Source organism: Pseudomonas sp. NFACC41-3, from assembly GCF_900109505.1.
Lineage (GTDB): Bacteria > Pseudomonadota > Gammaproteobacteria > Pseudomonadales > Pseudomonadaceae > Aquipseudomonas > Aquipseudomonas chlororaphis.
The window spans coordinates 1-56,131 of the sequence record NZ_FOAE01000007.1 but is presented as its reverse complement, the minus strand read 5'-3'; the positions used below and the strand labels follow the sequence as shown (position 1 = coordinate 56,131).

At 62.1% G+C, this 56,131-nt stretch carries 52 protein-coding genes (1 of these 52 cut by a window edge); 20 read left to right on the top strand and 32 right to left on the bottom strand.

What is annotated here, in order from left to right:
* The 6 genes in view from BMY68_RS28005 to BMY68_RS27980 are tightly spaced (at most 59 nt apart) and all read right to left on the bottom strand, a layout consistent with a single transcriptional unit that may run on beyond the window.
* A protein-coding gene (locus BMY68_RS28005) for a glycosyltransferase (RefSeq protein WP_062824564.1) crosses the window boundary here: on the bottom strand, positions 1-854 show its 5' portion. 328 nt of this gene lie to the left of the window's left edge; the window shows 854 of its 1,182 coding nt (coding positions 1-854); its start codon is at positions 852-854; its stop codon lies off the left edge, out of view.
* On the bottom strand, positions 854-2,836 hold the full coding sequence (locus tag BMY68_RS28000; protein WP_085534662.1) for a GumC family protein: 1,983 nt from the start codon (positions 2,834-2,836) through the stop codon (positions 854-856). Before BMY68_RS28000 ends, BMY68_RS28005 begins: the two co-directional genes overlap by 1 nt.
* Before the next feature lie 59 nt (positions 2,837-2,895).
* Positions 2,896-3,729: a polysaccharide biosynthesis/export family protein gene (locus tag BMY68_RS27995; RefSeq protein ID WP_009045677.1), complete on the bottom strand. Its 834-nt coding sequence runs from the start codon at positions 3,727-3,729 to the stop codon at positions 2,896-2,898.
* 6 nt (positions 3,730-3,735) lie between these two features.
* Entirely contained in the window at positions 3,736-4,647 is a 912-nt protein-coding gene (locus tag BMY68_RS27990) for a glycosyltransferase family 2 protein (protein ID WP_085534664.1), read from the bottom strand.
* On the bottom strand, positions 4,647-6,107 hold the full coding sequence (locus BMY68_RS27985; RefSeq protein ID WP_085534666.1) for a mannose-1-phosphate guanylyltransferase/mannose-6-phosphate isomerase: 1,461 nt from the start codon (positions 6,105-6,107) through the stop codon (positions 4,647-4,649). The genes BMY68_RS27990 and BMY68_RS27985 overlap by 1 nt, the downstream gene beginning before the upstream one ends.
* Positions 6,107-7,543, bottom strand: a complete 1,437-nt coding sequence (locus BMY68_RS27980) for an undecaprenyl-phosphate glucose phosphotransferase (protein WP_085534668.1) — start codon at positions 7,541-7,543, stop codon at positions 6,107-6,109. Before BMY68_RS27980 ends, BMY68_RS27985 begins: the two co-directional genes overlap by 1 nt.
* Before the next feature lie 454 nt (positions 7,544-7,997).
* Here BMY68_RS27980 and BMY68_RS27975 point away from each other — a divergent pair, with 454 nt between their 5' ends.
* The 3 genes from BMY68_RS27975 (at position 7,998) to BMY68_RS27965 (ending at position 9,432) form a co-directional block, all read left to right on the top strand.
* The gene (locus BMY68_RS27975; protein ID WP_085534670.1) at positions 7,998-8,465 is read left to right on the top strand and encodes an FAD/FMN-containing dehydrogenase; all 468 of its coding nucleotides are present in this window, start codon (positions 7,998-8,000) and stop codon (positions 8,463-8,465) included.
* Positions 8,462-9,151, top strand: a complete 690-nt coding sequence (locus tag BMY68_RS27970) for an energy-coupling factor ABC transporter permease (protein ID WP_085534672.1) — start codon at positions 8,462-8,464, stop codon at positions 9,149-9,151. Before BMY68_RS27975 ends, BMY68_RS27970 begins: the two co-directional genes overlap by 4 nt.
* A 65-nt stretch (positions 9,152-9,216) precedes the next feature.
* Positions 9,217-9,432, top strand: a complete 216-nt coding sequence (locus BMY68_RS27965; protein WP_009045671.1) for a hypothetical protein — start codon at positions 9,217-9,219, stop codon at positions 9,430-9,432.
* A gap of 5 nt (positions 9,433-9,437) precedes the next feature.
* On the opposite strand, the gene yacG is transcribed toward BMY68_RS27965, so the two are convergent.
* From yacG to BMY68_RS27945, 4 genes are read right to left on the bottom strand one after another with little or no spacing between them, the layout of a single operon-like run.
* Entirely contained in the window at positions 9,438-9,641 is a 204-nt protein-coding gene (yacG, locus tag BMY68_RS27960) for a DNA gyrase inhibitor YacG (RefSeq protein ID WP_009045670.1), read from the bottom strand.
* Complete coding sequence (coaE, locus tag BMY68_RS27955) at positions 9,638-10,261, bottom strand: dephospho-CoA kinase (RefSeq protein ID WP_009045669.1); 624 nt, start codon at positions 10,259-10,261, stop codon at positions 9,638-9,640. The genes yacG and coaE overlap by 4 nt, the downstream gene beginning before the upstream one ends.
* Positions 10,258-11,130 carry a prepilin peptidase gene (locus tag BMY68_RS27950; RefSeq protein WP_085534674.1) on the bottom strand — a complete coding sequence of 291 codons (873 nt, stop codon included), beginning with the start codon at positions 11,128-11,130 and terminating at the stop codon, positions 10,258-10,260. The genes coaE and BMY68_RS27950 overlap by 4 nt, the downstream gene beginning before the upstream one ends.
* 2 nt (positions 11,131-11,132) lie before the next feature.
* Entirely contained in the window at positions 11,133-12,350 is a 1,218-nt protein-coding gene (locus BMY68_RS27945; protein ID WP_085534676.1) for a type II secretion system F family protein, read from the bottom strand.
* 363 nt (positions 12,351-12,713) lie between these two features.
* On the opposite strand from BMY68_RS27945, the gene BMY68_RS27940 reads away from it, so the two are divergent.
* Both BMY68_RS27940 and BMY68_RS27935 read left to right on the top strand, forming a co-directional pair.
* A complete protein-coding gene (locus BMY68_RS27940; RefSeq protein WP_007924673.1) occupies positions 12,714-13,130 on the top strand; it encodes a pilin in 417 nt (138 codons plus the stop codon).
* Between the two features lie 285 nt (positions 13,131-13,415).
* On the top strand, positions 13,416-13,772 hold the full coding sequence (locus BMY68_RS27935; RefSeq protein WP_009045666.1) for a BON domain-containing protein: 357 nt from the start codon (positions 13,416-13,418) through the stop codon (positions 13,770-13,772).
* 202 nt (positions 13,773-13,974) lie between these two features.
* Here BMY68_RS27935 and BMY68_RS27930 read toward each other — a convergent pair whose 3' ends face one another.
* From BMY68_RS27930 to dksA, 16 genes are all read right to left on the bottom strand, one after another.
* Positions 13,975-16,905 carry a DUF748 domain-containing protein gene (locus tag BMY68_RS27930; protein ID WP_085534678.1) on the bottom strand — a complete coding sequence of 977 codons (2,931 nt, stop codon included), beginning with the start codon at positions 16,903-16,905 and terminating at the stop codon, positions 13,975-13,977.
* A 101-nt stretch (positions 16,906-17,006) separates the two neighbouring features.
* Positions 17,007-18,023: a class I SAM-dependent rRNA methyltransferase gene (locus BMY68_RS27925; RefSeq protein WP_007924670.1), complete on the bottom strand. Its 1,017-nt coding sequence runs from the start codon at positions 18,021-18,023 to the stop codon at positions 17,007-17,009.
* 183 nt (positions 18,024-18,206) lie between these two features.
* On the bottom strand, positions 18,207-19,385 hold the full coding sequence (locus BMY68_RS27920) for an acetyl-CoA C-acetyltransferase (protein ID WP_092160582.1): 1,179 nt from the start codon (positions 19,383-19,385) through the stop codon (positions 18,207-18,209).
* Positions 19,386-19,535: 150 nt separating this feature from the next.
* Complete coding sequence (locus tag BMY68_RS27915; RefSeq protein ID WP_085534680.1) at positions 19,536-20,402, bottom strand: oxygenase MpaB family protein; 867 nt, start codon at positions 20,400-20,402, stop codon at positions 19,536-19,538.
* A gap of 38 nt (positions 20,403-20,440) precedes the next feature.
* The gene (gene acs, locus BMY68_RS27910) at positions 20,441-22,378 is read right to left on the bottom strand and encodes an acetate--CoA ligase (RefSeq protein WP_085534681.1); all 1,938 of its coding nucleotides are present in this window, start codon (positions 22,376-22,378) and stop codon (positions 20,441-20,443) included.
* Positions 22,379-22,552: 174 nt separating this feature from the next.
* A complete protein-coding gene (gene pgi / locus BMY68_RS27905; protein WP_007924664.1) occupies positions 22,553-24,217 on the bottom strand; it encodes a glucose-6-phosphate isomerase in 1,665 nt (554 codons plus the stop codon).
* A 239-nt stretch (positions 24,218-24,456) separates the two neighbouring features.
* Complete coding sequence (panD, locus tag BMY68_RS27900) at positions 24,457-24,837, bottom strand: aspartate 1-decarboxylase (RefSeq protein ID WP_007924662.1); 381 nt, start codon at positions 24,835-24,837, stop codon at positions 24,457-24,459.
* 109 nt (positions 24,838-24,946) lie between these two features.
* Positions 24,947-25,801 carry a pantoate--beta-alanine ligase gene (panC, locus tag BMY68_RS27895; protein WP_085534682.1) on the bottom strand — a complete coding sequence of 285 codons (855 nt, stop codon included), beginning with the start codon at positions 25,799-25,801 and terminating at the stop codon, positions 24,947-24,949.
* Positions 25,798-26,598, bottom strand: coding sequence for a 3-methyl-2-oxobutanoate hydroxymethyltransferase (gene panB / locus BMY68_RS27890; protein WP_007924658.1), 801 nt, complete (start codon positions 26,596-26,598; stop codon positions 25,798-25,800). Before panB ends, panC begins: the two co-directional genes overlap by 4 nt.
* Before the next feature lie 237 nt (positions 26,599-26,835).
* Positions 26,836-27,315 carry a 2-amino-4-hydroxy-6-hydroxymethyldihydropteridine diphosphokinase gene (gene folK, locus BMY68_RS27885; protein WP_009045658.1) on the bottom strand — a complete coding sequence of 160 codons (480 nt, stop codon included), beginning with the start codon at positions 27,313-27,315 and terminating at the stop codon, positions 26,836-26,838.
* Positions 27,316-27,319: 4 nt separating this feature from the next.
* On the bottom strand, positions 27,320-28,723 hold the full coding sequence (locus BMY68_RS27880; protein ID WP_009045657.1) for a polynucleotide adenylyltransferase PcnB: 1,404 nt from the start codon (positions 28,721-28,723) through the stop codon (positions 27,320-27,322).
* 734 nt (positions 28,724-29,457) lie between these two features.
* Positions 29,458-30,894: a sigma-54-dependent transcriptional regulator gene (locus tag BMY68_RS27870; protein WP_085534684.1), complete on the bottom strand. Its 1,437-nt coding sequence runs from the start codon at positions 30,892-30,894 to the stop codon at positions 29,458-29,460.
* Between the two features lie 22 nt (positions 30,895-30,916).
* Positions 30,917-33,871 (bottom strand): sensor histidine kinase, encoded by a 2,955-nt coding sequence (locus BMY68_RS27865; RefSeq protein WP_009045655.1) that lies wholly within the window; start codon positions 33,869-33,871, stop codon positions 30,917-30,919.
* Entirely contained in the window at positions 33,855-34,031 is a 177-nt protein-coding gene (locus tag BMY68_RS27860; protein WP_003176118.1) for a hypothetical protein, read from the bottom strand. The genes BMY68_RS27865 and BMY68_RS27860 overlap by 17 nt, the downstream gene beginning before the upstream one ends.
* Before the next feature lie 77 nt (positions 34,032-34,108).
* Positions 34,109-35,005: a tRNA glutamyl-Q(34) synthetase GluQRS gene (gene gluQRS / locus BMY68_RS27855; RefSeq protein WP_009045654.1), complete on the bottom strand. Its 897-nt coding sequence runs from the start codon at positions 35,003-35,005 to the stop codon at positions 34,109-34,111.
* Positions 35,006-35,149: 144 nt separating this feature from the next.
* A complete protein-coding gene (gene dksA / locus BMY68_RS27850) occupies positions 35,150-35,590 on the bottom strand; it encodes an RNA polymerase-binding protein DksA (RefSeq protein WP_007924645.1) in 441 nt (146 codons plus the stop codon).
* 337 nt (positions 35,591-35,927) lie between these two features.
* Between dksA and BMY68_RS27845 the strand changes: the two genes are divergently transcribed.
* Complete coding sequence (locus BMY68_RS27845) at positions 35,928-37,100, top strand: pyridoxal phosphate-dependent aminotransferase (RefSeq protein WP_085534685.1); 1,173 nt, start codon at positions 35,928-35,930, stop codon at positions 37,098-37,100.
* Complete coding sequence (sfsA, locus tag BMY68_RS27840) at positions 37,100-37,813, top strand: DNA/RNA nuclease SfsA (protein WP_062824580.1); 714 nt, start codon at positions 37,100-37,102, stop codon at positions 37,811-37,813. Before BMY68_RS27845 ends, sfsA begins: the two co-directional genes overlap by 1 nt.
* Here the strand turns inward: sfsA and BMY68_RS27835 are convergent.
* Positions 37,810-38,127: a Rieske (2Fe-2S) protein gene (locus BMY68_RS27835; protein WP_085534686.1), complete on the bottom strand. Its 318-nt coding sequence runs from the start codon at positions 38,125-38,127 to the stop codon at positions 37,810-37,812. The genes sfsA and BMY68_RS27835 overlap by 4 nt on opposite strands.
* Positions 38,128-38,341: 214 nt before the next feature.
* On the opposite strand from BMY68_RS27835, the gene BMY68_RS27830 reads away from it, so the two are divergent.
* From BMY68_RS27830 to BMY68_RS27815, 4 genes are read left to right on the top strand one after another with little or no spacing between them, the layout of a single operon-like run.
* On the top strand, positions 38,342-39,229 hold the full coding sequence (locus BMY68_RS27830; protein WP_085534687.1) for a heme/hemin ABC transporter substrate-binding protein: 888 nt from the start codon (positions 38,342-38,344) through the stop codon (positions 39,227-39,229).
* 50 nt (positions 39,230-39,279) lie between these two features.
* Positions 39,280-40,263, top strand: coding sequence for a FecCD family ABC transporter permease (locus tag BMY68_RS27825; protein WP_175510724.1), 984 nt, complete (start codon positions 39,280-39,282; stop codon positions 40,261-40,263).
* Positions 40,263-41,030 carry a heme ABC transporter ATP-binding protein gene (locus BMY68_RS27820; protein ID WP_085534689.1) on the top strand — a complete coding sequence of 256 codons (768 nt, stop codon included), beginning with the start codon at positions 40,263-40,265 and terminating at the stop codon, positions 41,028-41,030. Before BMY68_RS27825 ends, BMY68_RS27820 begins: the two co-directional genes overlap by 1 nt.
* 21 nt (positions 41,031-41,051) lie before the next feature.
* A complete protein-coding gene (locus BMY68_RS27815; protein ID WP_085534690.1) occupies positions 41,052-41,915 on the top strand; it encodes a ChaN family lipoprotein in 864 nt (287 codons plus the stop codon).
* A 234-nt stretch (positions 41,916-42,149) separates the two neighbouring features.
* Here BMY68_RS27815 and BMY68_RS27810 read toward each other — a convergent pair whose 3' ends face one another.
* The 4 genes from BMY68_RS27810 to BMY68_RS27795 form a co-directional block, all read right to left on the bottom strand.
* Positions 42,150-42,950, bottom strand: coding sequence for a Crp/Fnr family transcriptional regulator (locus tag BMY68_RS27810; RefSeq protein ID WP_085534691.1), 801 nt, complete (start codon positions 42,948-42,950; stop codon positions 42,150-42,152).
* A gap of 15 nt (positions 42,951-42,965) precedes the next feature.
* The gene (locus BMY68_RS27805) at positions 42,966-43,238 is read right to left on the bottom strand and encodes a TfoX/Sxy family protein (protein ID WP_007924634.1); all 273 of its coding nucleotides are present in this window, start codon (positions 43,236-43,238) and stop codon (positions 42,966-42,968) included.
* 212 nt (positions 43,239-43,450) lie between these two features.
* Positions 43,451-43,795 carry a pentapeptide repeat-containing protein gene (locus tag BMY68_RS27800; RefSeq protein WP_007924632.1) on the bottom strand — a complete coding sequence of 115 codons (345 nt, stop codon included), beginning with the start codon at positions 43,793-43,795 and terminating at the stop codon, positions 43,451-43,453.
* A 90-nt stretch (positions 43,796-43,885) separates the two neighbouring features.
* Positions 43,886-45,442 carry a bifunctional aminoglycoside phosphotransferase/ATP-binding protein gene (locus BMY68_RS27795; RefSeq protein ID WP_085534692.1) on the bottom strand — a complete coding sequence of 519 codons (1,557 nt, stop codon included), beginning with the start codon at positions 45,440-45,442 and terminating at the stop codon, positions 43,886-43,888.
* 117 nt (positions 45,443-45,559) lie between these two features.
* Here BMY68_RS27795 and mrcB point away from each other — a divergent pair, with 117 nt between their 5' ends.
* Genes mrcB through BMY68_RS27780 form a run of 3 tightly spaced genes read left to right on the top strand, consistent with a single transcriptional unit; the run spans position 45,560 to position 48,967 of the window.
* Complete coding sequence (mrcB, locus tag BMY68_RS27790) at positions 45,560-47,884, top strand: penicillin-binding protein 1B (RefSeq protein WP_085534693.1); 2,325 nt, start codon at positions 45,560-45,562, stop codon at positions 47,882-47,884.
* 16 nt (positions 47,885-47,900) lie between these two features.
* Positions 47,901-48,632 carry a tetratricopeptide repeat protein gene (locus BMY68_RS27785; RefSeq protein ID WP_007924627.1) on the top strand — a complete coding sequence of 244 codons (732 nt, stop codon included), beginning with the start codon at positions 47,901-47,903 and terminating at the stop codon, positions 48,630-48,632.
* Positions 48,632-48,967 carry a YqcC family protein gene (locus BMY68_RS27780; RefSeq protein WP_009045645.1) on the top strand — a complete coding sequence of 112 codons (336 nt, stop codon included), beginning with the start codon at positions 48,632-48,634 and terminating at the stop codon, positions 48,965-48,967. Before BMY68_RS27785 ends, BMY68_RS27780 begins: the two co-directional genes overlap by 1 nt.
* A gap of 18 nt (positions 48,968-48,985) precedes the next feature.
* Here the strand turns inward: BMY68_RS27780 and BMY68_RS27775 are convergent, their stop codons facing one another.
* Positions 48,986-49,408: a DUF4124 domain-containing protein gene (locus tag BMY68_RS27775; protein ID WP_085534694.1), complete on the bottom strand. Its 423-nt coding sequence runs from the start codon at positions 49,406-49,408 to the stop codon at positions 48,986-48,988.
* A 403-nt stretch (positions 49,409-49,811) separates the two neighbouring features.
* Between BMY68_RS27775 and BMY68_RS27770 the strand changes: the two genes are divergently transcribed.
* The 6 genes from BMY68_RS27770 (at position 49,812) to msrQ (ending at position 55,796) form a co-directional block, all read left to right on the top strand.
* A complete protein-coding gene (locus BMY68_RS27770; protein ID WP_007924621.1) occupies positions 49,812-51,536 on the top strand; it encodes an acetolactate synthase 3 large subunit in 1,725 nt (574 codons plus the stop codon).
* 2 nt (positions 51,537-51,538) lie between these two features.
* Positions 51,539-52,030, top strand: coding sequence for an acetolactate synthase small subunit (ilvN, locus tag BMY68_RS27765; RefSeq protein WP_007924620.1), 492 nt, complete (start codon positions 51,539-51,541; stop codon positions 52,028-52,030).
* Positions 52,031-52,075: 45 nt separating this feature from the next.
* Complete coding sequence (gene ilvC, locus BMY68_RS27760) at positions 52,076-53,092, top strand: ketol-acid reductoisomerase (RefSeq protein ID WP_007924618.1); 1,017 nt, start codon at positions 52,076-52,078, stop codon at positions 53,090-53,092.
* A 146-nt stretch (positions 53,093-53,238) separates the two neighbouring features.
* The gene (gene pssA / locus BMY68_RS27755) at positions 53,239-54,096 is read left to right on the top strand and encodes a CDP-diacylglycerol--serine O-phosphatidyltransferase (protein ID WP_009045643.1); all 858 of its coding nucleotides are present in this window, start codon (positions 53,239-53,241) and stop codon (positions 54,094-54,096) included.
* A 63-nt stretch (positions 54,097-54,159) separates the two neighbouring features.
* The gene (gene msrP / locus BMY68_RS27750; protein ID WP_085534695.1) at positions 54,160-55,173 is read left to right on the top strand and encodes a protein-methionine-sulfoxide reductase catalytic subunit MsrP; all 1,014 of its coding nucleotides are present in this window, start codon (positions 54,160-54,162) and stop codon (positions 55,171-55,173) included.
* Complete coding sequence (gene msrQ / locus BMY68_RS27745) at positions 55,173-55,796, top strand: protein-methionine-sulfoxide reductase heme-binding subunit MsrQ (RefSeq protein WP_085534696.1); 624 nt, start codon at positions 55,173-55,175, stop codon at positions 55,794-55,796. Before msrP ends, msrQ begins: the two co-directional genes overlap by 1 nt.
* Positions 55,797-56,131 lie beyond the last annotated feature (335 nt).

Here is a 56,131-nt window from a genome sequence, read left to right as displayed (position 1 = left end):
GGCAGCACCATCACATGGTGGGCCTGGATGGTGCGGGCGATCTCGGCGGACGGCAGGTCCAGTTGCCAGTCCACCACATCGTCCAGCTGCAATTCGCGAATGCGCTGGCGCAGGCCGTCGAGGTAGTTGCCGGCCGGGTCGAAGGTCATTTCCGGGGCGGTGCCGCCGGCCAGGGTCAGGCGGACCTGGCCACGGCACTGCGGGTTGGCCGCCAGGGTGCGGGCCAGGGCCTCGATCAGGTCCTCGATGCCCTTGCCGCGGTAGATGAAGCCGAAGTACAGCAGGCGCAACGGCACCAGCGGCGGCAGTTCGGCCGCGGGGATCGGCAGGTTGCCGTGGGCGATCACCGCCACCTGTTGCGGTCGCAGGCCCATGCGCTGGCGCAGGCAGTCGCCGCCCAGCCGGGTCAGGGTAATCAGCCGGCGCATGCCGCGGGCCAGGCGCCGTTCTTCGCGCAGGGTCAGCGGGTCGGCGAGCAGCGCCGCCGCTTGCGGCAGTGGGTGCGGCAGGCGTTCGAGCAGGGTCAGTGGCCAGAACAGCCGGGCGCGCCGCCAGATCAGGCGTTCCGGGTCATGCACGGTGGCCGTGCGGGGGATCCGTGGTTGTTCGCTGCTCAGGTAGTCGAGCGCCTGGAACTCGCCGAAGCGGCCACCGCCGAGTTCGGCGTGCACCAGGTCGACGCCCGTCCAATCGAAGGCGCGCAGGCGCGTCAGCTGTTCGGCGGGATCGTGACAGCCGGCCAGCGGCGTCAGCACTTCGATGCCAAGGCCGCGCAGCGCATTGCTGAAATGCGCGGCGTAGTCGGCGATACCGGTCTGTTCCGGCGGCAGCGGGGCCAGCAAGGCGATACGCATCAGGCCGCACCGCGCCAGCTGTTGATCCGCTCCAGCACCCTGGACGGTACTTCGAAGCGGCGACGGTTGAGGATCAGCCCGTCGACCTTGCCGAAGGCGGTAGTCAGCAACGACAGCGCATTCTCGATCATCGGCACGGTGCTGGTCCGAGCCTCGATCACCAGGGCGATCAGGTCGGCGCGGCGCAGGATCAGGAAGGCCTCCTGGTTCGACAGCAGGGCCGAGGCATCCAGCAGCAGGACTTCACCGGGCTGGGCCGGCGCGCTGTCGTTGACCCGCACGCGCTGGCCGCGCTCCTCCAGCAGGCGGCGCAGGCGTTCGAGGATGAAACTCACGCCTTCGCCATGGCGCGCTGAGGTCAGGCCCAGGGTCAGGCCCTGGCTCTCGATGCGGTCCATGGGCAACAGACTGTAGAGCCGGTAGATGCTCGCGGTCATGGCGGCGGGTGTGGCGTCCTCGAGGTCCGGCACGCTGCCCCACAGCGGCACCTGGAACAGCTCCGGCAGGCGCGAGCCGTCGTGGATGCGCTGGTCCAGCAGGTAGCAGACATAGATGGTCAGCAGACCCACGGCGATGCCCGCGGGAATGGCGAACAGCAGGATCAGCAGGCTCTTGGGGAAGACTCGCGCCGGGTTGAAGGTGGCGTGCTCGATGATCGCGATGTTGCTGATCTGGCTGCTGTCGAGCTCGTGGTCGATACGCGCCTGTTCCAGGTTTTCCGAGTACAGCGCGTAGCTCTTTTCCGCGGTGCGCAACTGCTGGGTCAGGCGGTTGAGTTCGGGCTCGTCGGTCAGTACCCGGTCGCGCTCGGTACGCAGGGCAGCCAGGGTCTTGTCGTAGTTCTCGATCTGCCCGGTCAGCCGGCGCTGTTGCAGCTGGGCATCGATGACCTGCTGCTTGACGTTGGTCACCAGGCTATTGGGCGCGATGTTCTTCGAGCGTTCCAGGCGGCTCTCTTCCTGCTCGCTGAGGGCCTGCAGGTCGTGGATGTTCTGTTCGATCTGCTTGACCGCTGGCGCCTCGGGCAAATAAGTGCGCAGCAAGCGCGCGCGTTCCACCTGCAGGGTGTTGAGCTGGCGCTTGAGGTCGAGCTGGGTCGGGTTGAGGCTGGTCTCGCGACTGGTCACCACTTCGACAGGCTGATCCTGGATCTGCTGGCGGGCGTTGATCAGGAAGCTGCTGATCCCCGACAGCTGGTTCTGCGCATTGACCCGGGCGTCGGTCAGGCGGTCGATCTGGCTGGTGAGGTTTTCCAGGCGGGCATCGACGCTGATCGAATCGATCTGCTTCAGGCGGCCCTGTAATTGCTCCTTGAGGCTGAGGATCTGCGCGGCCACCTTGTTGCCTTCGCCTTCATAGAAGGCATAGAGGCTCTTGCGACCGAGCACCCGGGCGCGCTCCTCGAGGAAGGTGTCGACCCAGATCTTCACCACCTGCTGCGCGACTTCCGGGTCGTCCCAGGTAAAGCTGATGTCGATCACCGACGAACCCGCTTCGTGGCTGGCCTGGAAGTTCTTTTCCAGGCGGGTCGCCAGGCGGTCCAGCGGGCTCTGCGGCTCCGACAGGCCGACCAGTTGCAGCAGACTGCGCAGCGCATCGATGGCGGTGCCCATGGCCTTCTTGGCGTAGAACTTGAGGGTCTTCCAGAAACCCTGGGGTTCGGCGGCCGCGCTCAGTTCCAGGTAGCGCTGGGCGACGATGTGCACGATGGGCCGGCCGGTGAGCATCTTCTCCTCATCGACGATCGGGTCGTGCTGGGTGCTGGGCGAGATCAGCGTCTGGCGATTGCCGGCTTCGATCGGCACCGTGGTGCTGTCGCGCCCGGGCTTGACCAGCAGGCGCGCGTCCGACTCGTAGCGCGTCGGCAGCAGGAAGGCGCCCAGCACCGCGACCACGATGGTGGTGATGACCGCCAGCTTGAACTCGCGGCGGAAGATGAAGAACAGACGCAACAGGTCGCGTAGAGAGCGTATTTCGATCACGGGATCACTCCGTTGAAAGTACTTGTAGCAGTGGCTGATGGAGGCCGATCAAACGCTGTTTACTGCCCCGTCCCGGTACCGGTGGAACTGCTGGTGAAGTTGTTGATCGTGTTGCCGCTGTTCTTCACTTCCTGATCATTCAGGTCGTAGTTGAAGCCCAGGCCGATCCCCTTGTTGATCGGGAACAGCTTGGTGAAGTACATGTCCACCGCTTCCACCGTGCTGCCGATGGTCGATTGCGGCACGTAGATCAGGTCGCCGCGCTGCAGGGCTACCAGCGGATGGTTGGGGTTGCTGAGCATGTTGCTGAGGTCGACGAAGTACATCTTGTACTTGCCGTCGGGACCGGTCCTGAGCAGGGCGATGTTGGAGCTGTCGGCCGACGGCAGCACGCCGCCGGAGCTGAGCAGGGCCTGTTCCACCGACACGGTGCCGGCGAGGTTGAAGAACGATGGATTGGCCACCGCGCCGCCAATGAACACCCGGTTGCTCGGGGCAATGGCGATGTTCACGGTCACTTCGGGCTCGCGGTAGACACGGGTGTAGCGTTTGGTGATTTCCTTGCCCAGGTCTTCAGGGGTCAGCAGCGCGGCCTTGATCCGGCCGATGTTGGGCATCGAGATGAAACCGTCCGGTCGCACCACGAACATCGTCATGTCGTCGGAGCTGGCCGGCTCCTGGGCATCGCGCACGATGCGCAGGGTGTCGCCGCTCTGGATCAGCACCTGGGCGGGCGGCAGGTCGGCCAGGGTCAGTGCCGCCGCGTGGCGAGCCTTGAGGGTGTCGCTGTCAGGGAGCGCGACATGGGCGGGGGTCGAGCAGCCGCCCAGCCACAGGGTGGCGGTCAGGATGCTCAACAGACAAAGCCGGGAAGGTCGGTTAATAGTCATCATGACAGCTCAGGTCCAGTAGTTTGAGAACATGCTCAAGCGACGCTTGAGCGGTGTCGGCAGATGCTGTTCGGCGTGGCCGAGGCGATAGCCCAACAGTTTCAGCGCGCTGCGCAGCAGCACTTCGGGTACACGTTGCAACTGGCCGGCGTCACGCAAGGCGCGCAACTCGGCCTGGACGTAACGCTTGCCTTCTCCACCCGCGCTGCCAAAGGCTTCGCGGATCCAGGGCTCGCGGCCATAAAACACGCCGATATCGAAATAACGGCGGAACTCCTGCATCAGACTGTAGCTGTGCGAATGCTGTACGCACGCACTGGCGGCGTAGCGCACCAGATAACCGTTGAGCAGCATGCGCGCCGCGACGTGGGCGTCCTCGCTGCCGATGACGTCCTCGGGAAAGCCGCCCACCGCTTGCAGGGCGCTGCGCCGGTAGACGGAAAACGAGTCCGAACTGAAGCAGGTCTTGATCCCTAGCTCCCCGGCGTCGGCCAGGCTTTTGCTGCGGCTCTGGGGGCTGTAGTTGAAGTGGCGCGACTGCGCCTCGAGAATCCCGGCGCCGGGATGCGGTAGTTGACGACCATAGGCGAGGCCGATCCGTGGGTCTTCTTCCAGCTCCTGGATCAGGTTGGCGAAGGTCTGGGGCGTGGCCGGAATCGCATCCTGGGTCAGCAGGATCAGCGCGTCGGCATCCACCTGCTCGCTCGCCCAGCGGCGGGTGCCGCCATGGTTGAACTGCTGGGCGGCGATGACCTCCACCCGGGCGCCGAACTGCCGGAAGCGGCTGACGGTGTCGTCCGTCGAGCTACTGTCGACCACCAGCACCGTGTCCGGTTGCAGCGTCTGCGCGGCCAGCGCCGGGAGCAACCGATCGAGGTGCGGTGCGGCGTTGCGGGCGGGAATGATCAGCGCCACTTTCATCATGGTTTTACCTGCGCCGGGGCACGGCCGTAGACGTCTTCGAAACGCACGATGTCGTCTTCGCCCAGGTACTCGCCGCTTTGCACTTCGATCATCACCAGGTCGATGATCCCAGGGTTGCTCAGGCGGTGTTTATGGCCGGCGGGGATATAGGTGGATTCGTTGCTGTTGAGCAGGACCTCCAGGTCGCCGTTGGTGATCAGGGCCGCGCCGCTGACCACTATCCAGTGCTCGCTGCGGTGATGATGCATCTGCAACGACAGCGATTCCTTGGGCTTGACCATGATGCGCTTGATCTTGAAGCGGCTGCTTTCCTCCAGCACGGTGTAGGTCCCCCAAGGGCGGGTGACCGTGCGGTGCAGGCTGTAGGCACTGTGGCCCAGGCGCTTGAGTTCGGTGACGATATGGCGCACGTCCTGGGTCCGCGAGGCATCGGCCACCAGCAGCGCGTCGGGGGTGTCGACGATGATCAGGTCGCTGACGCCGACGGCCCCCAGAACCCGCTTGGGCGAATCGATATAGCAATTGCGCACGTCATGCAGGATGGCTTCGCCGTTGACCTGGTTGCCGGCGGCGTCGCTCGGGGTCAGCTGGCGCAGCGCATCCCAGGAGCCGATGTCGCTCCAGCCGAGGTCGCAGGGCACCACGGCGACCCGCTCGGAGCGCTCCATCAGGGCCACGTCGATCGAAACGTCCGGGGCGAGGGCCAGGCTGTCGGCGTCGAGTTCACGCTGGCGGCAGTGCTTGTTGTCCAGGGTCATGCCTTGTTCCAGGCAGGCCTGGGCGGCGCTCAGCACCTCGGGAGCATGCAGGGTCAGCTCTTGCAGCAGGGTATCGGCGCGGAAGCAGAACATACCGGCGTTCCACAAGTAGTTGCCGCTGTCGACGTAGGCCTGGGCAGTGGCCAGGTTGGGTTTCTCGACGAAGCGCGCGACCTGGAAACCTTCCTTCAGCGCCGGGCCCTGTTCGATGTAGCCAAAACCGGTCTCGGGTTTGTCGGGCTGAATGCCGAAGGTCGCCAGATAACCTGCTTCGGCAAGGCTGCGCGCCTTGCCCACGGCTGCGGCGAAGGCCTCCTGGTCGAGGATCAGGTGGTCGGCCGGAAGGATCAGCAACTGCGCCTCGTCGCCCCAGTACTCGCGCACATGCAGGGCCGCCACGGCGATGGCCACGGCGGTGTTGCGCCCGAACGGCTCGAGCAGCAGGTCGAGGCCCAGCTTGCCCTGATTGACATTGCGGTACTCGTCCAGCGAGCGGAACAGCAGCTCGCGGTTGGTCACCGTGACCACGCAGCTGACGTCCGCCAGGCTGCTGGCGCGAACGAAGGTCTTTTGCAGCAGGCTCTGCCCATCGCGCATGCGGATGAATGGCTTGGGCATGTTCTGCCGAGAGACTGGCCACAGGCGCGAGCCGGAGCCGCCGGAAATAATGCAGGGGATCAATCCAGTGAATGCGCTCATCAGTAGACTTCCTTCGTCGAGAGGACGGCCGGAACCGTCATGAAAACGATGTACAGATCCAGCCAGACCGACCACTTGGAGATGTAATCGAGGTCGTACTCCACTCGTTTCTGGATTTTCTGCAGGGTGTCGGTTTCTCCCCGGTAGCCATTGATCTGCGCCCAGCCGGTGATCCCGGGCTTGACCCGATGGCGCGAGCTGTATTCGCGCACCGCCTGTTCGAACGGCACTCCCGCCGCCTTGGTGGCGGTGGCGTGTGGGCGAGGCCCGACAATCGACATGTTGCCCATCAGCACGTTGAACAGCTGGGGCAGCTCATCGATGCTGGTCTTGCGAATGAAGCGTCCGACCCGGGTGATCCGCGGATCTTCCCGGGTGGTCTGCCGTTCGGCGTTGAGGTCCGCCTGCTCGACATACATCGAGCGGAACTTGAACACGCGGATCAGCCGATCGTTGTAGCCGTAGCGCTTTTGCCGGAACAGCACGGGGCCCTTGGAATCGAGTTTCACCGCCACGGCAGTGACCAGCAGCACAGGGGACAACAGGACCAGGCCCAGCAGGGCGAGCACGATGTCCTCGCAACGCTTGATCAGCGGCGCCCAGCCGCGCAATGGCAGCTCGGACGTGTTGAACATCAGGATGCCGCCGACATCGGTCATGCGGTTGTGGCCAAAGCGCAGGGTGGTGATGTCGGGCACCAGGGCGACATTCACCGACAACTGCCGCAGCCGTTGCACCAGCTCGCCGATGCGTGCGTGCGCGGCCCAGGGCAGGGCGATCAGGACCTGATTGACCTGCTCGGAACGGATCAACTCTTCCAGGTTCTGGGTGTTGCCCAGAAAGGGCAGGTCGCAGAAGGCCTTGGGCACGCGGTCGCTGCGATCGTCGATGAAACCGATCAGGCCGGAGCGGATATCGCCGTGGCGCTGCATGTGTTCGGCAAGGAACAGCGCGCTCTCGCTGAAGCCGAGGATCACCGTGCGTTGCAGGTATTTGCCCCTGGCCATCCACGAATGGAACAGGCGCAGCAGAACCAGACGCTCGATGCCAAACAGCACGAGGCTGGCGATGAACCAGACCGCCAGGTCCCGCAGGCTGAAGACCGGCAGCAGGTGCAGCCCCAGGTACATGACCAGCAGGATGCAGAAGGCGGAGGTCCAGGCCACCAGCATCGTGCGCAGACGCAGGCGATTGCTGAAGAACTCTTCGGAGTAGACCCCCTGGGCCTGGAACAGGATGACGGTGATGACGGCAAAGAACAGCAGCAGGCCAAGTACGGTTGGCCAGATATCCGCACTGGCGGATTCAAGACTCAGGAGCAGCAGGATTCCAGGCAGGGCGGCGGACAGGGCGTGCGTCAGTTTTACCCCCGAAATGAAGAGTTCCATGAATCCGGTTCGGGTCAGGAACCTGCTATCAATCGATTTCGTAAGCATCGAATCCCGTCGTTGCCAGGTAAAGACCCAGCTCTGTTAAGGGTAAAGCCACTACAGAGGCAGGCTGAAAAACTAAGGCTTACTGCAAAAAAGTCTGTTTTTTGGCGGCCTGTGATGGCCAAACAATACTATTCTTCTGCTTTGATGGTCAACTAATTGACTAATTCTGTCAGGTTAACCTTTTTTTTGCATTATGCATCGGTTTTTTGACGGTTTGGCGCATCCAGGACGAACGGAAGCCTGGGCGTGTGTCACGAAGTTGGCTCATTCGTGAGCGGGGGCGTGACGGATAAATGGAGTGTTGTTCAGGGGTCGACTCTTGTCCAACCGGTGGCGATTTATTCCCTTTCGCCCGTGATTGCGGGGTTCTTGATGGCTGGCGCGGCCCTCGGGCGAGGCGCTCTGGCGGTGTAGACTGGACGCTGCGAACTTACCGAAGGAAGGGGAAGAAGCTGTGAAGTATTGGTCATTGCTGTTGCTGGGTTGCGTGCCATTGCTGGCGCACGCGGTGGAGGTTGGCGAGCGTCTGGCGCCCTGGACCTTGCTCGATCAATTCGATCAGGCCTATAGCCTCGACGGGCAGGCACGGACGCTGCTGGTGGCGCGCAGCATGGACGGCGCCAAGCTGGTCAACACCGCCTTGCAGGATCGTCCTGCGGGGTATCTGGAAGCGCGACACACGGTATTTGTCGCGGACATCCAGCGCATGCCGGCGGTGATCGCCAGGATGTTCGCGGTGCCGGCGATGCGTGATTATGGCTACCGGGTCATGCTCGACCGTGATGGGCGGGTGGCGCCACGCTACGCCGGGGCTGTGGATAAAGTCCTGTGGCTGCAGCTCGACGATGGCCGGTTGGTGGCTCAACGGGAGTACGGCACGGCTGCCGAACTGCGCGCAGCGCTGGAGCAGGCGCAACCATGATCAGTGCCGCGCTGCTGTCGCCGCTCACTCTCGGCGTCGGCTGGCTGATCTATGTGCCAGTGCTGGTCTGGGCCGCCTGGCGCGCGCCCTGGGTCGAGCTGTTCAGCGACAGCCGGCGTCAGCATCTGCTGTTCGGTACGGTGTTCGCGTTGTTCATGTTGTGGCTGGTGCGCCGGGATTTCGATACCGGGGTGTCCTATCACTTCATCGGCATGACGGCAGTGACCCTGTTGCTGGACTGGCCGCTGGCGATCATCGGCGGCCTGATTGCCCAGGTAGGGCTGGTCGCGCTGGGCCGCCAGGACCTGGCGGCGGTCGGCATCAACGGCGCCTTGCTGATCCTGCTGCCGGTGCTGGTCACCGAATGCTGCGCAATCCTGGTGGAGCGCGCGCAGCCGCGTAATCCCTTTGTGTATATCTTCTGTTCCGGTTTTTTTGCTGCCGCCCTGTCGGCCTTGTTGTGCCTGCTGGTGGGCCTGGGGCTGCTGTGGTTCGACGGGCGTTTTGCCATGCCGGAATGGCTGGAGGACTTCATCGGCTACCTGTGGCTGATCATCTTCCCCGAGGCCTTCATCAACGGCATGGTGGTCAGCGCCCTGGTGGTGTTCTGCCCCGAATGGCTGGAAACCTTCAACCGCACCCGTTATCTGTCGGCGCCGTGGAAGGATGACGATCCGCGTTCTTGATCCATATCAAACACGTTCGGCAGGCACGGTCCCATGCTCGGCAAAAACCGTTCGGGAGCAGGGTCATGAGTGTGTATGAATGGGCGCGGCAGGAAGTACGCAAGAGTCTGGATACTGCGCAGCAAGAGGGTTTCGAACCGGGCTTGAGCCTGCGCGCCCTGCTCAGCGCGGTGGTGCAGGAGAGTCGGCGGGTACGCAGCGGCGAGGATCTGGCCGACGAGTTGCAGTTTCTCGCGGAGAACCTCGACGATACGCAGGACTACGGTTTCATGCGGCCTTGAGGCTATTAGTGGGCGCGCGGCGGCAGATCGTCGGAAAACAGATCGTCCTCGGCATCCGGGCTGACCGGAATCTTGTGTTCTTCGGCAGCCCAGGCGCCGAGGTCGATCAGTTTGCAGCGGTCCGAGCAGAACGGACGGTTGACGTTGCTCGCGGTCCATTCCACGGGCGCACCGCAGGTTGGACATTCCACGGTCAGGGGTTGGCTCATGACTGGCCTCCACGCAAGGTAAGGTAAAAGTGATGCAGGCGTTCGACCTCGCTGTGCAGCCAGGCGAGATCGCGGTCGTTGACCAGCACATCGTCGGCATGGCTCAGGCGATCTTCGCGGGTCGCCTGAGCCTTGAGAATCGCCTGGATCTGCTGTTCGCTGATCCGGTCGCGTTGCAGGGTCCGCTCGATCTGCAGTTGCTGCGGCACATCGATCACCAGGATCCGCTGGGTCATCGCGTATTGCCCGGATTCGATCAACAGCGGTGACACCAGAATCGCGTAGGGCGACTCGGCGCGGGCCAGGTGGGCGGCGATTTCATCGGCAATCAACGGATGCAGCAAGGCTTCCAGCCAGAGGCGTTGTTGCGGCACCTCGAAGATCAGCTTGCGCAGCGCGGCGCGGTCCAGTTGGCCATCGGCCTGCAGCACGCTGTCGCCGAAATGTTCGGCAATGCGGGCCAGGGCCGGGCGGCCGGGTTCCACCACCCAGCGGGCGGCGTGATCGGCATCCACCACATGAATGCCCAGGTCGATGAAGTGCTGGGCCGCGGCACTTTTGCCACTGCCGATACCGCCGGTAAGGCCGAGGATCCAGGGTTTGAAAACAGGCTTGGTCATCTGAAACCGACAAACTGCAAATAGGAGTCGGTTATTTGACCACCCCAGAGCAAGGCAATCCAGCCGGCAATGGCCAGAAAGGGACCGAAAGGGATAGGCGTGGACATTTGCGCGCGGTTGCGGCGCAGCATCGCGATCCCGGCCAGGGCGCCCGTCAGTGAGGCCAGCAGCAGGGTCATCGGCAGAATCTGCCAGCCGCCCCAGGCGCCGAACATGGCCAATAGCTTGAAATCGCCGTGCCCCATGCCTTCCTTGCCGGTCAGCAGCTTGAACAACCAGTACACCGACCACAGGCACAGGTAGCCGGCCACGGCGCCCCACAGCGCATCGTGGAGGCTGACGAACAGCTCGAAGCCATTGACGATCAGGCCCAGCCACAACAGGGGCAGCACCAGCACGTCGGGCAATAGTTGATGATCGGCATCGATCAGGCTCATCGCCAACAGGCCCCAGCTCAGGAACAGCATCAAGCCGGCCTGCCAGCCGAAGCCGAAATGCCAGGCCACGAATGCCGAGGCCAGGCCGCAGGTCAGCTCCACCAGCGGGTAGCGCCGGCCGATCGGGGCCTGGCACGCGGAGCAGCGTCCGCGCAGCAGCAGGTAGCTCAACAGCGGGATGTTTTCCCAGGGGCGGATCGGGTGCGCACAGTGCGGGCACTGGGAGTGTGGGAGCAACAGGTTATAGGTCGGCCCGACAGGCTCGTCGGGCAGCCCGAGGATATCGCGGGCCTGGGCGTGCCAGTCGCGCTCGAGCATCTTTGGCAGCCGCCAGATCAGCACATTGAGAAAGCTGCCGACAATCAGGCCCAGGACCAGCACCGATGCTACGAAGACCAGCGGGTAGCTGGCCAGGACCTCAGTCAATGACATGTTCAGATCGCTGTGCCGAGTTGGAAGATGGGTAAGTACATGGCGACCACCAGGCCGCCGACGAGGGTGCCCAAAACTACCATGATCACGGGTTCCATGAGACTGCTCAGGGTGTCGACCAGGGTATCGACCTCTTCCTCATAATGGATCGCGACCTTTTCCAGCATGCCGTCCAGGGCCCCGGACTCTTCGCCGATGGCGGTCATCTGGATGGCCATGCCGGGAAAGATGCCGGACGCGCGCATGGAAAAATGCAACTGCATGCCGGTCGCCACGTCCTGCCTGATGCGATTCACCGCTTGCTTGAACACCTGGTTGCCGGTGGCCCCGGCAACCGAGCCCAGCGCCTCCACCAGCGGCACTCCGGCGGCGAAGGTGGTGGACAAGGTGCGGGCGTAGCGGGCCACCGCGGACTTGTACATCAGTGGCGCTACCAACGGCAGTTTCAGCAGGCCCACGTCCAGCCAGTGGCGAAAGCGCGGTGAGCGCCGGCGGGCATGGCGCAGGCCAAACATACTGAGCAACAGCGCGCCTGCCAGCAGCCACCACCAGTGCTGCACGAATTCCGAGAGGGCGATGACCAGTTGCGTGAACATGGGCAATTGCGCGCCGAAGCCCTGGAACATCGACTGGAACTGCGGCACCACCTTGACCAGCAGGATCCCCGTCACCACCAGCGCCACGCAGATCACCGCCAGGGGATAGGTCATGGCCTTGCGGATCCGCGTCTTGAGGTTTTCGCTTTTTTCCTTGTAAGTCGCCACCCGCTCCAGCAGGGTTTCCAGGGCCCCGGCCTGTTCCCCGGCATCCACCAGGCTGCAGTACAGCTCGTCGAAGTACCGCGGCCTCTTGCGCAGCGCGCTGGTGAAGCTGCTGCCGGCGGCGATGTCCTGTTTCAGCTCGCCCATCAGTTTGCGCATGTTCGGGTTGTCGAAGCCCTCGGCAATGATGTCGAACGATTGCAGCAGCGGCACGCCGGCCTTGATCAAGGTCGCCAGTTGCCGGGTGAACAGGCTGATGTCGCGGGCCTTGATCGGGGGCGTGCGCTGCAACAGCGAGCTGGGTTTCTTCCTGACCCTGGCCGGGTTGATGCCTTGCTTGCGCAACTGGGCCCTGATCAGCGAGGGGGTATGGCCGCTCAATTCGCCACGCAGTTTGCTGCCTTGCCTGTCGGTGCCTTCCCACAGGTAAACACTGACTTTTGCTGCTTTGACCGCCATGGTGTCGAGTCCCGGGTTGTGATGGATGTCCTCAGGGCCGGCAATGCCCTGTGGGTTAGCGAGTGGACCGCTGCGCGGGGCGCGGCGTCCGGCTCATAGAGTTTGAATGGCCCGATACGTTCCTTGGATGGGGCGGGCAGTGAATGCAATCGATGATCGAATGACAGCGTAGCCCGTCACGACGACCGGCCCAGGGCACTTGGCTGACAAAAAGTGTCAGATAGTGCGACTTCTGGCGCTCACTGCCGCAGCTTTGCGCCGCTAAAGCCCCGTTCGGCTGGGGCGCAGACGCTGGCACAGGCTGTGCTATGGCTGTGTGGTGAGTACCCAGACCCCTGGATATCCCCTGCTTGGAGCAGATAGATGAAGTATCAGAAAGGTTTTACCTTGATCGAGCTGTTGGTCGTCGTGGCGATCATCGGCATCCTGGCCACCTTTGCCATGCCGCTGTATTCCAAATACCAGGCGCGGGCCAAGGTCACCGCGGCGTTGGCCGAAGCCTCGGCGCTGAAGGTCAATTTCGAGGACGTGTTGAACCAGGGCAGCGATCCGACCCTGGAGCTGGTGGGGGGCAAGGCGGCGACGTCGAACTGCACCATGACCGCCGCGGGTTCCGCCTCGACCGGAGCGGGAACAATCGGCTGCACCATCCTCAATGCACCGGCGCCGGTGCTGAACAAGACCGTCACCCTGACCCGCACCACGGCCGATGGCTGGGTCTGCACCACCACTGTCCCCGCGGACTACTCCCCTAAAGGCTGCACCGCCAGCGGCAGCTGAGTCCGGTTCTCGCTTGCCTGGCGCGTGAAACGCCACGCGCCAGCGTGCCTTTGGGGAAAATATCGAGAATTCAGGAAGTTAGCTCGCCGGGAAGTGCAACTTGCATGCAGGTTATTCGCCGGTCATGCATTTTGCATGACCGCGAGTGTTTGGATTGTTTTGTAACTAATTGATATTTAAGGGTTTTATTGTTTTTCTGAACTTGGCATAACGCCTGCAATCTACTTAAGTAACCCTGCTGCCAGGACTTGGAGCAGGTTTTCCAGAAGAACAGGAGTTACTCGTATGAAGAAGTTCGCTATCGCTGCTGCAACTGCTACCGCTCTGACCCTGACCATGGCTAACGTCGCATTTGCCCAGACCACTCAAGCTACTCAGGCGCCAATGGTGCTCGCGGCGGGTGAAGTGACCAAGGCCAAGGAAGCCACTTCCGACACCTGGATCACCACCAAAGTCAAAGCGGATCTCGTAACTGAAAAAGGCATTCCTGGTACCGACATCAAGGTCGAAACCAACAAGGGTGTGGTTTCCCTGTCCTCCACTACTGCTCTGACCGCGGCGCAGAAAGAAACCGCAGTCAACATCGCCAAAAACATCAAAGGCGTGAAGGCAGTATCGGCTGACGGTTTGAAAACCGACTAAGCCTCAAGCTTCTTTCCTGGACAGGGAGAAGATGCGGTAGAGGATTCATCTACCGCTTCCTTGAAGGTTCATGCGAATGGCCACAGGGAAGTGGCTCCTTTTGTAAACAGAACAGGCCCCGGCACAGTGTGTCGGGGCCTGTTCTGTTCATGGCGGGGAAAACCGCCGGGCCGATCCGTTTCCGGGGCGGCGGGGAGGGGAGTTATTCGGCGTCCAGGTGCATGGGGGTAATGACCCGACCATCGCTTTCGGCCTGGCCAAGGTTGGCATCGATGAAGTAGACCCGATCGTCCGTCAGTTGGCCCTTGTCCACCAGGAAGTCCTTGATGCTGCTGGCCCGTTCCTGGCCCAACTGGCGCAACAGCACATCGCTGCCACTCCAGAACTTGATCACGCCTTCACGCATTTTCGCGGTGCGCTCTTCCTTGCCCAGGTCCTTCCATTCGGCCGGTGGCTGGGTCTTGAGGCGTGTGCGATAGATGCCCTCCAGCAGCGGGGCTTTCTCTTTCTCCGGTACTTCCAGCAGCGACGCCTGGGCCGGCACCTTGTCGCCGCGACGCTGGAGCATCTTGTAGTAGTTGTACTGGTATTCCCGCTCCAGGCGTTGCTCGGCGATCAGCGGGCCATCGCTGCTCTGCGCGGCGGTGCCTTCGATCTCCAGGCGCAGGGCCGGACGCTCCTTGAGTGCATTGGACAGCTTGACCAGTGCCGCTTCCGATTCCGGGCTCAAGTCACTCGAGCCCGGGGCGAACGAGACACTGCCCAAGTCCTCCGAACCACCACCCGCGACCAGCCCGCCAATCAGTTTGAACGGTGCCGCGGCAGCCTTGACGATCAGGTTGCGCAGGGTCTGCCAGACAATCGGCATGACGCTGAACTGTGGGTTGTTCAGATCGCCGGTCACCGGCAGTTCGATGGAGATTTTGCCGTCGACATCCTTGAGCAAGGCGACCGCCAGTTTCAGTGGCAGGCTCACGGCATCCGGGCTGTCAACTTTTTCCCCCAGTTCCAGTTGTTCGACCACCACTTTGTTTTCGGCCTTGAGCTGGCCGTTGGTGATGACGTAGTGCAGGTCGAGGTTGAGCCGGCCCTTGCGGATGCGGTAGCCGGCGAACTTGCCGGAGTAGGGGGTCAGGTTGGTCAGTTCGACGCGTTTGAAGCTGGTGGCGATGTCCAGTGCGGCCATCGGATCGAAGGGGTTCACGCTGCCCTTGATGGTGACCGGCGCATAACGATCGACCTTGCCCTTGATATCGACGTTGGCCGGTTTTGCCTGGCGGCTGTCGATGGTGCCGATCTGGCCATTGAGTTGCTGGACGGCCGTGGCGAAGTTGGGGGTCAGGCTGAAGTCGGCGAAGTTGGCCGAACCGTCGTTGATGGCGATCTGGCCGATATGGATGCCCAGGGGCTTTTCCTTGGCGGCCGGCTTGGCTGCGCCTTTCGGCGCGCTGTCGGCCGGTTGCGGGATCAGCAGGTCATCGATGTTGGTGGTGCGGTCATCGTTGATCATGAAGCGCGCATAGGGCTGCATCAGGTTGACCTTGTTGATCGTCAGGCTGTCGCCGTGCTGATAGTTCAGGCCTTCGAGCACCAGTTGCTGCCATTTCACGAAATCGCGGGTTTTCAGGGTGTCCAGGGTGTGCAACTGGTCGACCTGGGCGCGGCCAGTCACGCTGAATGTCAGGGGATCGATGTTTTTCAGGTCCACCGCCAGGTCGCTGCCGAGCATGCCGCTGCGCAGCTCTAGGCGAATGAACGGGCTGATGTAGGACTGGGCGACCCGCAGGTCGATGTCCTTGGTCTGCACCGCCAGCTTGGCGGTCACCGGTTGCAGGTTGACCACGCCGTTGGCGAGGATCTTGCCCTGCTTGCCCACTCCGGTGTCGAGCTTGAGGTTGAAAGGCGACTGGTTGAGGCTGTCGAAGTTCTGCACGTCGACGTTCAGTGGCCCGACCTCCAGCGCCACCGCTGGCTTGGCCTGGCGGTCCGCCAGGTGCACCTGGTAATTGCGCAGTTGCACGTCCTTGAGCAGCACCTGCCAGGGTTTGCTTGGCGCCGGAGCGGGAGCCGGCGGAGTATCGGCGGCGGCCGGAGCGGGCTTGGCCGCCGGTTTGGCTGGCTGGCTGGCGAACAGTTTCTGCCAGTCCAGTTGACCATCGGATTCCAGGGCGGCCCAGGTTTCCAGTTTCTGGCTGCGGATCTTGCCGACCACCACTTGCTGCTTGGCCAGGTCGACCGTGGTCTCACTGACGTCCAGGCGCTCCAGGCGGGCCAGTGGCCGACCGTCGGGGGCCTTGATGGCAAAAGGCGCGACGCTGATCGAGGCATCGCTGAGCAGCAGTTCGGTTTCCTTGGACAGGTTCAGCTTGTAGCGGGTGTTGAGGTTCAGCACGCCGTCTTCCAGGACCAGGGGCAGCGCGTCGCGGACATAGGGCCACCAGACTTTCATCTTGCCGTCGGTGACTTTCAGGGTGCCTTCGGACGCGATGGGGACCAGGCTGAAGTTGCCGCTCCAGTCGATCTGGCCACCCTCGGGCCCGGCGGCGACCAGGGTCATGTCGGCACTGTCGTCGGGCAGGGTGCTGAGGTTCTTCAGTTCGAAATCGAGCTTGTCGTACAGGAACTCGATGGGCTCGCTGGGCCGCGCGTCCTGGAAGTGCACATAACCGCCCGCCAGCTTGATGCGCTCGATACGCAGGGGGAACGGTTTGGCCTCGGGGTCGTCCGGAGTGGGTTCGCTGGCGGGCAGGTTGAACAGGCCCAGCAGGTTGAGCTTGCCGTCCTTGGCGAACAGGATCTCGCTCTTGGGTTTGTCCAGTTCGATATCGGCCAGGTGCAGCGCGCGGGTCCAGAGGCTGTCCAGTTGCAGGTTGGCGTAGAGACGCTCGAAGGCCACTTGCTCCTTGCCCGGCTCACCGATATTCAGGCCCCAGAGTGTCAGTTCGAGACTGAACGGGTTGAGTTCGATGCGCTGGATCTTTGCCGGTACCGTCGCGTAGTTGGCCAACTGTTGATTGGCCACCCGCAAGGCGATGCCCGGCAAAATCAGAAAGCCCAACAGACTGTACAGGGCGAGAGCGGTCAACAAGGCGCCGATAGCGCGGATCAATCCTTTGGACATGCGAGGCTTCATCTATCTGAATCGGAAGTGCGTTGGAGTATGGCATGCGTTTCCGGTTCCGAAACAATCCCATGACGGTCGCAAACAGGATTGTTCAGATTCCTCGCAGCAGATCACAGATGCAGGATCAGGGTCTTGAGCGGCGGTTGCTGGTCCATGGACGGGAAGTCGCGAGCGGGTGTCAGCACCTGCCATTCGCGTACCGGGCGACCGGCTTTTTCGGCACAGCGCAGCACCTGTTCGCGCCAATCGTCCAGCGTGACTTTCGCCAGGTTGTTGCAGCAGATCAGCACGCCATTGTCGGCGGTGGCCAGCAGGGCAGGCTTGAGCAGACTCTGATAGTCGCGCAGCAGGTCGACGGTGCCGAATGCGCTCTTGGCCCAGGCCGGCGGGTCGAGCAGCACCAGGTCGTACTGGCGTTGTTCCAGGCGTGGGTAGCTGGGCAGCTTTTGTCCACGGCGCTGGCTGATGGGCAGGCCGGCCAGTTGCCGGATCGCCGGGAAGTAATCCGATTGCACGAACTGCATGGCCGGCAATTGCGGATTGAGCTGGCCGTTCTCGCGGCCGACCGCCAGGTTGCCCTCGGCGAAGTCCAGGTTGCACACCTCGCGGGCACCGCCTGCCGCGGCACTCAGGCCGACACCGCAGGTATAGGCGAACAGGTTCAGCACGCTCTTGCCGGCGCTGTGGGCCTTGACCCAGCCACGGGCGTTGCGCAGGTCGAGAAACAGCAGCGGGTCCTGGCCGGCATGGCGACCGCGTACCCGGTAGTTCAAGCCCCATTCGTGGCCGACCAGGTCTTTGAGCGCCTCTTCTTCGGCGCGGTAAACCGAGTCCTCGCGGTCGATGCGTGAGTTGCCCCGGGAGCGGTCGTTGTAGACCAGCAGGGTGTCCAGGCCCAGTTGCTGCTGGACGGTCTCGTGCAATTGCAGCAAGGCATCGCGTTCCAGCGTCTGATGAAAGCTTTGCACCAGCAGCTGCGGGCCGTAACGGTCGATGGTCAGGCCCCCGGCGCCTTCCTGGCTGCCATGGAACAGCCGATAGCAGTCGGTGCCTTGCTGATGCAGCTCGACGAGCAGGTCCTGGCGATGATCGAGGGCGGCGCGCAGCGCCTGATTCAAGGAAGACATGCGGGCGCCTTGCGGATGATTGGGCGGGGCAGTTTACCAGTTTCGTTTTGTCCTCTGTGTAGGAGCGAGCTTGCTCGCGAAAGATCGGCGCAACACCGCGATGCACCAGGCAGACCGCGTTACCGTTGAGGTCCATCGCGAGCAATCGAGCGTCGACCGGCCGCTCCTACAAGGGGATTGTGGTCAGCGTTCGATGGCCAGTGCCACGCCCTGGCCGCCACCGATGCACAGGGTGGCCAGGCCTTTCTTGGCGTCGCGCTTGAGCATTTCGTGCAGCAGGGTCACCAGCACCCGGCAGCCCGAGGCGCCGATCGGGTGGCCGAGGGCGATGGCGCCGCCATTGACGTTGACCTTGCTCGCGTCCCAACCCAGTTCCTTGCCCACCGACAGCGCCTGGGCGGCGAAGGCTTCGTTGGCTTCGATCAGGTCCAGCTGCTCCAGGGACCAGCCGGCCTTGTCCAGGCAGCGGCGGGTGGCCGACACCGGGCCGATGCCCATGATCGCCGGGTCGACGCCGGCGTTGGCGTAGGCGGCGATCTTCGCCAGCACCGGCAGGCCCAGGGCCCGGGCCTTGGCGGCGCTCATCATGATCACCGCGGCGGCGCCGTCGTTCAGCGACGAGGCGTTGCCGGCGGTGACCGTGCCGTCTTTCTTGAAGGCTGGCTTGAGCTTGCCCAGGGATTCGGCGGTGGTACCGGCGCGCGGCTGCTCGTCGGTGGCGAAGGCCACGGGCTCGCCCTTGCGCTGGGGAATCAGGATCGGGGTGATCTCATCGACGAAACGCCCGCCCTCGATGGCGGCCACGGCCTTCTGCTGCGAGGCGGCGGCAAAGGCGTCCTGGGCTTCGCGGCTGATGGCGTATTTGTCCACCAGGTTCTCGGCGGTGATGCCCATGTGGTAGTCGTTGAAGGCGTCCCACAGGCCGTCGCTGATCATGCTGTCGACGATCTGGCTGTGGCCCATGCGCAGGCCGGTGCGGGCACCGGGCAGCACATAGTTGGCCAGGCTCATGTTCTCCTGGCCGCCGGCGATGATCACCTCGGCGTCGCCGCAGCGGATCGCCTGGGCGCCCAGGTGCAGGGCCTTGAGGCCGGAGCCGCAAACCTTGTTCAGGGTCAGCGCCGGCACCGCGTGGGGCAGGCCGGCCTTGATCGCGGCCTGGCGCGCGGGGTTCTGCCCGGCGCCGGCGGTGAGCACCTGGCCCATGATCACTTCATCGACCTGGGCACCGTCCAGGCCGGTCTGGGCCAGCAGCTGGCGGATCACCGCGGCCCCCAGGTCGACCGCAGGGATGGTCGCCAGCGAACCCTGGAAACTGCCGACCGCGGTGCGGGTGGCGGCAACGATTACGACGTCTTGCATGGCGCGAATCCTCATCGTTATTGGCGGCATCGGTCGGTGGTTATGGGAGGGGGCCGACGCGCGAGAACTTGGAAAATCATGGTTGCATAGAAGGTCGCGACGCCGCCAATCGCGAACCGGTGGGTCGCGTTCTGTTCGCTCGGTCGGGTATTACAGGCCCATGCGCCGGCGTGCGCGATGTATCGAGCCGTTGCGTACCGCCCAGCGCAGCATCGGCGCACTGCGGTTGACGCTGGCGCGGATCAGCTGGCGTTGCAGCAGACCCTGGTTGACGCCGAGCATGTCGCTGGCCCAGTCGGGCAACAGGTCGATGCCGGCCTGCATCATCAACGAGCCAAATGGCTTGGCCAGGCGGCTTGGGGCAGGTGCCGCCAAGAGCAAACGCAGCACTTCGCGGCTGCGTTCATCGCAGAGCAACTGGGGGCGCATCCCGGCCAGGTAAGCCGCCACGGCCCGGCGCGAGCGCGGTACATCACTGGCGCCAAGACGCTCGGCGATCAGCGCGACTTCCCCGTAGTAACGGTCCTGCTCGGCAGGCGACAGCTGCGGGTTGCGATAACGCAGGTGCGCCGCCAGAAAGCTGCTGACCTCGGCCACATGTACCCAGGTCAGCAGTTGCGGATCGCTGGCGGCATAGGGCCGGCCGTCTGGTGCGGTGCCAATAATCTGCAGGTGAATGGTGCGCACCTTGTCGATCAGCCATTCGGCATCCTGGCGCGAGCCGAAGGTAGTGCCGGAAATGAACTGTGCGGTGCGCCGCAGGCGCCCGATCATGTCTTCCCGGAAGTTCGAGTGATCCCAGACCCCGGCCAGGGCCAGCGGGTGCAGGGCCTGCATCAACAAGGCGCTGATGCCGCCGATCAGCATGCTGCTGAAATCGCCATGCACCTGCCAGCAGATAGCGTCCGGGCCGAACAGGCCCGGGTCGCCCTTGGGGTTGTCCAGGTCGAGCTGACCCAGTGACAGGCCACCCAGGCTCATGACCTGGGTTTCGATACGACTGCGAATGAATTCCATACCGCTTGGCTGTTCCTTGGTTGAAGCCCGAGGCCCGCTCAGAGGTTCAGGCGTTTATCGATCAGGCCCTCGACCACGCTCGGGTCGGCCAGGGTCGAGGTATCGCCCAGGCTGTCGAGCTCGTTGCAGGCGATCTTGCGCAGGATACGCCGCATGATCTTGCCCGATCGGGTTTTCGGCAAGGCCGGCGCCCACTGGATCAGTTCCGGCTTGGCGAAACTGCCGATCTCGCGACTGACCAGGCTCAACAGTTCCTTCTTCAACTCGTCGCTGGGCTCGACGCCATTCATTGGGGTGACAAAGGCATAGATGCCCTGGCCCTTGACGTCATGGGGATAGCCGACCACCGCGGCCTCGGCGATGCTGTCGTGCAGGACCAGGGCGCTTTCGACTTCGGCGGTGCCGATGCGATGCCCGGACACGTTGATCACGTCGTCGATGCGTCCGGTGATCCAGTAATCACCGTCTTCATCGCGCCGCGCGCCGTCGCCGGTGAAGTAGTAGCCCGGGTAGGGTTTGAAATAGGTCTCGACCATGCGCTGCGGGTCGCCGTAGACGCTGCGGATCTGCGCCGGCCAGCTGGCCTTGATCGCCAGGATGCCGCTGCCGGCGCCGCTGATTTCCTTGCCGTGCTCGTCCAGCAGCACCGGTTGCACGCCGAACATCGGGCGGGTGGCACAGCCCGGCTTGATGTAGCTGGCGCTGACCAGCGGGCTGAGCATGATGCCGCCGGTTTCGGTCTGCCACCAGGTATCGACGATCGGGCAGCGCTGCTCGCCGACGCTATTGAAATACCACTCCCAGGCTTCCGGGTTGATCGGCTCGCCGACAGTGCCCAGCAGGCGCAGGCTGCTGCGCGAGGTGTGCTGCAGCGGCTCGGGGCCTTCGCGCATCAGCGCCCGCAATGCGGTGGGGGCGGTGTAGAAAATGTTCACCCGGTGTTTGTCGATGACCTCCCAGAAGCGCGAGCTGCTCGGATAACTGGGCACGCCCTCGAAGATCAGGGTGGTCGCGCCATTGGCCAGCGGGCCGTAGACGATGTAGCTGTGGCCGGTGACCCAGCCGATGTCGGCGGTGCACCAGAAGACTTCGCCTTCGCGGTAGTCCAGTACGTATTTGAAGGTCATCGCCGCTTGCAGCAAATAGCCGCCGGTGGTGTGCAGCACGCCTTTGGGTTTACCGGTGCTGCCGGAGGTGTAGAGGATGAACAGCGGGTCCTCGGCGTCCATCGGTTGCGGCGGGCAGTCGTCTTCGACGCCGCGCAGGGCCTGGTGATACCAGAGGTCGCGGTCTTCGACCCAGTTCACCGGGTTCTGGGTGCGCTCGACCACCACCACGGTGCTGACGTTCGGGCAGCTTTGCAGGGCCTTGTCGACGTTGTTTTTCAAGGGTATGAACTTGCCGCCGCGCACCCCTTCGTCAGCGGTGATCACGGTGCGGCAGTCAGCGTCGAGAATGCGGTCGCGCAACGCGTCCGGGGAAAATCCGCCAAAGACCACCGAGTGCACCGCACCGATACGGGTGCAGGCGAGCATGGCGTAGGCCGCCTCGGGGATCATCGGCATGTAGATGCACACCCGGTCGCCTTTTTTCACGCCGCGGCTTTTCAGGACGTTGGCCAGGCGGCAGACGTAGTGATGGAGTTTCTTGTAGGTGATTTGCAGCGATTCGGCCGGGTCGTCGCCTTCCCAGATGATTGCTACCTGATCGCCGCGTTTTTCCAGATGGCGGTCGATGCAGTTGTAGCTGACGTTCAACTGGCCGCCGGCGAACCAGCTGGCGGCGCCGGTTTTCAGGTCATAGCGCTGCACGGTTTGCCAGGGAGCGCTCCAGTCGAGAAAGCGGGTGGCCTGTTCGGCCCAGAAGGTACTGGGGTGCTCGATGGATTCGCGGTACAGCCGCTGGTAGTCGTCCTGACTCAATTGTGCGGCCCGGCGGACGGCATCGGCTTGGGGGAACATGCTGATATCGAACATGACGGTTCCTTATTCTTGTTTTAGCGACAAGTAATAAAGATGCGCCTTGATCGGAAGGGGTTCAAGGGGAGGGCGGCCAATCGCGAGCAAGCTCGCTCCTACAGGTGGATACGGGTTCTGCAGGAGCAGCCGGTCGACGCTCGATTGCTCGCGAAAGGCTATTTCAGGCGGCTATCAACCGCGGTGGCGACCGCGGAAGTAGTTGATCAGGCCCTGGGTCGAAGCATCCTCGGCCGGGGTTTCTTCGCTGCCGACCAGGCGGTTGTAGACGCCCTTGCCCAGCTCCTTGCCCAGCTCCACGCCCCATTGGTCGAAGGCGTTGATGCCCCAGATCACGCTCTGCACGAACACCTTGTGTTCGTACATCGCCACCAGCGCGCCCAGGCGGCGCGGGCTGATGCGCTCGACCACCAGGGTGTTGCTCGGGCGGTTGCCGGGGATCACCTTGTGCGGTGCCAGCTTCTGGACTTCGGCCTCACTCAGGCCTTTTTCACGCAGCTCGGCCTCGGCCTCGGCGCGCGTCTTGCCGAGCATCAACGCCTGGCTTTGCGACAGGCAGTTGGCGTACAGCCACTGGTGATGGTCGGCCACCGGGTTGAAGCTGACGATTGGCACGATGAAGTCGGCCGGGATCAACTGGGTGCCCTGGTGCAACAACTGGTGGTACGCGTGCTGACCGTTGCAGCCCACGCCCCCCCAGATCACCGGGCCGGTGTCGGTGGAAACCGGCGTGCCATCCTGGCGGACGCTCTTGCCGTTGGATTCCATGTCCAGCTGCTGCAAGTGCTTGGTGATGTTGCGCAGGTAGTGGTCGTACGGCAGGATCGCGTGGCTTTGCGCGCCCCAGAAGTTGCCGTACCACACGCCCAGCAGGGCCAGGAGAACCGGCATGTTCTGCTCGAACGGCGCGGTCTGGAAGTGCTGGTCCATGGTGTAGGCACCGGACAGCAGTTCCTTGAAGTTGGACATGCCGATGGCCAGGGCGATCGGCAGGCCGATGGCCGACCACAGCGAGTAACGCCCGCCGACCCAGTCCCACATCGGGAAGATGTTCTCTTCGCGGATGCCGAAGGCCACCGCGGCGGCGTTGTTGCTCGACACCGCGATGAAGTGGCGATACAGCTCGGCCTCGGAGCCGCCCTGAGCCAGGTACCAGGCGCGTGCGGCCTGGGCGTTTTTCAGGGTTTCCAGGGTATTGAAGGATTTCGACGAGACGATGAACAGCGTGGTTTCGGCGCGGATCTTCGAGGACAGCTCGTGGAACTCGCTGCCGTCGATATTGGCCAGGTAATGGCAACGCACGCCTTTCTGGGCGTAGGACAACAGGGCTTCGGACACCAGCTCCGGGCCGAGGAAGGAACCGCCGATGCCGATGTTCACCACGTCGGTGATCGGCTTTTCGGTGTAGCCACGCCACAGGCCGTCATGGATGCGCCCGACCAGCTCGGTGATCTGGTTCAGCACCTTGTGCACTTCCGGCATCACGTTGACGCCGTTGACCGACAGCTTGTCGCCCACCGGGCGGCGCAGGGCGGTATGCAGGGCCGGACGGCCTTCGGAAGAGTTGACCAGCTCACCGGCGAACAGCGCCTTGATCGCGTCCTGCAGGCCGGCTTCGTTGGCCAGGCCCACCAGCAGGTTGCGGGTTTCGGAGGTGATCAGGTTCTTCGAGTAATCGAGAAAAAGCCCACAGCCGCTGAGGCTGAATTGATGAAAGCGCTGCGGGTCGGCATTGAAGGCCTCGCGCATGCTGAAATCCTGCATGGCCTGGCGGTGGTCATTCAACGCTTGCCAGGCGGGCAGAGCGGTAACGTCGTGAGGAGTGCGGTAGTACGCCATCGCTGCGGTTTTCCTTTTACTTGAACTGCCTGTTGGACACTGAAAAGCCCGGAACGTCCTGCTCGAAGAATAACGTTCGGTCAAACCTGCGCTGACACGATTAAGCACGCAGGGCGATAACAGTAACTCTCGCGTGCTGATCTGTCTTGGCTTTGTCTGACCTGCGGCCGGTACTTTTTTACACCGGCGCCTCAGAGCCGCGCACGAACGGGATTTCAGGGGGTGAGAATGACTGGGGTTCAGGCGACCTGAACCGGGATGGCATGGCTGGTGTGGCTCAGCTCGTTGCCCGGCGCCATATAGAGCATGCGTGGCTTGAAGTTGAGCAGTTCGGCTTCGCTGTAGTGAGCGTAAGCGCAGATGATCACCCGGTCGCCGACCTTGGCCTTGTGCGCGGCGGCGCCGTTGACCGAGATCATGCGCGAGCCTTCCTCGCCACGAATGGCGTAGGTGGTGAAGCGTTCGCCATTGTCGACGTTGTAGATCTGGATCTGTTCGTACTCACGGATACCGGACAAGTCCAGCCATTCGCCGTCGATGGCGCAGGAGCCTTCGTAGTCGAGCACAGCGTGGGTGACTTCGGCGCGATGCAGCTTGGCCTTGAGCATGATGGCGTGCATGAGTGGTTCTCTCGGTCGGATCCTCGAACAGGGCCCGCAGCATCGCTGCAGGCCCCGGGCGGCGGCAGTTTGCCCGAAGGTCGGGCTTCGGGCAATCGGCCTTTGGGACCTAGGCGTCGAGGTCCAGATGCAGGTTGTCGATCAGGCGGGTAGCACCCAGATAGGCCGCCGCCAGGATTACCAGGTCGCGGTCTTGCGCGGTGGCCGGGCGCAGGGTCCGGGCGTGGCGGATTTCCAGGTAATCGGGGCGAAAACCTGCGGCTTCGAGCACTCGTTTTTGCTCGTCCAGCAGCTTTGGATAGTCCCGCTCGCCCTGGCTGATGGCCTCGGCGATCTGAGTCAGGCCACGATAGATCGCGGGGGCGATGGCACGTTGTTCCTCGCTCAGGTAGCCGTTGCGCGAGGACAGCGCGAGGCCGTCGGCGGCCCGCACGGTGGGCTCGCCGATGATCTGGATCGGCATGTTCAGGTCATGCACCAGGGCGCGGATCACTGCCAGTTGCTGGAAGTCCTTCTGGCCGAAGACCGCAAGGTCCGGCTGCACCATGTTGAACAGCTTGCTGACCACCGTGGCCACTCCTTCGAAATGCCCGGGACGGCTGGCGCCGCACAGGCCTTCGGAGAGTTGCGGCACGCTGACCCGGGTCTGGTCGTCCATGCCGTCGGGGTACATCTCTTCGACGGTCGGGGCGAACAGCAGATGGCAACCGGCTTGCAGGAGCTTTTCCTGGTCGGCGGCCAGGGTCCGCGGGTACTTGTCGAGGTCTTCGCCGGCGCCGAACTGCAGCGGGTTGACGAAAATGCTCGCCACTACGAAATCCACCCGCTGGGCCGCCTTGGTCACCAGGGCCGCATGACCGCTGTGCAGGTTGCCCATGGTCGGTACGAAGCCGATGCGCTTGCCCTCGCTGCGGGCACGGGCCACAGCGGCACGCAGTTCACGTACGGTTTTGACAGTATTCATGCAGAAAACCCGTGTTCGGCGCCTGGGAAGGTCACGGCCTTGACTTCATTGACGTAGGCGCTCAGGGCGGCCTGGATGCTTTCCTGGCCGGCCATGAAGTTCTTCACGAACTTCGGCGCGCGACCGCTCAGGGACAGGCCCAGCATGTCGTGCAGGACCAGCACCTGACCGTCGGTGCCGCTGCCGGCACCGATGCCGATCACCGGAATCTTCACCGCCTGGGTAATTTCCGCCGCCAGTTCGCTTGGCACGCATTCGAGCAGCAGCATCGCTGCGCCGGCCGCTTCCAGGGCGATGGCGTCGGCACGCATCTGCCGGGCCTGGTTTTCGTTACGGCCCTGGACCTTGTAGCCGCCGAGGATGTTCACCGATTGCGGGGTCAGGCCCATGTGGGCGCAGACCGGGATACCGCGTTCGGCCAGCAGGCGGATGGACTCCGCCAGCCAGAGCGCGCCTTCGACCTTGATCATGTGCGCACCGGCCTGCATCAACTGGGCGCTGTTGTTCAGGGCCTGTTCGGTGGTGGCGTAGGCCATGAACGGCAGATCGGCGAGGATCAGCGCGCCACTGTTACCGCGTTTGACCGCGGCGACGTGGTAGGCCATCTCGGCGGTAGTGACTGGCAGTGTGCTGTCGTGCCCTTGCAAGACCATGCCGAGGGAGTCGCCCACCAGCAGTACTTCAACGCCAGCCTGGCAACAGGTGTGGGCGAAGGTCGCGTCATAGCAGGTCAGCATGGTGATTTTTTCACCTTTCTGCTTGAGGCCTTGCAGGGTGGTCAGGGTGATGTCTGGCATGAAAAAGGGTCCTCATTCAGGCGCTCTGGAAACTGCTGCGAGTAACGCGCGTGATTCTTTATCTATGCAGGCGCACGGTCTGTTGTCGTGCTTATAAGGCCTGGATTGCGCCCTGTAACGCCGTGTTGGCGGCAACGGGACGCCTATAGTCGTGAGGAGAACTCGGGAAGTCAATTGCATGTGTTACCGCATTGTTACGGCGTGAGTGTTACCGCCGTAACTGATGCGTTTCAGCAGTCAGGCCAGACGTTCCAGGCCGACAAATGGGCAGGCGGCGAGCAGATCGCGCAGGTGGCGGCCGTCGGCCAGTTGCAGGTCGGCGGGGGCCAGTTCGGCCAGGGGATAGAGGACGAAGGCCCGGGCCTGCATATGGTAATGCGGGACCTTGAGTCGCGGTTCGTCGATCAGGCGATCGCCGAATAGCAGGATGTCCAGGTCCAGGGTACGTGGCCCCCAGCGTTCGAGACGCTCGCGGCCCTGGCCGTTTTCGATGGCTTGCAGCGCGTCCAGCAGTTCGAGGGGCGCGAGGCTGCTGTCCAGGGCGGCCACGGCGTTGGTGTAACGCGGTTGGCCGGGCAGCAGGGAGTCGCTTTGATAGAAGGCCGAGACCCCCGCCAGTTGGCTGTGCGGCAACTGCGCCAGGGCGTCGATCGCGCTGCGCAATTGCTCTGCCGGGGCAGCCAGGTTGCTGCCCATGCCGATGTAGATGCGTTCCATCGGGTTATTCGCCGGAAGCGCTCGGTGCGCCGGCGGTGGCGCGTTTGCGTTTGGCGCCACTGCTGCGACGACGCTTGCGCGGACCTGTGCCGGCTTCGTCCTTGCCACTCAGATCGCGAATCATGTCGCGGCGACCGGCTTCGTTGGCGTCCTGATAGTCGGTCCACCATTCGCCCAGGCCATCGGTCTGTTCGCCGGCGCTTTCACGCAGCAGCAGGAAGTCATAGCCGGCGCGGAACCGCGGGTTGTCCAGCAGTTGATCGGCGCGCTTGCCGCTGCGGCGTGGCAGGCGTTCCTGCATGTCCCAGATTTCGCGGATCGGCATAGTGAAGCGTTTTGGAATGGCGATGCGCTGGCACTGTTCGCTGATCAATTCGTGAGCGGCTTCCTGCATCGCCGGAATTGGCGGCATGCCGCGTTCCTGGAGGCGCAGCACGCGAGCCGGCAAGGCAGGCCACAGCAGCGCGGCGAACAGGAAAGCTGGGGTTACCGGCTTGTTCTGCTTGATGCGCAGGTCGGTATTGACCAGGGCTTCGCTGATCAGCGTATGGGTGTAGGTCGGGTTGTACTCCAGCGCCTCGGCGCTGGCCGGGAACAGCGGGTCGAACAGTTGCAGGTCGACCAGCATCTCGAAGGTGTCGGCGGCATGGCCGGACAGGAACAGCTTGAGTACTTCCTCGAACAGGCGCGCCGAGGGGATTTCCCGCAGCATGGGGGCCAGGTCGCGGATCGGCGTGGCAGTGTGTTTCTCGATGCCGAAATCCAGCTTGGCGGCGAAGCGCACGGCCCGCAGCATGCGTACCGGGTCTTCCTGGTAGCGCTGGCGTGGGTCGCCGATCAGGCGGACCAGGTGATTGCGAATGTCGTGCACGCCGTTGGCGTAATCGAGGATGCGTTCGCTGACCGGATCGTAATACAGGGCATTGATAGTGAAGTCGCGGCGCTGGGCGTCCTCTTCGAGGGTGCCATACACGTTGTCGCGCAGGATGCGCCCGCTTTCGTTGCGCGAGGATTGGTTGCTGTCTTCCTCTTCATCGTTTTGCGGGTGATTGGCGCGGAAGGTCGCGACCTCGATGATTTCGCGGCCGAAGTGGATATGCACCAACTTGAACCGACGGCCGATGATCCGCGCGTTGCGGAATTCGGCCCGCACCTGTTCCGGCGTGGCGCTGGTGGCGACGTCGAAATCCTTGGGGGTGATATTGAGCAACATGTCGCGCACGCAACCGCCGACCAGGTAGGCCTGGTAGCCGGCGTTCTGCAGGCGTTCGACGATGTTCACCGCATAACGGCTGAACTGGGCGCGTTGCAGCGAATGTTGGCTGCTGTTGAGCACTTCAGGCGTGCTGCGTTTGTGTTGCGTACGACGCAAGGGAGAACGGAATGACTGGAACAACTTCTTCAGCATGGGATGCACTGTTTGAAGGAATGTTCGGCCATAACGAAGAATGACCGCATGATGGGCGGGGATTCTAGCATTTAGTCGGGGGATGGTGTAGGAAGCTGCGGCGAGTCGTGCGGGGGGCTTTGGAACGCGGGTTGGCGGGGCTTTGCGTCAGTAAAGTCGCAATCGCGGAAACCACAAGGGGAGCCGAAGCTCCCCCAGAAGTGTTTGCGTGCTCTATTTTTATTATTGGTTTCGGGCTTCTTGTTTTTGTTTAACGCCCTTGTCACCTGGTTAACCCAAGATGACCCTCCCAATCGGGAGCCAAGAGCAAACGGATTGCTTTGGTCGCTGTGTTGCAATGATCGATGATCCAACCAGTTCAGGCTCTGCCTTAGGGCAGTTTTTGTTGTTCTCGGCCTGGTTGTGGGGCAAGCCCCAATGACAACGCCTCTCCAAAAGAATCAGTTAGCTGCGCCTCCGCCGTGTTGTTTTTATTGTGCGTGAGTCGATTCGTCTTATTTTTATTGTCTTATGCATTGCTTGTTATTGTTCTTGTACCAAACATATAGCAGGTGCCGTGCCAACTTTTGCGAAGCCCAGTAAAACAAGGGGTTAGGCACGGTGTTGAGGTTTTCGCGGGCGAAAAAAAGCCGGGGCTTCGTTACCTTAAGCCCCGGCTTTTGTTACGTGAAATGACTGAGGTAACAGTTTTTTCACAAGGTCGCGTGTTACCCGCAACCCGTTACCGCCGAACTTCAGCTTTCGCTGGCGACCCCGGTCTTGCGCCGTGGGATGCCCAGACGCTGGCGACGTTCCCACAGGCATTTGCGGCTGACACCCAGTTTGCGCGCCAGTTCGGTTTCGGTCATATGGTCCTGGTGCTCGAGGACGAAATGCTGGAAGTAGTCTTCCAGCGACAGGTCTTCGGTCGGCTCGTGGCTGCTGTTGTTGGCGTTGGCGGCCTGGGGCGCCAGGCCGATGAATTCGTCGTCTTCCAGATCGCTCAGTTCGATATCGATACCCAGCAGCTCCGCGGAGATTTCCGGGCTTTCGCACAGGATGACCGAGCGCTCGACGGCGTTTTCCAGTTCGCGAACGTTACCTGGCCACGAGTAGTGACGAATGGCTTGCTCGGCGTCCGGAGCGAACTTCAGGTCAGTGCGACCCACGCGCGCGCTTTGACGGGCAAGGAAGGCATTGGCGATTTCGTTGACGTCGGCGCCGCGCTCGCGCAGGGCTGGCAGTTTCAGGGCAATCACGTGCAGGCGGTAATACAGGTCTTCACGGAACTGGCCGATCTTGGCCAGGCTCTTGAGATCGCGGTGGGTCGCGGCGATCAGGCGCACATCGACCTTCTGCGATTGCACCGAACCGACCCGGCGAATCTCGCCTTCCTGCAGCACACGCAACAGGCGGGCCTGGGCTTCGAGCGGCAATTCGCCGATTTCATCGAGGAACAGGGTGCCGCCGTCCGCCGCTTCCACCAGGCCGGCGCGCCCGGCGCTGGCACCGGTGAAGGCGCCTTTTTCATGACCGAACAGCTCGGATTCGATCAGGGTTTCCGGAATGGCCGCGCAGTTCACCGAGATCATCGGCGCCTTGGCGCGCTTGGACAGGTTGTGCAGGGCGCGGGCCACCAGTTCCTTGCCGGTCCCGGATTCACCCTGGATCAGTACATTGGAGTCTGTCGGGGCGACCTTGCGGATCTTGCTGTACAGGTCCTGCATCGGTGGGCAGGAACCGATGATGCCGATTTCGCCGTTGCTGGCGCTGGCGCCAGCCTTGTCCGCACCGTTGCCAGGCTTGGCGGCCGGCCGCTCGTTGGGGCTGCTTTGCGCGGTCTGGCGGTCGCGCAGGATGCGCGCCACGGCCTGGAGCATTTCGTCGTGGTCAAAAGGCTTGGCGATGTAGTCCACCGCGCCCATCTTCATCGAGTCGACCGCCGAGCGCAGGCTGGCGTAGCTGGTCATGATCAGCACCGGGGTGCCCTGGCCGAGCTTGATCAGTTCGGTGCCGGGGGCGCCTGGCAGGCGCAGGTCGCTGACGATCAGGTCGAACGTGGGAATGCTGAAACGCTCTTGTGCTTCCTGCACGGAACCGGCTTCGCTGACCTGGTACTGATTGCGTTCCAGCAGGCGGCGCAAGGCGGAGCGGATAATTGTTTCGTCTTCGACGATCAAAATGTGCGGCATTGATTCGATTCTCTCGACGGTCTCAGTTCACAGCGGACGTCGCTTCGACATGACGCGGTAAAGTCACCCGGATACGGGTGCCGCGTTGGCTTTCGGTGTCAGCCGGGCTGTCGATGGTGATTTGTCCATAATGCTCTTCAACGATGGAATAGACCAGTGCAAGGCCCAGTCCGGTGCCCTCGCCAGGATCCTTGGTGGTGAAGAAGGGTTCGAACAGTCGATCCATGATGCTCGACGGGATGCCGCTGCCTTCGTCTTCGACGATCAGGTCGATCGTGTGTTCGCCGGCCTCGCTTTTGACCCGTACCGCGCTGCCCGCCGGTGAGGCGTCGCGGGCATTGGATAGCAGGTTGATCAGTACCTGGGCGAGCCGCTGCGGGTCGCCGTCGACCCAGTGGTCCGGATCGCACAGGTTGAAGAATTGCACTTCGAAGTTGCGCCGGTTCAGCGCCAGCAGACCAATGGCGTCCTGCGCCACCTCGGCCAGGCACACGGCTTCGTCGTTGTGCTGGTGGCTGCCGGCGTGGGCGAAGCTCATCAGCGACTGGACGATGCGCGACACGCGCTTGGTCTGTTCGAGGATCTGGCCGCTGATTTCGGTGAGTTCGCCGTCTTCTTCGCGCTCTTCGCGCAGGTTCTGCGCCAGGCAGGCGATACCGGTGATCGGGTTGCCGATTTCGTGGGCCACGCCGGCGGCCAGGCGGCCGATGCTGGCCAGCCGCTCGGAATGCACCAGCTTGTCTTCGAGCATCTGGGTTTCGGTCAGGTCTTCCACCAGCAGCACCAGGCCGCTGTTGCCCGGGGCCAGGGGTTCGTCGATGGCGGCCTTGTGCAGGTTCAGCCAGCGGGTCTGGCCGTCGAGGGCCAGGTGCTGTTTATGCAGATGTTCATCGGGGATGTTGATGAAGCCTTGCAGCAGCTCTCTCCAGGGATCGGCGATGGTGCTCAGGCGCGAACCGACCACATGCTGCGCCGGAATGCTGGTCAGTTCCTCCATGGCCTTGTTCCACATGAGGATTTCCTGGTCCTTGGCCAGGGAGCAGACACCCATCGGCAGTTCCTGCAGGGTCTGGCGGTGGTAGCGGCGCAAGGCGTCGAGCTCGGCGGCCAGGCCGGTCAGGCGCGAGTGGTAGTCCTCGAGCCGGCTTTCGATGAAGTGAATGTCTTCGGTCACATAGTTTTCGCCGCCGGCCTTGTAGGGCAGGAAGGTTTCCACCATGTCCTGGGCCACGCTGGGGCCCATCAGGCCGGACAGATTGGCCTCGATACGGTCGCGCAAGCGGCGCAGGGCATAGGGGCGGCGCTCGTCGAAGGGCAGGTAGAGGTCGCGCAGCGCCTGCTCGACTTCCTTCTGCGCGGCCTTGGCACCCAGGGGCTTGGCCAGCTGGGTGGCGAACTCCTGGGGCGAAGCGGCATGCAGTTCGCGACGTTGCGGCCGGCGCACGTTGTCCACCGCGCAGGCTTCGGCGGCGCTGGCTTCTTCGGAGCTGGCGTTGGTGAACAGCGAAATCAGGGTGAACATCAGGACGTTGGCGGCCAGCGAGGCGATGGCCGCCATGTGCCAGCTGGTGTCGTCCAGCACATAGATCATGTTCAGTAGCGGTATATAGAAGCCCTGCAAGTTGCCGATCAGCGGCAGCAACATGGTCACCAGCCACACCAGCGTCCCGGCCATCAACCCGGCGATAAAGCCGCGCCGGTTGGCAGTCGGCCAGTACAGCACCGAGAGTACGCCAGGGAGGAACTGCAGGGTCGCGACAAAGGCCACGATGCCGAGGTTGGCCAGGTCCTGTTCGGCCCCCAGCAACAGGTAGAAGGCATAGCCGGCCATGATGATGGCCACGATCAGCGCGCGGCGGGTCCATTTCAGCCAGCGGTAGATGTTGCCTTCGGCCGGTGGCTGATACAGCGGCAGCACCAGATGGTTGAGGGCCATCCCCGACAGCGCCAGGGTGGTGACGATGATCAGGCCGCTGGCGGCGGAAAGCCCACCGATATAGGCCATCAAGGCCAATGCCGGTTTGTTGGCGGCGATGCCGATGCCGAGGGTGAAGTATTCGGGATTGGTGGTGGCGCCCAGTTTCAAGCCGGCCCAGAGGATCAGCGGCACCGCCAGGCTCATCAGCAACAGGAACAGCGGCAGGCCCCAGCTGGCGCTGACCAGCGAGCGCGGGTTGAGGTTTTCGGTGAAGGTCATGTGGTACATGTGCGGCATCACGATCGCCGAGGCGAAGAACACCAGCAGCAGGGTGCGCCACGGCCCTTCCTGCAATGGCGTGTGCAGGGCGGCGAGGGCAGTCTGGTTCTGCAGCAGCCAGAGCTCCAGCTGTTGCGGGCCATCGAATACACCGTACAGGGCATAGAGACCGACGCCGCCGATGGCGATCAGCTTGATCACCGACTCGAAGGCGATGGCGAACACCAGGCCTTCGTGTTTTTCCCGGGTGGCGATGTGCCGGGAGCCGAAGAAGATGGTGAACAGGGTGATCAGCGCGCAGAAACTCAGGGCCACCCGGTGCTGCACCGGCTCGCGGGTGAGGATACCGATGGAGTCCGCGACTGCCTGGATCTGCAGGGCCAGCAGCGGCAATACCCCGACCAGCATGATCACCGTGGTCAGCGCGCCGGCCCAGGTGCTGCGAAAACGGAAGGCGAACAGGTCGGCCAGCGACGACAGTTGGTAGGTGCGGGTGATTTTCAGGATCGGGTAAAGCAGCACCGGCGCCAGCAGGAAGGCGCCGGAAACCCCGAGATAACTGGAAAGGAAACCGTAGCCGTACTGATAGGCAAGGCCGACCGTGCCATAAAAGGCCCAGGCGCTGGCGTAGACCCCGAGGGACAGGGTGTAGGTCAGCGGGTGGCGGATGATCGAGCGCGGGATCATGCCGCGTTCGCTGATCCAGGCCACCCCGAACAGCACCAGCAGGTACGCGGCGCTGATCAGGATCATCTGGGTCAGGCTAAAGCTCATCGGCATCTTTTTGGCTCTGCAGGATGAAGGTCACGACGATCAGGATCAGCCAGAGCAGATACGGGCGATACCAGGCGCCCGTAGCATCGATCCACCAATCCATGATGGCGGGGGAGAACAGATAGATCCCCACTACCAGCAGCAGGACCAAGCGATAGATGTACATCTCGGCCTCTCTTTATTGTGTGCGTGCCCGAAAACGTGCGGCGATGGTAACGGATGGGCGCCAACCTGCAAGGGGCGTCAGCGGATTTGCGCTTCGGGCACGCTCAGTGTGCGTGGGATCAGTAAAGCATCCCAGTGTTCGATGCCCCAACTCAGCACTTCCCGAGGGCTGGCATGGGCCATTTCGCTGTCGGTTTTCTGCCCCAGGGCGCGCAGGGCACGCAACAGCAGCGGGGTGGCCTGGTCCGCGGCCAGCGGCGGGGAGCGGTAGGACTTGCCCAGTTTATGCCCATCCGGCTGGGTGATCAGCGGCACATGCAGGTAGCGCGGCTGCGGCAGGCCGAGCAGCTCCTGCAGGTACAGCTGGCGCGGGGTGGAGTCCAGCAGATCGGCGCCGCGGACGATATCGGTCACCCCTTGCCAGGCGTCGTCGAGCACCACCGCCAGTTGATAGGCGTAGAGGCCGTCGCGGCGGCGGATCACGAAGTCGCCCACATCCCGTCCCAGGTGCTGGCGGAATTCGCCCTGGACCCGATCGGTGAAACGATATTCCAGCTCCGGTACGCGCAAGCGGATGGCGCCATCTTCCTGGCCATGTCCGGCATTGCGGCACAGGCCCGGATAAATGCCGTGGTAGGGTTCCAGCTGCTTGCGCGAGCAGGTGCAGGCGTAAGCCAGGCCCTGGTTGAACAGGCGGTTGAGGACTTCGGCGTAGGCCGCGTGCCGCTCGCTCTGGCGGACCATTTCGCCGTCCCACTCGAAGCCGTAGCTTTCCAGGGCCTTGAGAATGGCCGCCTGGGCGCCGGGCTCTTCCCGGGGTGGATCGAGGTCTTCCATGCGCAACAACCAGCGGCCGCCGACGGCGCGGGCATCGAGGTAGGAGGCCAGGGCGGCGACCAGCGAGCCGAAATGCAAGTGCCCGCTGGGGGTTGGGGCAAAGCGCCCGATGTAGGAAGAGGCGTGAGAGACAGTCATGGAGAGGATGTTACTTCGTTCGGTCCCAAGGTGACGATGGCGTCTGGCGGATTGCCATCGCGAGCAAGCTCGCTCCTACAGGGGGAAGGCGGCAGAAACAAAAACGGAGCGTTCGCACGCTCCGTTTTTCATTCAAGCCAGCGATTATTTGCCGACTTGTTTTTCCTTGATTTCCGCCAGGGTCTTGCAGTCGACACACATGTCGGCGGTAGGGCGGGCTTCCAGGCGGCGAATACCGATCTCGACGCCGCAGGATTCGCACCAGCCGTATTCTTCGTCTTCGATCAGTTGCAGCGTCTTGTCGATCTTCTTGATCAGCTTGCGCTCACGGTCGCGGGCGCGCAGTTCCAGGCTGAATTCTTCCTCCTGGCTGGCACGGTCGGCCGGATCGGGGAAGTTGGCTGCTTCGTCTTTCATGTGATCAACAGTGCGATCGACTTCCTGCATCAAGTCCTGTTTCCACTTGTTCAGGATCTTGGTGAAGTGCTCGCGCATGGGCTTGCCCATGTACTCTTCGCCTGCGGTTTCAACATAAGGCTCGAAGCCGCTGATCGATTGATTCTGTTGCTTTGCTTGGGTGGGCATGAAATGGACCGCCTCTACTCATGTAATCCATTGCGCAGGATTGCTCCATCACCGACACATGCCGGCCCTGCGACTGCAAGCGGGCGAACTTACCAGATCAAATCGGACGGCGCTACTCCCGGTTGTCGAGCCCGCGTCCCGCGGCGCTTGCAAAGGTCGATGCCGCCTGGCCTGGTCTGTTCGGGGGCCTGGTCAATTAATGATTTTAGCCAAGCCTGGGCCTGTTGTCGGTCTTCTTTAATTGGGTTGGATGGCGGGGCCCAAAGGCTTTGGGCTCTCCCTTGTCCCCGGGGTTGGGTAGAATCGTTTTTTTGCTCACTTCAATGAAGGAAGGCTAATGGCTCAGCCCTACAGTGCGCGCAGCCGCGCTATCGAACCTTTCCACGTGATGGCCCTGCTGGCCCGTGCCAATGAGCTGCAAGCGGCCGGGCACGATGTGATTCACCTGGAAATCGGTGAACCGGACTTCACCACGGCTGAGCCGATCATCAAGGCCGGGCAGGCCGCGCTGGAGGCAGGCAGGACCCGCTACACCGCCGCCCGCGGGATTCCCGAGCTGCGCACGGCCATCGCCGGATTCTATCGGCAGCGTTACGGGCTGGACATCGACCCCGAGCGCATCATGATCACGCCCGGTGGTTCCGGCGCGCTGCTGCTGACCAGCAGCTTGCTGGTCGACCCCGGCAAGCACTGGCTGCTGGCGGACCCAGGCTACCCCTGCAACCGGCACTTCCTGCGCCTGGTGGAAGGCGCGGCGCAACTGGTGCCGGTCGGTCCGGACGTGCGTTATCAGCTGACACCGGATCTGGTGGAGCGTTATTGGGATCAGGACAGCGTCGGCGCCCTGGTGGCATCGCCGGCCAACCCCACCGGAACCTTGCTCACCCGTGACGAGCTGGCGGGCCTGTCGGCCGCGGTGAAGGCGCGTAACGGTCATCTGGTGGTGGACGAGATCTACCACGGCCTGACCTACGGCTGCGATGCCGCCAGCGTGCTGGAAGTCGATGACAGCGCCTTTGTCCTTAATAGCTTTTCCAAATATTTCGGCATGACCGGCTGGCGCCTGGGCTGGCTGGTGGCGCCGCAGGCGGCGGTCGGCGAGTTGGAGAAGCTGGCGCAGAACCTCTACATCAGTGCCCCGAGCATGGCCCAGTACGCTGCGCTGGCCTGCTTCGAGCCAGACACCATCAGTATTCTCGAAGAGCGTCGCAACGAGTTTCAGCGGCGCCGCGACTTCCTTCTGCCAGCCCTGCGCGAGTTGGGTTTTGGCATTGCGGTAGAGCCGGAAGGGGCGTTCTACCTGTATGCCGATATCAGCGCCTTCGGCGGCGATGCCTTTGCCTTCTGCCGGCATTTCCTCGAGACCGAGCATATTGCCTTTACCCCAGGGCTGGATTTCGGTCGCCATCAGGCCGGACACCATGTCCGGTTCGCCTACACCCAGAGCCTGTCGCGCCTGCAAGAAGCGGTGGAGCGGATTGCCCGTGGCCTGCGGAGCTGGCAAGGCTGATGCGTTTTCATCCCCCCCTCGAAGAAGGTCGCCTGGTCCGTCGTTACAAGCGTTTTCTCGCCGATATCGAGACCATTGGCGGCGAGTTGCTGACCATTCACTGTCCCAACACCGGTTCCATGTTCAATTGCATGGTCGAGGGCGGGCAGGTCTGGTTCAGCCGTTCCAATGACCCCAAGCGCAAATTGCCCGGGACCTGGGAAATCAGCGAAACGCCCCAGGGGCGGCTGGCTTGCGTCAATACGGCGCGGGCCAACACGCTGGTGGAAGAAGCCTTGCACGCCGGGGTGATCGCTGAGTTGAACGGTTTTACCGCCCTCAAGCGGGAAGTGCCCTATGGCCAGGAAAACAGCCGTATCGACTTCCGCCTGGACTATCTGGGCGGACCGGCTTTCGTCGAGGTCAAAAGCGTCACCCTGGGCTTCGACGGCTCCGCGGTCGCGGCCTTCCCGGATGCGGTGACCCAGCGTGGCGCCAAGCATTTGCGAGAATTGGCCTGTCTGGCGCGTGACGGTATTCGGGCGGTGCAGTTGTATTGCGTCAACCTGTCGGGTGTCGAAGCGGTGCGACCGGCCGAAGAGATCGACCCCGGTTATGCCGCGGCGCTGCGCGAGGCGGTGGCGTCCGGGGTTGAAGTACTGGCCTATGGGGTACGCTTGACCGCCGAGGAAGTGTGCATCGACCGTCGTCTGGACGTATTGCTCAACGGCTAAAGCTGAACCCAGATGCCTTGGCTGTCTTCCCGGCAGGGGATGGCCGTCAGGGATTGCCCGGCACAGGGGCCGGCGACGCATTCACCGTTTTCGATCAGAAACAGCGCACCGTGGGTGGCGCACTGAATCAGGCTGGAGCTGGGATCGAGGAATTGGTCGGGTTGCCACTCCAGAGCGACCCCGCGATGGGGGCATCGATTGGTGTAGACGTAGACTTGTCGATCACGGCGCACTGCAAAAAGCGGTTGGCCTTCAAGGTTGAAACCTCGGCTGGAAGCCTCTGGCAGATCGCCGGGGGGGCAAAGAAACTTCATGTCTATCCTCGGTAACCAACGGCTCTGGGCTCAGGCTGTCACAGTTTTCCTGTGGGCGCTTGGTGAAACATGTCTGTGCTTGACGGTCAAATGCAAACAATTATCAAATGGCCGCTTCGCCTGTGGGGCGCTTGCTCATTTCGATGCCTGGGTTGCAGGGCATGTCACATGTACGGCGGTTTCCGTGGGCCCACTCTCTGAAGGAAATACCTTTATGCGTTCGAGTGCCTGCGCAATCGCGCTCTGTGTCGGACTTCTGGCCAGTCATGCCGCTGCGGCGGCCGAGCTACCACAACGCTGGGTGAGTGCTGGAGGCGCCTTGTCCGAATGGGTGAGCGCGCTGGGCGCCGAATCGAAGTTGGTGGGCGTGGACACCACCAGCCAGCATCCCGAATCCCTGAAGAGCCTGCCGAGTATCGGTTATCAGCGTCAGTTGTCGGCGGAAGGCATTCTCAGCCTGCGCCCGCAGATTCTGGTGGGTACTGAAGAGATGGGGCCGCCGCCAGTGCTCTCGCAGGTGCGCGGTGCCGGGGTGCAGGTCGAGCTGTTCTCGGCCCAGGCCGACCTGCCGACCCTGCGGGGCAACCTGCAGCATCTGGGCAAGCTGCTGGGTAGCGAAGACAAGGCGACGCAGCTGTTCGAGCAATACCAGCAGCAGTTGGAGCAGCAGCGGGCCTGGGTCGGCCAGGCCCAGAAGAAACAGGCCGCGCCAGGTGTGCTGCTGTTGCTCGGGCATGCGGGTGGCAAACCTCTGATTGCCGGTAAGGACACTGCCGCCGACTGGCTGCTGCAGCAGGCGGGCGGACGCAATCTTGCGACCCACACGGGTTACAAGCCCTTTTCCAATGAGTCGTTGGCCGAACTCAACCCCGAGGTGCTGGTGTTTGCCGATCGCAGCCTGAGTGGTGAGGCGGCCCGCGCCGCGCTGTTCAAGGAGAACCCGATTCTCGCCTCCAGCGGCGCAGCCAAGGCCGGCCGGGTCTTCGAGATTGATCCGACCTTGCTGGTGGGAGGCCTGGGGCCGCGCTTGCCACAGAGCCTGAAAAGGCTGTCGGCTGGTTTCTATCCAGCCGAGTCGGGCCAGGCCAGCACCGCCCAATGACCCCTTTGCTTAAACCCCGCACGTTGTTCATTGGCCTGAGCCTGCTGTGTCTGTTGGCGATCTGGCTGTCCCTGGCGCTCGGGCCGGTCAGCCTGCCGTTGCTCGATACCCTGCGTGCCGCCCTGCGTTTGCTGGGCCTGCCTATTTCAGGGCAGGGGCTGGAGCAGGCCGAACTGATCCTCGGGCAGATTCGCCTGCCACGCACCTTGCTGGGGCTGGCCGTAGGGGGCGTCCTGGCCCTGTCCGGCGTGGCGATGCAGGGGCTGTTTCGCAATCCCCTGGCTGATCCGGGGCTGGTAGGCGTCTCCAGTGGCGCGGCGCTGGGCGCGGCCTTTGCCATCGTCGGTGGTTCGTTGCTGGGTGGGGTGCCGGAAGCGATTGGTCCATACCTGCTGTCGTTCTGTGCCTTCCTCGGTGGGTTGGTGGTGGCGTGGCTGGTCTACCGCCTGGGGCGGCGCAACGGCCAGACCCATGTGGCGACCATGCTGTTGGCCGGGATTGCGTTGACGGCATTGGCCAGCTCGGCGGTGGGCCTGTTCACCTACCTGGCCGACGACGCGACCCTGCGCACCCTGACGTTCTGGAACCTGGGCAGTCTCAACGGCGCCAGTTATTCGAGGTTGTGGCCGCTGCTGTTGATCAGCGCGGCCGTGGCATTGTGGCTGCCACGCCGGGCCAGGGCCTTGAATGCCTTGTTGCTGGGTGAATCTGAAGCCGGTCATCTGGGGATCGATGTCGAACGGCTGAAGCGTGAGCTGGTGTTCTGTACCGCGCTGGGGGTCGGCGCGGCTGTCGCCGCTGCCGGGCTGATCGGCTTTGTCGGGCTGGTGGTACCCCATCTGGTGCGACTGCTGGCGGGACCTGACCACCGGACCTTGTTGCCGGCGTCGATACTGGCCGGCGCCAGCCTGCTGTTGCTGGCGGATCTGGTGGCGCGCCTGGCGCTGGCGCCTGCGGAGTTGCCCATCGGCATCGTGACGGCCTTTATCGGTGCGCCATTCTTTCTGTTTTTGTTATTGCGAGGGCGCGCCTGATGCTGCGAGCAGAAAATCTGGCGGTGCGCCGTGGCAGGAAAACCGTGCTGGAAGGGATCGACCTTGAGCTCAAGCCCGGTGAAGTGCTGGGAGTGCTGGGGCCCAATGGCGCGGGCAAAAGCACCTTGCTGGCGGCCTTGTGCGGCGAGCTGAAACCCGATCAGGGTCTGGTCTGGCTGGATCAGCGTGAGCTCTCCAGGTGGGACGGCGGGCAAAAGGCGCAAAGGCTGGCGGTGTTGCCGCAAAGTTCGACGCTTGAGTTCGCCTTCCGGGTCGAAGAAGTCGTCGGCCTGGGGCGCCTGCCTTATCAAAGCGGCCGGGCGCGGGATGACGAAATTGTCATGCAGGCCCTGCAAGCGGCGGATGCCGGGCACCTGCACGGTCGCAGCTATGTGGCCTTGTCGGGCGGCGAGCGTCAGCGTGTGCATCTGGCCCGGGTGTTGGCGCAGCTGTGGCCGGGCGCGGTCGGCCAGACCCTGTTGCTCGACGAGCCGACCTCGGCCCTCGACCCTTTGCATCAACATGTCACTTTGCAGGCCATCCGCGAGTTTGCCGATCGTGGGGTCGCGGTCCTGGTGATCTTGCATGATCTGAACCTCGCCGCGCGATATTGTGATCGCCTGTTGCTGCTCGAAGGCGGGCGGCCTCACTCGCTGGACAGCCCGGCGCAGGTGCTGCGGCCCGAACCGCTCAAGGCGGTGTTCGGACTGGAGGTGTTGGTGCAGGCGCACCCCGAGCGCGGCCATCCTTTGATCATCGCCCGCTGAGGCGATTCGCGGAGACGCCACATGCGTGTGTTATTGATCCTGGGTATGTTGCTGCTGGGCGCCTGTGAGGGCGTGCCGGTCATGCCTGAACTTCCGGTCCAGGCTGAAAGCGGGGCGATTCAGGATCTGCGCAGTGGAAAGCTCCTGACTCCAGAGGAGCTGGTCATTCGTCTGGCCCGGGCGCCGCGGGTGATTGTCGGCGAGCAGCATGACCACCCCGAGCATCACGCCTTGCAGCTGTGGTTGTTGCAGGCGATGGCGACCCAGCGCGCGCAAGGCAGCCTGCTGTTGGAAATGCTCACGCCGGACCAGCAGCCGCGGGTCGATTCGCTCCGCGAGCACAAGGCGGCGCAGGGCTTGCCCGATGATCTGCCAGGTGCATTGGCCTGGTCGCCGGGGTGGGACTGGGCGCTGTACGGACCTGTCGTGCGCTATGCGTTGCTCCAGCCTTATCCATTGCTGGCCGCCAATCTGGATAGCTCCGAAGTTCGCGGCATCTATCGCCAGGCACCAGCCTTGAGTGGCGAGCACTCGAATGCCGCCTTGGTGCGCAATGAGTTGCTGCAGCAAGTTCGTGATTCCCATTGTGGCCTGCTGCCCGAAAGCCAGATGCCGGCGATGCTGGCGGTTCAGCAGCAGCGCGACCGACGCATGGCCGAGCGCTTGCTGGCGGCACCGACGCCGGCGCTGCTGTTTGCCGGGGCCTTTCATGCACGCAAGGATGTCGGGGTACCGGTTCACCTGCGGGACCTCGACGCATCGAACGGCGCCGTGGTGCTGATGCTGGCGCAGAAGGGCACGCAGGTACCGCCGCAAAGCGCGGATTACGTGTGGTACAGCGCGCGGCTGCCGGAGAAGGATTACTGCGCCCAGATGCGCCAGTAAGCGGATGGCTTTTTCCGGACAAAAAAAGACCCGGCAAGAGCCGGGTCAAATAACCGTGATTAGCCTGATGAGGAGATAATCTGAGAGTCCGAACCACTGGTCTTCCAGGTTATCGACTGATCTCGCGACCAGTTGTGATAATCATAACGATTCTCATTTCCAAGTCAACAAGGTTTTTCCTGTTTCTGCGAATTCCGCTAAACGCTCGTTTGGATTGCTTGTAAACGCGGGGCTTCAAAGGTTGGCGCTCAGGCTGTGCAGGCGGCTGACTTCCTTGTTCAACAAGTCGATTCGCCGCGCCATGCTTTCGATCAGGCTATGGGCGATACGTGGATTGCTCTGAGTCAGGCTGAGAAACTGGCTCTTGGGGATCAGCATCAGGGTGGATGGCTCGCTGGCAATCACGCTGGCGTTGCGTTTCTCCCCGGTGAAAATGGCCATTGCACCAAAGATCTCGTCCTTGGGCACATCTCCGACCTTGTGTCCGTCGACAAAGGCTTCGGCGTGCCCTTCGATAATGACGAACACATGATCGGCGTCGTCGCCCTGGTGAATCAGCACTTCGCCCTTGGCCACGCGTTGAAAGCCGTTGCTGTTGCGCAACTCGGGCTGCTTGAGGCGGGCAACGGCATCGGAGAGCAGGGCGGTTTGTCCGATCAGGTACTGTAGAAACAGTTCGGAACGCTGTTCGTCGGCATACAGATGCTGGAACACCGCGGAACGCTGATAGGGGATCAGGCTCAAGGGCTGCTCGCTGCTGAGTTGCCAGTGCGGCAGGTCCACGCCTCGGCGCAGCCCGAGCAGATCGCCTTCATGCAGATAAAACAGTGGGCGCTCATCGACGCTGGCTTGTACCTGGCCGCTTTCGAGCAGGAACAACTGGCTGTCGGCAAGGCTGCTGGAGAGGTCTTTGGAAGGGGCCACCTCCAACACGTCGCCGGACGGCAGCAGGCCTTCCAGCAGGCGCCGCGGGATGCTCTGCAGCCGATTGATCAAGGCATCGGCGTAAGCCGGTTGTTCCCCCAGTAAATACATAAAAAGCCTGCCAGGTCAGTTCTTTTGGCGTGAAGAAATGGCATCCAGCTGTTTGTTGAGTGCTTCCTTGCGTTCTGCCGGAATGTCATTCCAGTGCACATCCATCAGTGCGCCTTCAATGGCGTACAACAGCACCTTCGAGGCTCGAAACCCTCGGGTCCGCACGGCCCGATAGGCATCCACCGCCCCCAGGCGGCGCAAGTCCGAAGCGCTATGGATGCCCACCGCATGCAGCCATTGTGCCGACGTCTTGCCAAGGTTCTTCAGGTGTTGCAATTCATCATTCATCAAGCCTCCTTGCGACGGCCGAATGGTGCGTGGGCAAGTCTCAAAGGAGTGTAGCGCTCAGTAGGAAAAGCGCTGTTCTTTGGTCGGTTTTGGCGCAAAAGCTTCTAAGGCGACAGAGGAAAGTACGCCAGAAACAGAGGGAAGAGGGGGAAGGAGAAGACCAAGTCCAGCGTAAGGCAGAAAGCGCCGGACCTCGGAGCAAAAAGGAGCGATTACTTGGTGCGGTAGCGCAGGCGAGTGCCGAAATTGACGGACATCAGGATTTCATCGGCAGTCAGTTCAGGCGGAAAGTAGGCGCCGGAGATTTGCGCATGGGCCAGGCTGGCGCCTTCCATGGAGGAATTGCGCAGGTCGAGGCCGCGCAGGTCGGCAGAGCGGAAGTAGGCGTCGGTGAAGTCGATGCCGTCGGCATTCAGTTCACGCAGGTCGAGCCCACGAAAATCGCCGCCGCGCATGTCGACAGTCTGGTCTTTCGGGCGCTCCCGGTTAAAGCCGTCGATGTCGTCTTTGTGCAGCAAAGCGTAAAGGGGAGTATCGAGAAGTTTGGGCTGACTCATGGGGCGTCACCTGCTGGAATTATGACGCCAGTATAGTGCCACTATTTTTCAGCCGTGAAGCCTTTGCGGTTTCACGGCTGAAATAGTTGATTACAAGCCTGGGAGACGCTGGCGAATGTTCGCGACCAGGGTGTCGAGGCTCCCGCTTTCATTGGTCTCGACGCGCTTGCTGCGCAGCACTTCCTCGGCGCTCAGGGCTTCGCGATTGGCTTGCTGCTGTTCGATTACGGCCAGGGTCGCGTCCGACGGGTCGTTGCGATCGGCCTGGCGTTGCGCCAGCCAGCTGGCAATGACGGCCTGCGGGGCATTGCAGTCGATGATCAGGCAAGGCGTGCCGGTCGCTTCGGCAACCTTGGCCGCGGCATCACGCTGGTCGCGCTTGAGGTAGGTGGCATCGATGACCACCGGGAAACCGGCGCGCAGGACGATACCGGCAAGTTCATGCAGGCGGTCATAGGTCGCGGTATTGGCTTGGGCATTATAAATGCCGGCATTCGGATCGTTCTGTACCTGCTGCTCGCCGAACAGACGTTTGCGCTCGACATCGGAGCGCAGGCGAACGGCGCCCAGGGCTTCCACCAGACGCATGGCCACATGGCTTTTGCCAACGGCGGAAACGCCAGAAGTAATCGCCAGGAAGCGCGATGGAATGGTGCTGTAGCTTTCTGCCAGGTTGGCGTAGTTGCGGTACTGGCGCAGGGCCGTGGCGCGCTGCATCGGACTGGCGTCGGCCGGCATGCTGAACAGGGCGACCTTGGCGCGTACCAGGGCGCGATAGGCTTTGTAGAAATTCAACAGCTCCAGGCCCTGATAGTCACCGGTCTGTTCCAGGTACTGGCTGATGAAGCGGCGTGCCAGGCATTTCAGGCCGCGGTCTTCCAGGTCCATGGCGAGGAAACCGGCGTCGGCATAGACGTCAGTGAAGCGAAACGGCTCGTTGAACTCGATGCAATCGAAGATCACCACCTTGCCGTCGATAAGCGTTGCGTTACCCAGGTGGATGTCGCCGTGGCATTCACGGATGAAGCCTTCGCTCTTGCGCTGGGCAAGGAGTGGCTTGAGGCGCTCGAAGCTGCTTTCGGCCCAGGCTTGCAGGGCTTCGAGCTGTTGCAGGTCGGCCTTGTCGCTGAGGAATGGGCGGATCTGCTCGAAGTTCTGACGCACCGGCTCCATGACGCTTTCCGGGGTGCCGGCTTCGTGGGCTGCCGGAACCCGCGGGGCTTCGAGGTGGAACCTGGCAATCTGCCGGGCCATTTCGTCGATGTGCGCGGTGGTCAGTTCGCCATTGGCTTGCAGCGTACTGAGCAGCTGGCTTTGCGGAAACTGGCGCATTTTCAGGGCGTATTCGATAACCGGGCCGTCACCCGCGATCTGCGGCGCTTCGGCGCTGCCGGTGATCGGCAACACTTCCAGATACAAATCATCGGTCAGGCGCTGGTTGAGACGCAGTTCTTCGCCGCAGAAGTGCCCGCGCGCTTCAAGGCCGGTGAAATCGAGAAAGCCGAAGTTGACCGGCTTTTTCAGCTTATAGGCATAGGGACCGGTGAGCAGGACCCAGGAAATATGGGTCTCGATGACCTGGAAACCGTCTACGGGATGCGGGTAGAGGGCCGGGTTTTGCAGGGCGGCGATCAGGGATTGGCTCACAGGCGATCCTTCAGAGTCGGGGAAAATTCAAGGGCGTCATTATGGCCGCTGACAGGGCTAACGCAAACCTCGGGCGGCTCCTGTTGACGATGAATAAAGTGCGTATAATCCGCCGCCATGACTCGTACTCGATCCCCCCGTTCCGCTAAAAAACGTCCGTCTAGTGGCCTGCGCCCCTGGCTGGGCTGGGCCTTGAAGCTCGGTCTGGTCGCTCTGGTAGTGCTCGCCGGCTTTGCGGTTTATCTCGACGCCGTGGTCCAGGAGAAATTCTCCGGCAAGCGCTGGACCATTCCGGCCAAGGTCTATGCGCGCCCGCTGGAGCTGTTCGTCGGACAGAAGCTCAGCAAGGACGATTTCCTCACCGAACTCGACGCACTCGGCTATCGCCGCGAAAGCGTGGTCAATGGCCCTGGTGCTGCGTCGGTCAGTGGTAACACCGTTGAACTCAATACCCGCGGTTTCCAGTTCTATGAAGGCATGGAGCAGGCGCAACCGGTGCGGGTGCGTTTTTCCGGTGACTACGTGGCCGAGCTGTCAGGCAGCAAAGGCTCGAAACTGGCTGTGGTACGCCTGGAGCCGCTGCTGATCGGCGGCCTGTATCCGAAGAATCTCGAAGACCGGATCCTGATCAAGATCGATCAGGTGCCTCCTTATCTGCTGGAAACCCTGGTGGCGGTCGAGGACCGGGATTTCTACAGCCACTTTGGCGTGTCGCCCAAGTCGATCGCACGGGCGGTGTGGGTCAATACCTCGTCCGGCGCCATGCGCCAGGGCGGCAGTACCCTGACCCAGCAGTTGGTCAAGAACTTCTACCTGACCAACGAACGCAGCCTGAGCCGCAAGCTCACCGAAGCGATGATGGCCCTGCTGCTTGAGCTGCATTACGACAAGCGCGAGATCCTCGAGGCGTACCTCAACGAGGTCTTCGTCGGCCAGGATGGCCAGCGTGCCGTGCACGGTTTCGGCCTGGCCAGCCAGTTCTTCTTCAGCCAGCCGCTGGCCGAACTCAAGTTGCATCAGATCGCCTTGCTGGTGGGGATGGTCAAGGGGCCGTCCTATTACAACCCGCGTCGTTATCCGGAGCGCGCGCTGGAGCGGCGTAACCTGGTGCTCGATCTACTGGCGCAGCAGGGTGTGGCGACGCCGGAGCAGGTCGAAGCGGCGAAGAAAATGCCCTTGGGCGTGACCAAACGCGGCAGTCTGGCGGACAGCTCGTTCCCGGGCTTCCTGGACCTGGTGAAGCGTCAGCTGCGTGAGGATTACCGCGACGAAGACTTGACCGAGGAAGGCCTGCGGATCTTCACCAGCTTCGACCCGATTCTGCAGATGAAGGCCGAGGCTTCGGTCGGGGATACCTTCAAGCGCCTGGCCGGGCGCAAGGGATCGGATGAAGTCGAAGCGGCAATGGTGGTGACCAACCCGGAAACCGGCGAAGTCCAGGCCATGATCGGCAGCCGCCAGGCCGGTTTTGCCGGTTTCAACCGGGCGCTGGATGCGGTGCGGCCGATCGGCTCCCTGATCAAGCCCGCGGTTTACCTGACGGCGCTGGAGAAACCCAGCCAATACACACTGACCAGTTGGCTCTCCGACGAGGCGTTCTCGGTGAAGGGTGGCGACGGACAGGTGTGGAAACCCCAGAACTACGACCGTCGTTCCCACGGCACGGTCTTCCTTTATCAGGGGCTGGCCCATTCCTATAACCTGTCGACCGCGCGCCTGGGCCTGGAAGTCGGTGTGCCGAATGTGCTGAAAACCCTGGGGCGCCTTGGTGTCACCCGCGAGTTCCCGGCGTTCCCTTCGATGCTGCTGGGGGCGGGGGGCTTGAGCCCGATGGAAGTCGCCACCATGTATCAGACCCTGGCCAACGGCGGTTTCAATACCCCGATGCGCGGGATCCGTAGCGTGCTGACCGCTGAGGGCGAACCGCTGAAGCGTTATCCGTTCCAGATCCAGCAACGTTTCGACCCGGGTTCGATCTACCTGATCCAGAGCGCGATGCAGCGCGTCATGCGCGAAGGTACCGGCAGTTCGGTCTACAACGTGCTGCCGCGCTCCCTGGCGCTGGCGGGCAAGACCGGTACCAGTAACGATTCCCGCGACAGCTGGTTCGCCGGTTTCAGCCAGGATCTGCTGGCCGTGGTCTGGCTGGGGCGTGATGACAACGGCAAGACACCGTTCACCGGCGCCACCGGTGCGCTGCAGGTCTGGACCAGTTTCATGCGCAAGGCCGACCCGTTGCCATTGGATATGCCACAACCGGATAACGTGGTGCAGGCCTGGGTCGACTCGCGGACCGGGCAAGGCTCGGATGCCAACTGTCCGGGCGCGGTACAGATGCCGTATATTCGCGGCAGCGAACCTCCTCCCGGTCCGGCATGCGGTGGCGAAAGCCCGGCGTCCGGCGAGTCGGTGATGGATTGGGTCAAGGGCTGGATGAATTAAGCGAAGAGGGTTTGACGTGAACAAGTGGTGGATTCCAGCTATTACAGCTCTGGCTTTGCTCAATGGTTGCGCCAGCGTGCAGCGTGGCTCGATTCCGGTGGTGGACTCCGGTACCGCGGTGTCCAACAGCGAACGCATTTCGGCCAATGGCGGCTTCCGTCAGACGACCATCAAGCGTCCTGCGCAAGCTCAGGCTCAAAGTATTCCCCAGGACTCGGGCGTGGTGGTGATGGTGCCGGGCGGGGCTGCGGCCACTGCTGCGCCGATCAGCAGCGCGCCGATTACCCCGGGCCCGATCACCCCAGGTCCTATCGATACCGCACCGATCCAGTCCGCGCCGATCAATCAGGGCAGCTACAGCTTGCCGCCGACGCCGAGCGGGGTGCCTTCGGCCAGCTCTGGCGGGCTATCCGCCGATGAGCAACTGGACGGTCCAGTGCTGGCCCTGTTGACCACCGCTCAGCAGCAACAGGCGAGTGGTGATCTGAACGGTGCTTCCTCCAGTCTTGAGCGCGCCCAGCGTGTCGCGCCGCGTGAGCCGCAGGTGCTGTATCGCCTGGCCCAGGTACGCATGGCCCAGGGCGATGCCCCGCAGGCTGAACAGTTTGCCCGTCGCGGCCTGAGCTTCGCCAACGGTCGTCCGGATCTGCAGGCCAGCCTGTGGGCATTGATTGCCCAGGCACGCGAGAAACAGGGCGATGCCGCTGGTGCCGCTCAGGCCCGGCAAAAAGCCAAGGTGTCGCTCTGATGGATGCACGTTTTCCAAAGATTGCCGATCAGTTGCTGTTGATCGAACGTGAGATGCGGTTGCAAGGGCTGTGGGATGACACCCCGCCGAGTGCTGAAGCTCTGGCCAGTGTCGAGCCGTTTGCCGTGGATACGCTGGAGTTCGAGCAGTGGCTGCAGTGGATCTTCCTGCCGCGGATGAAGGCGATTCTTGAGCAGGATCTGCCTTTGCCCAACGCCTCGGGTATCCAGGAAATGGCCGAAGTGGTATTCGCCGGTCGCTCGATGCAAGGCCGGGACCATCAGTTGCAGATCCTGCTCAAGGAGTTTGACCAACTGATCGGCGGCGCCCGCTAAACCTTCTGCAACCACTGCCTAGCGGCAGTGGTTGTCTATCGCCTTCTGTGTTTCCGCAATGCGCTGCTGCCGTTGTTCCTCGGTCAGGCGGCGCACTCCCCTCTCTGTGTTCTCGCTCAGGCGCGGGTTGTTCTGCAACTGCGCCAGGCTGGCCCGTGCCTGTGTGCAAAAACGCCTGCGTTCGGCTTCCTGCCTGGCGAGCTGCTGCTTGACCTGATTGTCCATGACTTGTTGCTGAGGGCCCGGCTTGTCGGGCGGCGGAGTACTGCTCGCACCTTTCGGCGCTTTTGGCTGGGTGATGGCAGTGCTGCCCACGCCTTGGGGTGGCTGGGCGTCGAAATGGGTGACTCCCTGGGCGTCGACCCATTTGTAAATCTGGCCGGCCTGGCACGGGAGGCTCATGGCGAGCAGCAGTCCAGCGGTCATGGCGAAGGTTCGCATTTTTGAATTCCTTATCCAGGATTGCGCAATTGAAGCGCAGACACTCGCGGTTTACAGGTTTTTTCTTGCGTTCTCATGCGCTTAGTTCGAATAAAGCACATTGACGTCTTGACTTGCAGAGGGCGAAACAGAAGAATCCAAAGTCCGCTGTAGAGGGACTGCCAGAAGCAGACCCACTCGGCAGAACATGAGGCGCACATCCGCGCCGACCTGCTACACCCGCAACGCGTTACCTCGCGCTGGGTGGGAAAACCCCGCAACACTTGGGGCACTCCCAATACTTGCTCAGTCAGTGCTGACGTAGTCGGCGACCACCGTCGCTCATGCTCTGCTGAGAAGTAAACCTATTAAGACCCGTCCCCTTTCAAGAGGGCGGTATTCTGGCGTTTTAGAGGTGAACAACGTGGAGCTTTTATCTGGCGGTGAGATGCTCGTCCGCTTTTTGCGTGACGAAGGCGTCAAATATATCTATGGGTACCCGGGTGGTGCTCTCCTTCATGTTTACGATGCCCTGTTCAAAGAACCGGAAGTGACCCACATCCTGGTTCGTCACGAGCAAGCGGCTACCCATATGGCTGACGGCTACGCCCGTGCCACCGGCAAGGCCGGTGTGGTACTGGTGACTTCCGGCCCTGGCGCGACCAATGCCATCACCGGTATCGCCACTGCCTATATGGACTCCATTCCAATGGTGATCATTTCCGGTCAGGTGCCTAGCACCATGGTTGGTACCGACGCGTTCCAGGAAACCGACATGATCGGTATCTCCCGGCCGATCGTGAAGCACAGCTTCATGATCAAGCATGCTTCGGAAATCCCGGAAGTCATGAAGAAGGCGTTCTACCTGGCGCAATCCGGTCGTCCGGGTCCAGTCGTGGTCGATGTCCCTAAGGACATGACCAATCCGGCTGAAAAGTTCGAATACGTTTTCCCTAAAAAAGCGAAGCTGCGCTCCTACAGCCCAGCTGTTCGTGGTCACTCCGGGCAAATCCGCAAGGCGGCAGAAATGCTCCTGGCGGCCAAGCGTCCTGTGCTGTACGCAGGCGGCGGGGTGATCCTCGGTGGCGGTTCCGCGCCGCTGACCGAATTGGCACAAATGCTCAACCTGCCGGTCACCAATACCCTGATGGGCTTGGGTGCCTATCCTGGCACCGATCGTCAGTTCGTCGGCATGCTCGGCATGCACGGCAGCTACACCGCCAACCTGACCATGCACCATGCCGATGTGATCCTGGCAGTCGGCGCGCGTTTCGACGACCGTGTTATCAACGGCCCGGCGAAATTCTGCCCGAACGCCAAGATCATCCATGTCGACATCGACCCGGCGTCCATCTCCAAGACCATCAAGGCAGACGTGCCGATCGTGGGTCCGGTAGAGAGCGTCCTGACCGAAATGGTCGCGGCCCTCAAGGAAATCGGCGAAACCCCGAACAAGGATACAGTCGCCAGTTGGTGGAAGCAGATCGAGGAGTGGCGCGGTGATCGCGGCCTGTTCCCTTACGACAAGGGCGACGGCAGCATCATCAAGCCGCAGACCGTGATCGAGACCCTCTGCGAAGTGACCAAGGGCGACGCCTATGTGACCTCCGACGTGGGTCAGCACCAGATGTTCGCGGCGCAGTACTACCGGTTCAACAAACCCAATCGCTGGATCAACTCCGGTGGCCTGGGCACGATGGGCTTCGGTTTCCCTGCGGCCATGGGCGTCAAGCTGAGTTTCCCTGATGCTGACGTTGCCTGTGTAACGGGCGAGGGCAGTATCCAGATGAACATTCAGGAACTGTCGACCTGCCTGCAGTACGACCTGCCGGTCAAGATCATCAACCTGAACAACGGTGCGCTGGGTATGGTGCGGCAGTGGCAGGACATGAACTACGGTAGCCGTCACTCGCATTCCTACATGGAATCGCTGCCTGATTTCGTCAAGCTGGCCGAAGCCTATGGGCACGTGGGCATTCGCGTCACGGACCTGAAGGATCTGAAGCCGAAGATGGAAGAAGCGTTCGCCATGAAAGATCGCCTGGTGTTCCTCGACATCCAGGTCGATACCAGCGAGCACGTCTACCCGATGCAGATCAAAGACGGCTCCATGCGCGATATGTGGCTGAGCAAGACGGAGCGTACTTAATCATGCGGCACATTATCTCCTTGCTTCTGGAAAACGAACCGGGCGCCTTGTCTCGTGTGGTTGGCCTGTTTTCGCAGCGCAACTACAACATCGAAAGCCTGACCGTGGCGCCGACCGAAGACCCGACCCTGTCGCGTCTGACGCTGACTACCGTGGGGCACGATGAAATTATCGAGCAGATCACCAAGAACCTGAACAAGCTGGTTGAAGTGGTCAAGCTGGTCGATCTGTCGGAAAGCGCTCACATCGAACGCGAGCTGATGCTGGTCAAGGTCAAGGCCACCGGCGCCCAGCGCGCCGAGGTCAAGCGCACCACCGATATTTATCGTGGGCAGATCGTCGATGTCAGTGCCAGCGTGTATACCGTTCAATTGACCGGTACCAGCGACAAGCTCGACAGTTTCATCCAGTCGATCGGCACCGCCTCGATTCTGGAAACCGTACGCAGTGGCGTCACCGGCATTGCCCGTGGCGATAAAGTACTCAGCATCTAACTCAAATTAGCGAACGGCCTGAACGGCCTGATATAGGGGAAATTCATGAAAGTTTTCTACGATAAAGACTGCGACCTCTCGATCATCCAGGGCAAGAAAGTTGCCATCATCGGTTACGGCTCCCAGGGCCACGCTCAAGCGTGCAACCTGAAAGACTCCGGCGTTGATGTCACCGTTGGCCTGCGTAAAGGTTCGTCCACCGTTGCCAAGGCTGAAGCCCATGGCCTGAAAGTGACCGACGTAGCCGCGGCCGTTGCCGGCGCCGACCTGGTCATGATCCTGACCCCGGACGAGTTCCAGTCCCAGCTGTACAAGAACGAAATCGAGCCGAACATCAAGAAGGGCGCCACCTTGGCCTTCTCCCACGGCTTCGCGATCCACTACAACCAGGTCGTTCCGCGTGCCGACCTCGACGTGATCATGATCGCGCCGAAGGCCCCAGGCCACACCGTACGTTCCGAGTTCGTCAAGGGCGGCGGTATCCCTGACCTGATCGCTATCTACCAGGACGCCTCCGGCAACGCCAAGAACGTTGCTCTGTCCTACGCGGCAGGCGTGGGCGGCGGCCGTACCGGTATCATCGAAACCACCTTCAAGGACGAGACTGAAACCGACCTGTTCGGCGAGCAGGCTGTTCTGTGTGGCGGTACCGTCGAGCTGGTCAAGGCCGGTTTCGAAACCCTGGTCGAAGCTGGCTACGCGCCGGAAATGGCTTACTTCGAGTGCTTGCACGAACTGAAACTGATCGTTGACCTCATGTACGAAGGCGGTATCGCCAACATGAACTACTCGATCTCCAACAACGCCGAATACGGCGAGTACGTGACCGGCCCTGAAGTGATCAACGCCGAATCCCGTCAGGCCATGCGCAACGCCCTGAAGCGCATCCAGGACGGTGAGTACGCCAAGATGTTCATCAGCGAAGGTGCTACCGGCTACCCATCGATGACTGCCAAGCGTCGTAACAACGCCGCTCACGGTATCGAAATCATCGGTGAGCAACTGCGCTCGATGATGCCGTGGATCGGTGCCAACAAAATCGTCGACAAAGCCAAGAACTAAGTTCGAGTCTTGTCAGGGAAAAACGCGGCCTAGGCCGCGTTTTTTCGTTTGGATAGACAGGTTCTGGTATAAAGCTGGATCCTTTGTGGTCCAATCGTGACCCTGGGTATCGTCGAAACTTTTCACACCGTTGCAAGGTAATGTCCATGAGCGAACGTCCCGAAGAGCCAAACCAGGCCTCTGACGCCGAAAGCCTGCTACCCATCGATGAGCATGTCGAAGAAGGGCATGATGCTGAAGGCCGTAAAGTCCGGCATCGTGGTATCTATCTGCTGCCGAATCTCTTCACCACCGCGAACCTGTTCGCCGGTTTCTACTCGATCATCAATTCCATGAGTGCCCAGAGCGCGTTGAGCGCCGGGGACGCGGCAGGAGCGAGCAAGTATTTCGCGTTCGCGGCCATCGCGATTTTTGTCGCCATGGTGCTCGATGGTCTGGATGGGCGCGTGGCCCGCATGACCAATACCCAGAGCGCTTTTGGCGCCGAGTATGACTCGCTGTCCGACATGGTTGCCTTCGGCGTTGCGCCTGCCTTGCTGGCATTCGGTTGGGCGTTGGGCGACATGGGTAAGGTCGGTTGGATGGTCGCCTTCATCTATGTAGCTGGCGCAGCGTTGCGTCTGGCTCGCTTCAACACCCAGGTGGGGACTGCCGACAAGCGTTACTTCATCGGCCTGGCCAGTCCGGCCGCGGCGGGTGTGGTGGCTGGTATTGTCTGGGCGTTCAGCGATTACGGCATCCAGGGTTCGAAGATGTCGTTCCTGGTGGCGCTGATGGTGGCGGCGGCCGGCATGCTGATGGTCAGCAATATCAAGTACAACAGCTTCAAGGAGCTGGATCTGAAGGGGCGTGTACCTTTCGTGGCGATTCTCGCCGTGGTTCTGGTATTCGCCGTGGTCTTCAGTGATCCGCCGCGGATTCTGCTGTTGGTTTTCCTCGCTTATGCGGCGTCCGGTCCAGTGCAATACCTGCTGCGTCTTCGTCGACGCAAAACGTTGCCTTAATGTAATTTCCCCCATACTCCGCAGTCTATTGGTGCATCAGTCCTCCAATACTGCGGAGTTGCCATGTTGATCAAAATCCCCAAGTCGTCTGACTGCAAAGAGTCGGACGTCACGTCTGAATCTCTTTATTTCTCTCGCCGTAGCCTGTTGGGTGGGGCCATTGCTGGCCTGGCTGCCAGTGCGCTGCCGCGTTGGGCCAGTGCCGGAGACGCTGGGCGCTATCCAGATGTCGAACCTGGCAAGGCGCCGTCATGGTTTGCGCAGAAACTGCCGGAAACCAAATGGCAGGCGGTCAACGTCAAGGATGAGGCGATCACTCCATTCAAGGATGCTACCCACTACAACAACTTCTATGAGTTCGGTGCCGATAAGGGCGACCCGGCTGCCAATGCCGGCGCGCTGAAAACCGAGCCCTGGAGCGTGGTGGTGGACGGGGAGGTGGGCAAGCCAGGGCGTTATGCGCTGGAAGACTTCATGAAGCCTTATCAGTTGGAGGAGCGGATCTACCGGCTGCGTTGTGTCGAGGCCTGGTCCATGGTGATTCCCTGGATCGGTTTCCCTATCTCCGAGTTGCTCAAGCAGGTCGAGCCAACCTCCAAGGCCAAGTTCATTCGCTTCGAAACCCTTCAGGATCCTAAAAGCATGCCCGGCCAGCGTTCGGGTTTTGCCCTGATCGATTGGCCTTATGTAGAAGGGCTGCGCCTGGATGAGGCGATGCATCCCTTGGCGATTCTTGCCGTGGGGATGTATGGCCGCGAGCTGCCTAACCAGAATGGCGCGCCGTTGCGTTTAGTGGTGCCGTGGAAGTACGGCTTCAAGAGCATCAAGTCGATCGTGCGCATCAGTCTGGTGGAGGAGCAGCCGAAAACCACCTGGCAAAGCATCGCTGCCAATGAGTACGGTTTTTACGCGAACGTGAATCCTACGGTTGATCATCCTCGCTGGACTCAGGCACGCGAACGTCGATTGCCTAGCGGCCTGTTCAGTCCCAACGTGCGTGAGACACAGATGTTCAATGGCTACGCGGATGAAGTCGCTTCTTTATATACCGGCCTGGATCTGCGGAAGAATTACTGATGCGCTACCCACTCTGGCGCCTTGGCGTCTTCATCGTTGCTGCTATCTGGCCTTTGCTTTGGTTGTACCAGGCTTGGGCCTCCGCCCTCGGGCCCGACCCGGGAAAGGTACTGGTCGATCGGTTGGGGCTGGGGACACTGATCTTTTTGCTGATCACCCTGAGTATGACGCCCCTGCAGAAACTCACGGGATGGGCGGGATGGATCGCGGTACGACGCCAGCTCGGTTTGTGGTGCTTTGCTTATGTAGTGCTGCATTTAAGTGCTTACGCTGTATTTATCCTCGGGCTCGACTGGTCGCAGTTGGGCGTGGAGTTGCGTAAGCGGCCCTACATTATTGTAGGGAGCCTGGGTTTTCTCGGATTGTTGGCCTTGGCGGTGACTTCCAATCGATACAGCCAGCGTCGTCTAGGCAGTCGTTGGAAGAAGTTGCATCGGATGGCGTATCTCATTCTCGGGCTGGGTTTGCTGCATATGCTCTGGATTGTTCGGGCTGATCTTAAAGAGTGGGCTATCTACGCCTCTATTGGCGGGTTGTTGTTACTGCTGCGGGTGCCGCCGGTGACACGGCGAATCCCGCGTTTAGTGGGGAAAAACCATCTTTTGCAACAAAAGCGTAATTAGGGGTTGACGGCAGATTCTGGAAGTCTATAATTCGCCCCACTTCCGGCGCAGTCGAAACGGAAAACTCCTTGAGATTCAACGAGTTACACGGTTTTCGACAGCGGTCACGCTTCAGTTCATCGAGGCCCGAAGGAGTTGGTTCGGCAGTATGTTTTCGCCGAGTTAACGGTTCGATCTTCTCGGTCGAAAGCGGAGAAAAAGAGGTGTTGACAGCAGCGTGTAACGCTGTAGAATTCGCCTCCCGCTGACGAGAGATCGGAAGCGCAAGTGGTTGAAGTTGCAAAGGAAACTTTGAAAACTTCTTAAAATAACCGCTTGACAGATACAGAGGCTGC

Bases quoted from the DNA above. Each gene is read 5' to 3' on its own strand.
- ilvN (WP_007924620.1), top strand. From the start codon at position 51,539: ATGCGGCACATTATCTCCTTGCTTCTGGAAAACGAACCGGGCGCCTTG.
- yacG (WP_009045670.1), bottom strand. From the start codon at position 9,641: ATGAGCCAACCCCTGACCGTGGAATGTCCAACCTGCGGTGCGCCCGTG.
- BMY68_RS27930 (WP_085534678.1), bottom strand. From the start codon at position 16,905: ATGAAGCCTCGCATGTCCAAAGGATTGATCCGCGCTATCGGCGCCTTG.
- BMY68_RS27915 (WP_085534680.1), bottom strand. From the start codon at position 20,402: ATGGAATTCATTCGCAGTCGTATCGAAACCCAGGTCATGAGCCTGGGT.
- pssA (WP_009045643.1), top strand. From the start codon at position 53,239: ATGAGCGAACGTCCCGAAGAGCCAAACCAGGCCTCTGACGCCGAAAGC.
- BMY68_RS27945 (WP_085534676.1), bottom strand. From the start codon at position 12,350: ATGGCGGTCAAAGCAGCAAAAGTCAGTGTTTACCTGTGGGAAGGCACC.
- msrQ (WP_085534696.1), top strand. From the start codon at position 55,173: ATGCGCTACCCACTCTGGCGCCTTGGCGTCTTCATCGTTGCTGCTATC.
- BMY68_RS27925 (WP_007924670.1), bottom strand. From the start codon at position 18,023: ATGTCTTCCTTGAATCAGGCGCTGCGCGCCGCCCTCGATCATCGCCAG.
- BMY68_RS27940 (WP_007924673.1), top strand. From the start codon at position 12,714: ATGAAGTATCAGAAAGGTTTTACCTTGATCGAGCTGTTGGTCGTCGTG.
- panD (WP_007924662.1), bottom strand. From the start codon at position 24,837: ATGCACGCCATCATGCTCAAGGCCAAGCTGCATCGCGCCGAAGTCACC.
- dksA (WP_007924645.1), bottom strand. From the start codon at position 35,590: ATGCCCACCCAAGCAAAGCAACAGAATCAATCGATCAGCGGCTTCGAG.
- BMY68_RS27865 (WP_009045655.1), bottom strand. From the start codon at position 33,871: ATGCCGATGAGCTTTAGCCTGACCCAGATGATCCTGATCAGCGCCGCG.
- gluQRS (WP_009045654.1), bottom strand. From the start codon at position 35,005: ATGACTGTCTCTCACGCCTCTTCCTACATCGGGCGCTTTGCCCCAACC.
- BMY68_RS27870 (WP_085534684.1), bottom strand. From the start codon at position 30,894: ATGCCGCACATTTTGATCGTCGAAGACGAAACAATTATCCGCTCCGCC.
- BMY68_RS27920 (WP_092160582.1), bottom strand. From the start codon at position 19,385: ATGCAAGACGTCGTAATCGTTGCCGCCACCCGCACCGCGGTCGGCAGT.
- BMY68_RS27775 (WP_085534694.1), bottom strand. From the start codon at position 49,408: ATGCGAACCTTCGCCATGACCGCTGGACTGCTGCTCGCCATGAGCCTC.
- pgi (WP_007924664.1), bottom strand. From the start codon at position 24,217: ATGGCGTACTACCGCACTCCTCACGACGTTACCGCTCTGCCCGCCTGG.
- BMY68_RS27780 (WP_009045645.1), top strand. From the start codon at position 48,632: ATGGATGCACGTTTTCCAAAGATTGCCGATCAGTTGCTGTTGATCGAA.
- BMY68_RS27830 (WP_085534687.1), top strand. From the start codon at position 38,342: ATGCGTTCGAGTGCCTGCGCAATCGCGCTCTGTGTCGGACTTCTGGCC.
- BMY68_RS27980 (WP_085534668.1), bottom strand. From the start codon at position 7,543: ATGCTTACGAAATCGATTGATAGCAGGTTCCTGACCCGAACCGGATTC.
- BMY68_RS27805 (WP_007924634.1), bottom strand. From the start codon at position 43,238: ATGAATGATGAATTGCAACACCTGAAGAACCTTGGCAAGACGTCGGCA.
- coaE (WP_009045669.1), bottom strand. From the start codon at position 10,261: ATGACCAAGCCTGTTTTCAAACCCTGGATCCTCGGCCTTACCGGCGGT.
- BMY68_RS27935 (WP_009045666.1), top strand. From the start codon at position 13,416: ATGAAGAAGTTCGCTATCGCTGCTGCAACTGCTACCGCTCTGACCCTG.
- BMY68_RS27995 (WP_009045677.1), bottom strand. From the start codon at position 3,729: ATGATGACTATTAACCGACCTTCCCGGCTTTGTCTGTTGAGCATCCTG.
- sfsA (WP_062824580.1), top strand. From the start codon at position 37,100: ATGCGTTTTCATCCCCCCCTCGAAGAAGGTCGCCTGGTCCGTCGTTAC.
- BMY68_RS27820 (WP_085534689.1), top strand. From the start codon at position 40,263: ATGCTGCGAGCAGAAAATCTGGCGGTGCGCCGTGGCAGGAAAACCGTG.
- acs (WP_085534681.1), bottom strand. From the start codon at position 22,378: ATGTTCGATATCAGCATGTTCCCCCAAGCCGATGCCGTCCGCCGGGCC.
- BMY68_RS27880 (WP_009045657.1), bottom strand. From the start codon at position 28,723: ATGCTGAAGAAGTTGTTCCAGTCATTCCGTTCTCCCTTGCGTCGTACG.
- BMY68_RS27965 (WP_009045671.1), top strand. From the start codon at position 9,217: ATGAGTGTGTATGAATGGGCGCGGCAGGAAGTACGCAAGAGTCTGGAT.
- BMY68_RS27860 (WP_003176118.1), bottom strand. From the start codon at position 34,031: ATGTACATCTATCGCTTGGTCCTGCTGCTGGTAGTGGGGATCTATCTG.
- BMY68_RS27990 (WP_085534664.1), bottom strand. From the start codon at position 4,647: ATGAAAGTGGCGCTGATCATTCCCGCCCGCAACGCCGCACCGCACCTC.
- panB (WP_007924658.1), bottom strand. From the start codon at position 26,598: ATGCCAGACATCACCCTGACCACCCTGCAAGGCCTCAAGCAGAAAGGT.
- BMY68_RS27835 (WP_085534686.1), bottom strand. From the start codon at position 38,127: ATGAAGTTTCTTTGCCCCCCCGGCGATCTGCCAGAGGCTTCCAGCCGA.
- panC (WP_085534682.1), bottom strand. From the start codon at position 25,801: ATGAATACTGTCAAAACCGTACGTGAACTGCGTGCCGCTGTGGCCCGT.
- BMY68_RS27845 (WP_085534685.1), top strand. From the start codon at position 35,928: ATGGCTCAGCCCTACAGTGCGCGCAGCCGCGCTATCGAACCTTTCCAC.
- folK (WP_009045658.1), bottom strand. From the start codon at position 27,315: ATGGAACGCATCTACATCGGCATGGGCAGCAACCTGGCTGCCCCGGCA.
- BMY68_RS27950 (WP_085534674.1), bottom strand. From the start codon at position 11,130: ATGTCATTGACTGAGGTCCTGGCCAGCTACCCGCTGGTCTTCGTAGCA.
- BMY68_RS27810 (WP_085534691.1), bottom strand. From the start codon at position 42,950: ATGTATTTACTGGGGGAACAACCGGCTTACGCCGATGCCTTGATCAAT.
- BMY68_RS27985 (WP_085534666.1), bottom strand. From the start codon at position 6,107: ATGAGCGCATTCACTGGATTGATCCCCTGCATTATTTCCGGCGGCTCC.
- msrP (WP_085534695.1), top strand. From the start codon at position 54,160: ATGTTGATCAAAATCCCCAAGTCGTCTGACTGCAAAGAGTCGGACGTC.
- BMY68_RS27815 (WP_085534690.1), top strand. From the start codon at position 41,052: ATGCGTGTGTTATTGATCCTGGGTATGTTGCTGCTGGGCGCCTGTGAG.
- BMY68_RS27970 (WP_085534672.1), top strand. From the start codon at position 8,462: ATGATCAGTGCCGCGCTGCTGTCGCCGCTCACTCTCGGCGTCGGCTGG.
- BMY68_RS27800 (WP_007924632.1), bottom strand. From the start codon at position 43,795: ATGAGTCAGCCCAAACTTCTCGATACTCCCCTTTACGCTTTGCTGCAC.
- ilvC (WP_007924618.1), top strand. From the start codon at position 52,076: ATGAAAGTTTTCTACGATAAAGACTGCGACCTCTCGATCATCCAGGGC.
- mrcB (WP_085534693.1), top strand. From the start codon at position 45,560: ATGACTCGTACTCGATCCCCCCGTTCCGCTAAAAAACGTCCGTCTAGT.